General features: G+C 69.7%; 53 protein-coding genes, 1 tRNA gene and 2 riboswitches (1 of these 56 cut by a window edge). Of the genes, 27 read left to right on the plus strand and 27 right to left on the minus strand.

Annotated elements, in window-relative coordinates; translation table 11 throughout:
* Nucleotides 1-467 (minus strand): LysR family transcriptional regulator (locus VF330_RS13210; RefSeq protein ID WP_330851854.1); only part of this gene is annotated, 467 nt, incomplete at its 3' end.
* An 83-nt stretch (nt 468-550) separates the two neighbouring features.
* Between VF330_RS13210 and VF330_RS13215 the strand changes: the two genes are divergently transcribed.
* The 6 genes from VF330_RS13215 (at nt 551) to VF330_RS13240 (ending at nt 7,271) form a co-directional block, all read left to right on the plus strand.
* Nucleotides 551-2,035 carry an aldehyde dehydrogenase family protein gene (locus VF330_RS13215; protein WP_330851855.1) on the plus strand — a complete coding sequence of 495 codons (1,485 nt, stop codon included), beginning with the start codon at nt 551-553 and terminating at the stop codon, nt 2,033-2,035.
* Nucleotides 2,016-3,176 carry an FAD-binding oxidoreductase gene (locus VF330_RS13220; protein WP_330851856.1) on the plus strand — a complete coding sequence of 387 codons (1,161 nt, stop codon included), beginning with the start codon at nt 2,016-2,018 and terminating at the stop codon, nt 3,174-3,176. Before VF330_RS13215 ends, VF330_RS13220 begins: the two co-directional genes overlap by 20 nt.
* Nucleotides 3,177-3,184: 8 nt before the next feature.
* Nucleotides 3,185-4,303 (plus strand): Glu/Leu/Phe/Val family dehydrogenase, encoded by a 1,119-nt coding sequence (locus tag VF330_RS13225; protein WP_330851857.1) that lies wholly within the window; start codon nt 3,185-3,187, stop codon nt 4,301-4,303.
* 73 nt (nt 4,304-4,376) lie between these two features.
* Entirely contained in the window at nt 4,377-5,462 is a 1,086-nt protein-coding gene (locus tag VF330_RS13230) for a CoA transferase (RefSeq protein WP_330851858.1), read from the plus strand.
* A 1-nt stretch (nt 5,463) separates the two neighbouring features.
* Entirely contained in the window at nt 5,464-6,624 is a 1,161-nt protein-coding gene (locus tag VF330_RS13235) for an acyl-CoA dehydrogenase family protein (RefSeq protein ID WP_330851859.1), read from the plus strand.
* A 104-nt stretch (nt 6,625-6,728) separates the two neighbouring features.
* The gene (locus VF330_RS13240) at nt 6,729-7,271 is read left to right on the plus strand and encodes a TetR/AcrR family transcriptional regulator (protein ID WP_330851860.1); all 543 of its coding nucleotides are present in this window, start codon (nt 6,729-6,731) and stop codon (nt 7,269-7,271) included.
* On the opposite strand, the gene VF330_RS13245 is transcribed toward VF330_RS13240, so the two are convergent.
* Nucleotides 7,268-7,972: a peptidylprolyl isomerase gene (locus tag VF330_RS13245; RefSeq protein WP_330851861.1), complete on the minus strand. Its 705-nt coding sequence runs from the start codon at nt 7,970-7,972 to the stop codon at nt 7,268-7,270. The genes VF330_RS13240 and VF330_RS13245 overlap by 4 nt on opposite strands.
* A 144-nt stretch (nt 7,973-8,116) precedes the next feature.
* On the opposite strand from VF330_RS13245, the gene VF330_RS13250 reads away from it, so the two are divergent.
* From VF330_RS13250 to VF330_RS13260, 3 genes are all read left to right on the plus strand, one after another.
* Entirely contained in the window at nt 8,117-8,305 is a 189-nt protein-coding gene (locus VF330_RS13250; RefSeq protein ID WP_330851862.1) for an antitoxin, read from the plus strand.
* A gap of 163 nt (nt 8,306-8,468) precedes the next feature.
* Nucleotides 8,469-10,505 (plus strand): hypothetical protein, encoded by a 2,037-nt coding sequence (locus VF330_RS13255; RefSeq protein ID WP_330851863.1) that lies wholly within the window; start codon nt 8,469-8,471, stop codon nt 10,503-10,505.
* Between the two features lie 52 nt (nt 10,506-10,557).
* Nucleotides 10,558-11,238, plus strand: coding sequence for a hypothetical protein (locus VF330_RS13260; protein ID WP_330851864.1), 681 nt, complete (start codon nt 10,558-10,560; stop codon nt 11,236-11,238).
* Nucleotides 11,239-11,248: 10 nt separating this feature from the next.
* On the opposite strand, the gene recQ is transcribed toward VF330_RS13260, so the two are convergent.
* On the minus strand, nt 11,249-13,240 hold the full coding sequence (gene recQ, locus VF330_RS13265; RefSeq protein ID WP_330851865.1) for a DNA helicase RecQ: 1,992 nt from the start codon (nt 13,238-13,240) through the stop codon (nt 11,249-11,251).
* A gap of 39 nt (nt 13,241-13,279) precedes the next feature.
* Nucleotides 13,280-15,130, minus strand: a complete 1,851-nt coding sequence (locus VF330_RS13270; protein ID WP_330851866.1) for a Xaa-Pro dipeptidyl-peptidase — start codon at nt 15,128-15,130, stop codon at nt 13,280-13,282.
* Between the two features lie 303 nt (nt 15,131-15,433).
* Between VF330_RS13270 and VF330_RS13275 the strand changes: the two genes are divergently transcribed.
* The 3 genes from VF330_RS13275 (at nt 15,434) to VF330_RS13285 (ending at nt 21,273) form a co-directional block, all read left to right on the plus strand.
* Nucleotides 15,434-16,732, plus strand: a complete 1,299-nt coding sequence (locus VF330_RS13275) for an alpha/beta hydrolase (protein ID WP_330851867.1) — start codon at nt 15,434-15,436, stop codon at nt 16,730-16,732.
* Nucleotides 16,729-19,179 carry a phosphatidylglycerol lysyltransferase domain-containing protein gene (locus VF330_RS13280; protein ID WP_330851868.1) on the plus strand — a complete coding sequence of 817 codons (2,451 nt, stop codon included), beginning with the start codon at nt 16,729-16,731 and terminating at the stop codon, nt 19,177-19,179. The genes VF330_RS13275 and VF330_RS13280 overlap by 4 nt, the downstream gene beginning before the upstream one ends.
* 117 nt (nt 19,180-19,296) lie before the next feature.
* Nucleotides 19,297-21,273 carry an ATP-binding protein gene (locus VF330_RS13285; protein ID WP_330851869.1) on the plus strand — a complete coding sequence of 659 codons (1,977 nt, stop codon included), beginning with the start codon at nt 19,297-19,299 and terminating at the stop codon, nt 21,271-21,273.
* A 10-nt stretch (nt 21,274-21,283) separates the two neighbouring features.
* On the opposite strand, the gene VF330_RS13290 is transcribed toward VF330_RS13285, so the two are convergent.
* A complete protein-coding gene (locus tag VF330_RS13290) occupies nt 21,284-21,892 on the minus strand; it encodes a LysE family translocator (RefSeq protein WP_330851870.1) in 609 nt (202 codons plus the stop codon).
* Between the two features lie 19 nt (nt 21,893-21,911).
* The gene (locus VF330_RS13295; protein ID WP_330851871.1) at nt 21,912-22,520 is read right to left on the minus strand and encodes a LysE family translocator; all 609 of its coding nucleotides are present in this window, start codon (nt 22,518-22,520) and stop codon (nt 21,912-21,914) included.
* A 120-nt stretch (nt 22,521-22,640) separates the two neighbouring features.
* On the opposite strand from VF330_RS13295, the gene VF330_RS13300 reads away from it, so the two are divergent.
* Together VF330_RS13300 and VF330_RS13305 are read left to right on the plus strand one after the other, a co-directional pair.
* Nucleotides 22,641-23,231 (plus strand): PadR family transcriptional regulator, encoded by a 591-nt coding sequence (locus VF330_RS13300; RefSeq protein ID WP_330851872.1) that lies wholly within the window; start codon nt 22,641-22,643, stop codon nt 23,229-23,231.
* Nucleotides 23,228-24,370, plus strand: coding sequence for an NAD(P)/FAD-dependent oxidoreductase (locus VF330_RS13305; RefSeq protein WP_330851873.1), 1,143 nt, complete (start codon nt 23,228-23,230; stop codon nt 24,368-24,370). Before VF330_RS13300 ends, VF330_RS13305 begins: the two co-directional genes overlap by 4 nt.
* Here the strand turns inward: VF330_RS13305 and VF330_RS13310 are convergent.
* Both VF330_RS13310 and VF330_RS13315 read right to left on the minus strand, forming a co-directional pair.
* Nucleotides 24,355-25,026, minus strand: coding sequence for a response regulator (locus tag VF330_RS13310; protein WP_330851874.1), 672 nt, complete (start codon nt 25,024-25,026; stop codon nt 24,355-24,357). The two genes, VF330_RS13305 and VF330_RS13310, sit on opposite strands and share 16 nt — an antisense overlap.
* Nucleotides 25,023-26,531, minus strand: coding sequence for a sensor histidine kinase (locus VF330_RS13315; protein ID WP_330851903.1), 1,509 nt, complete (start codon nt 26,529-26,531; stop codon nt 25,023-25,025). Before VF330_RS13315 ends, VF330_RS13310 begins: the two co-directional genes overlap by 4 nt.
* A 205-nt stretch (nt 26,532-26,736) precedes the next feature.
* Between VF330_RS13315 and VF330_RS13320 the strand changes: the two genes are divergently transcribed.
* The 4 genes from VF330_RS13320 to VF330_RS13335 all read left to right on the plus strand — a co-directional run bounded on the left by VF330_RS13320 (nt 26,737) and on the right by VF330_RS13335 (nt 30,126).
* Nucleotides 26,737-27,711 (plus strand): Bug family tripartite tricarboxylate transporter substrate binding protein, encoded by a 975-nt coding sequence (locus VF330_RS13320; protein ID WP_330851875.1) that lies wholly within the window; start codon nt 26,737-26,739, stop codon nt 27,709-27,711.
* Entirely contained in the window at nt 27,708-28,199 is a 492-nt protein-coding gene (locus VF330_RS13325; RefSeq protein WP_330851876.1) for a tripartite tricarboxylate transporter TctB family protein, read from the plus strand. The genes VF330_RS13320 and VF330_RS13325 overlap by 4 nt, the downstream gene beginning before the upstream one ends.
* Nucleotides 28,192-29,697 (plus strand): tripartite tricarboxylate transporter permease, encoded by a 1,506-nt coding sequence (locus tag VF330_RS13330; RefSeq protein ID WP_330851877.1) that lies wholly within the window; start codon nt 28,192-28,194, stop codon nt 29,695-29,697. The genes VF330_RS13325 and VF330_RS13330 overlap by 8 nt, the downstream gene beginning before the upstream one ends.
* Before the next feature lie 78 nt (nt 29,698-29,775).
* Nucleotides 29,776-30,126, plus strand: a complete 351-nt coding sequence (locus VF330_RS13335; protein WP_330851878.1) for a helix-turn-helix transcriptional regulator — start codon at nt 29,776-29,778, stop codon at nt 30,124-30,126.
* Here VF330_RS13335 and VF330_RS13340 read toward each other — a convergent pair.
* The 5 genes from VF330_RS13340 to VF330_RS13360 form a co-directional block, all read right to left on the minus strand.
* A complete protein-coding gene (locus tag VF330_RS13340) occupies nt 30,123-30,713 on the minus strand; it encodes a ClpP family protease (protein ID WP_330851879.1) in 591 nt (196 codons plus the stop codon). The two genes, VF330_RS13335 and VF330_RS13340, sit on opposite strands and share 4 nt — an antisense overlap.
* On the minus strand, nt 30,710-31,324 hold the full coding sequence (locus VF330_RS13345) for an ATP-dependent Clp protease proteolytic subunit (protein WP_330851880.1): 615 nt from the start codon (nt 31,322-31,324) through the stop codon (nt 30,710-30,712). Before VF330_RS13345 ends, VF330_RS13340 begins: the two co-directional genes overlap by 4 nt.
* 102 nt (nt 31,325-31,426) lie before the next feature.
* Nucleotides 31,427-32,794 carry a LamG domain-containing protein gene (locus VF330_RS13350; RefSeq protein ID WP_330851881.1) on the minus strand — a complete coding sequence of 456 codons (1,368 nt, stop codon included), beginning with the start codon at nt 32,792-32,794 and terminating at the stop codon, nt 31,427-31,429.
* Nucleotides 32,795-33,311: 517 nt separating this feature from the next.
* Nucleotides 33,312-33,385 (minus strand) — tRNA-Leu (locus VF330_RS13355).
* A 51-nt stretch (nt 33,386-33,436) separates the two neighbouring features.
* Nucleotides 33,437-33,718, minus strand: coding sequence for a metal-sensitive transcriptional regulator (locus VF330_RS13360; RefSeq protein ID WP_030466675.1), 282 nt, complete (start codon nt 33,716-33,718; stop codon nt 33,437-33,439).
* A 324-nt stretch (nt 33,719-34,042) separates the two neighbouring features.
* On the opposite strand from VF330_RS13360, the gene VF330_RS13365 reads away from it, so the two are divergent.
* Nucleotides 34,043-34,384 (plus strand): histone-like nucleoid-structuring protein Lsr2, encoded by a 342-nt coding sequence (locus VF330_RS13365; protein WP_053737894.1) that lies wholly within the window; start codon nt 34,043-34,045, stop codon nt 34,382-34,384.
* Nucleotides 34,385-34,494: 110 nt separating this feature from the next.
* Here VF330_RS13365 and pabB read toward each other — a convergent pair whose 3' ends face one another.
* The 3 genes from pabB to VF330_RS13380 form a co-directional block, all read right to left on the minus strand.
* Entirely contained in the window at nt 34,495-36,480 is a 1,986-nt protein-coding gene (gene pabB, locus VF330_RS13370) for an aminodeoxychorismate synthase component I (protein WP_330851882.1), read from the minus strand.
* A 91-nt stretch (nt 36,481-36,571) separates the two neighbouring features.
* On the minus strand, nt 36,572-37,399 hold the full coding sequence (locus VF330_RS13375; protein WP_330851883.1) for a hypothetical protein: 828 nt from the start codon (nt 37,397-37,399) through the stop codon (nt 36,572-36,574).
* Nucleotides 37,396-37,893 carry a SigE family RNA polymerase sigma factor gene (locus VF330_RS13380; protein WP_330851884.1) on the minus strand — a complete coding sequence of 166 codons (498 nt, stop codon included), beginning with the start codon at nt 37,891-37,893 and terminating at the stop codon, nt 37,396-37,398. The genes VF330_RS13375 and VF330_RS13380 overlap by 4 nt, the downstream gene beginning before the upstream one ends.
* 87 nt (nt 37,894-37,980) lie before the next feature.
* Here VF330_RS13380 and VF330_RS13385 point away from each other — a divergent pair, with 87 nt between their 5' ends.
* The 4 genes from VF330_RS13385 (at nt 37,981) to VF330_RS13400 (ending at nt 41,715) form a co-directional block, all read left to right on the plus strand.
* Nucleotides 37,981-39,165, plus strand: a complete 1,185-nt coding sequence (locus VF330_RS13385) for a metallophosphoesterase (protein ID WP_330851885.1) — start codon at nt 37,981-37,983, stop codon at nt 39,163-39,165.
* A 108-nt stretch (nt 39,166-39,273) separates the two neighbouring features.
* Nucleotides 39,274-40,440 carry a type III PLP-dependent enzyme gene (locus tag VF330_RS13390; RefSeq protein ID WP_330851886.1) on the plus strand — a complete coding sequence of 389 codons (1,167 nt, stop codon included), beginning with the start codon at nt 39,274-39,276 and terminating at the stop codon, nt 40,438-40,440.
* Nucleotides 40,441-40,474: 34 nt separating this feature from the next.
* Nucleotides 40,475-40,870, plus strand: coding sequence for an adenosylmethionine decarboxylase (speD, locus tag VF330_RS13395; protein WP_030476957.1), 396 nt, complete (start codon nt 40,475-40,477; stop codon nt 40,868-40,870).
* Nucleotides 40,871-40,899: 29 nt separating this feature from the next.
* Nucleotides 40,900-41,715, plus strand: coding sequence for a spermidine synthase (locus VF330_RS13400; RefSeq protein ID WP_330851904.1), 816 nt, complete (start codon nt 40,900-40,902; stop codon nt 41,713-41,715).
* 73 nt (nt 41,716-41,788) lie between these two features.
* On the opposite strand, the gene VF330_RS13405 is transcribed toward VF330_RS13400, so the two are convergent.
* The 3 genes from VF330_RS13405 to VF330_RS13415 form a co-directional block, all read right to left on the minus strand.
* Complete coding sequence (locus tag VF330_RS13405) at nt 41,789-43,837, minus strand: S9 family peptidase (protein ID WP_330851887.1); 2,049 nt, start codon at nt 43,835-43,837, stop codon at nt 41,789-41,791.
* 96 nt (nt 43,838-43,933) lie between these two features.
* Entirely contained in the window at nt 43,934-44,704 is a 771-nt protein-coding gene (locus tag VF330_RS13410; protein ID WP_330851888.1) for a DUF1295 domain-containing protein, read from the minus strand.
* On the minus strand, nt 44,701-45,954 hold the full coding sequence (locus tag VF330_RS13415) for a cyclopropane-fatty-acyl-phospholipid synthase family protein (RefSeq protein WP_330851889.1): 1,254 nt from the start codon (nt 45,952-45,954) through the stop codon (nt 44,701-44,703). The genes VF330_RS13410 and VF330_RS13415 overlap by 4 nt, the downstream gene beginning before the upstream one ends.
* Nucleotides 45,955-46,081: 127 nt before the next feature.
* On the opposite strand from VF330_RS13415, the gene VF330_RS13420 reads away from it, so the two are divergent.
* Nucleotides 46,082-46,756, plus strand: coding sequence for a hypothetical protein (locus VF330_RS13420; RefSeq protein WP_330851890.1), 675 nt, complete (start codon nt 46,082-46,084; stop codon nt 46,754-46,756).
* Between the two features lie 370 nt (nt 46,757-47,126).
* On the opposite strand, the gene glyA is transcribed toward VF330_RS13420, so the two are convergent.
* The 8 genes from glyA to VF330_RS13460 all read right to left on the minus strand — a co-directional run bounded on the left by glyA (nt 47,127) and on the right by VF330_RS13460 (nt 54,155).
* Nucleotides 47,127-48,392, minus strand: coding sequence for a serine hydroxymethyltransferase (gene glyA, locus VF330_RS13425; RefSeq protein ID WP_330851891.1), 1,266 nt, complete (start codon nt 48,390-48,392; stop codon nt 47,127-47,129).
* A 13-nt stretch (nt 48,393-48,405) separates the two neighbouring features.
* Complete coding sequence (gene gcvT, locus VF330_RS13430; protein ID WP_330851892.1) at nt 48,406-49,500, minus strand: glycine cleavage system aminomethyltransferase GcvT; 1,095 nt, start codon at nt 49,498-49,500, stop codon at nt 48,406-48,408.
* A 99-nt stretch (nt 49,501-49,599) separates the two neighbouring features.
* A riboswitch (glycine riboswitch) is annotated at nt 49,600-49,687 on the minus strand.
* Between the two features lies 1 nt (nt 49,688).
* Nucleotides 49,689-49,794, minus strand: a riboswitch (glycine riboswitch).
* A 45-nt stretch (nt 49,795-49,839) separates the two neighbouring features.
* The gene (locus tag VF330_RS13435; RefSeq protein WP_191302747.1) at nt 49,840-50,142 is read right to left on the minus strand and encodes a DUF3817 domain-containing protein; all 303 of its coding nucleotides are present in this window, start codon (nt 50,140-50,142) and stop codon (nt 49,840-49,842) included.
* 14 nt (nt 50,143-50,156) lie between these two features.
* Complete coding sequence (locus VF330_RS13440) at nt 50,157-50,540, minus strand: hypothetical protein (protein WP_330851893.1); 384 nt, start codon at nt 50,538-50,540, stop codon at nt 50,157-50,159.
* A 171-nt stretch (nt 50,541-50,711) separates the two neighbouring features.
* Complete coding sequence (locus VF330_RS13445) at nt 50,712-51,206, minus strand: helix-turn-helix transcriptional regulator (protein WP_330851894.1); 495 nt, start codon at nt 51,204-51,206, stop codon at nt 50,712-50,714.
* 164 nt (nt 51,207-51,370) lie between these two features.
* Complete coding sequence (locus VF330_RS13450) at nt 51,371-51,550, minus strand: hypothetical protein (protein ID WP_414675373.1); 180 nt, start codon at nt 51,548-51,550, stop codon at nt 51,371-51,373.
* A gap of 335 nt (nt 51,551-51,885) precedes the next feature.
* Nucleotides 51,886-53,022, minus strand: coding sequence for a CaiB/BaiF CoA-transferase family protein (locus tag VF330_RS13455; RefSeq protein WP_330851896.1), 1,137 nt, complete (start codon nt 53,020-53,022; stop codon nt 51,886-51,888).
* Nucleotides 53,019-54,155, minus strand: coding sequence for an acyl-CoA dehydrogenase family protein (locus tag VF330_RS13460; protein WP_330851897.1), 1,137 nt, complete (start codon nt 54,153-54,155; stop codon nt 53,019-53,021). The genes VF330_RS13455 and VF330_RS13460 overlap by 4 nt, the downstream gene beginning before the upstream one ends.
* Before the next feature lie 106 nt (nt 54,156-54,261).
* On the opposite strand from VF330_RS13460, the gene VF330_RS13465 reads away from it, so the two are divergent.
* The 3 genes in view from VF330_RS13465 to VF330_RS13475 are tightly spaced (at most 56 nt apart) and all read left to right on the plus strand, a layout consistent with a single transcriptional unit that may run on beyond the window.
* Entirely contained in the window at nt 54,262-54,696 is a 435-nt protein-coding gene (locus VF330_RS13465) for a GNAT family N-acetyltransferase (RefSeq protein WP_330851898.1), read from the plus strand.
* Nucleotides 54,697-54,752: 56 nt separating this feature from the next.
* Nucleotides 54,753-55,955: an acetyl-CoA C-acetyltransferase gene (locus VF330_RS13470; RefSeq protein ID WP_330851899.1), complete on the plus strand. Its 1,203-nt coding sequence runs from the start codon at nt 54,753-54,755 to the stop codon at nt 55,953-55,955.
* 3 nt (nt 55,956-55,958) lie between these two features.
* Nucleotides 55,959-56,371: the beginning of a 3-hydroxyacyl-CoA dehydrogenase NAD-binding domain-containing protein gene (locus VF330_RS13475; protein WP_330851900.1), read on the plus strand. The gene runs 1,615 nt beyond the window's last position; the window shows 413 of its 2,028 coding nt (coding positions 1-413); it begins with the start codon at nt 55,959-55,961; its stop codon lies beyond the right edge, outside the window.

Below are 56,371 nucleotides of genomic sequence, written 5' to 3' on the forward strand. Positions count from 1 at the left end.
GTCCGCGGCACGAGGTCGTAGGCATAGACCAGCGCCAGGTCGAGCGCACCGGTCAGCACGAGCGGCAGCACGTCGTCCGGCTCGGCCTCGTCCAGCCGGATCTCGGCGTCCGGCAGGTCCGCCTGGAGCCGCGCCAGCGCCCTGGGCACCACCCGCGCGCTCGCGGTGGGGAACGTGCCGATCCGCAGGCGCCCGCGCAGTCCCTGCACCATCGCCTTCACCTCGTGCTCGAACCCGTCGAACGCCGCGAGCAGCTCACCGCCGCGGTCGGCGATCATCAATGCCGCGCTGGCCGGCCGGATCGAGTGCGCCTCCCGTTCGAACAGCGTCACGCCGACGGCGCGCTCGAACGCCGAGATCTGCTGCGACACGGCCGACGACGTGTACCCGAGCCGGCGTGCCGCCTCGGCGAACGACCCCGTCTTCACCACCTCGACGAGCGTGCGGAGATGCACCGGGTTGAGCACCAGGACAGCTTATGCTCGACTTCGCGAGCTTTCAGCCTGTGAGCTCTGGCGCAACCACCCGGACACGCACCAGTGTGGGGTGCATGCCCTACGTCTCCACGAACCCGGCGAACACCTCCGACGTGGTCACCGAGATCGAGCTCGGGACCAGCAGCACCTTCGTCGAAGCAGCACGACGGGCGAAGGCGGCACAACGCGCGTGGGCACGCGTGCCCGCCCCCGTGCGCGGCCAGGTCATCGGCAACATCGGCAGGCTCGTCGAGGCGAACGCCGAACAGCTCGCCCAGCTCGTGACCCGCGAGATCGGCAAGCCGATCGGGGAGGCGCGCGGCGAGGTGCAGGAGATCGTCGACACCTGCGACTTCTTCGTCGGCGAGGGCCGGCGCCTCTACGGGCAGACCGTGCCGTCGGAGATGCCCGACAAGCAGCTCTTCACCTTCCGCAACCCGGTCGGCACCGCGGCGATCATCACCGCCGGCAACTTCCCGGTCGCCGTCCCGTCCTGGTACATCGTCCCGGCGCTGCTGTGCGGCAACTCGGTCGTGTGGAAGCCCGCCGAGTACTCCGCCGCGTCGGCCCAGGCCTTCCACGACGTGTTCCAGGCGGCCGGCATCCCGGCCGGCGTCTTCGAGATCGTCTTCGCCGAGGGCTCGGAGACGTTCGCCGGCCTGGAGCAGTCGCTGCGGCAGGGACTCGTCGACAAGGTCGGCTTCACCGGCTCCAGCGAGGTCGGCGTGCGGATCGGCGAACTGTGCGGACGCCACCTCCAGACGCCGTGCCTGGAGCTCGGCGGCAAGAACCCGATGGTCGTCACCGAGGACGCCGACCTGGACCTCGCGGTGCAGGGCGCGCTCTTCGCCGGCTTCGGCTCCGCGGGCCAGCGCTGCACCTCGCTCGGCACCGCCATCGTGCACGAGTCGGTGTACGACGAGTTCCTGACCCGGTTCGTCGACGCCGTGTCGGCGGCCGCCGTGGGCGACCCCACCGGCGACGTCCTCTACGGCCCGCTGCTCGACGAGAAGTTCGCGCTGGCGTACGAGAAGTACCTCGGCTGGATCGGCGAGCACCACACCGTGCACGGCCCGACCGGCCGCATCACGGACTCCAGCCCGCGCGACGGCTTCACCGGCGCCAACGGCCTCTTCTACCACCCCGCAATCGTTTCCGGTGTCCGAGCCGACGACGAACTGTTCCTCCAGGAGACGTTCGGCCCGATCGTCGGCGTCATGAGCTACTCGGACCTGGACGAGGCGATCGAGCTGGGCAACAAGCCGGGCTACGGCCTGTCGTGCTCGATCTACACCACGGACCCGAACAAGGCCTTCCGGTTCCGCGCCGGCATCTCCGCCGGCATGGTCAGCGTGAACAACTCGACGTCCGGGGCCGAGGCGCACCTGCCGTTCGGCGGCAACGGCAAGAGCGGCAACGGCTCCCGGCAGTCGGGCGTGTGGGTGCTCGACCAGTTCACCCGCTGGCAGTCCATGAACTGGGACTACTCCGGGAAGCTGCAGAAAGCGCAGATGGACACGCTCGCGATCGAGGCGAACCTTGACTTCCGCCTCGCCTGAGCTGCCCAGCCAGGCGGAGGTCGTCGTCATCGGCGGCGGGGTGATGGGATCGTCCATCGCCTTTCACCTCGCCGAGGCAGGCATCCGGGATGTGGTGGTCGTCGAGAAGGACGAGCTGGGCTCCGGCTCCACCTGCAAGGCAGCAGGCGGGGTGCGCGCCCAGTTCTCCGACGAGCTGAACATCAGGCTCGGAGCTCGATCCATCGAACTGTTCCAGCGCTTCCTGCAACGGCCCGGGCAGGAGATCGATCTGCACCAGGTCGGCTACCTGTTCCTCCTCTCCTCCGACGATGACGTGACGGCGTTCGAGCGCAACGTCGACCTCCAGAACTCCCTCGGGGTACCCAGCCGCATGATCACGGTCGAGGAAGCCCGGCGGATGTCGCCGTTGGTCGAAGCGGACGGCCTGCTCGCGGCGGCTTTCTCCCCGGACGACGGCCATTGCACTCCGGAGTCGGTCGTCCTCGGTTATGCCACCGCGGCCCGCCGGTTCGGTGCCCGCTTCCGCACCAGAACCACCGTGAGATCGATAGTAGGGACGGGGTCCGACACTTTTCGCGTCGAGACGGACCGGGGCGTGGTTTCGACGCCGACGGTGGTCTGCGCGGCGGGCGCGTGGTCGCGGGAGATCGGCGAGATGGTGGGCGTCGACCTGCCGGTTTCTCCGCTGCGACGGCAGATCATGTTCACCGGGGCCATGCCGGAGCTACACGATCGGGTTACCCCGTTCACCATCGACTTCGGCAGCACCTTCTACTTCCACCGCGAGGGTCCCGGGCTGCTGTTCGGCATGTCCGACCCGGACGAGACGCCGGGCTTCAAGCTGGAGATGTCCGACGCGTGGCTGCCGCGGCTCACCGAGGCGATCGGCCGGCGCGCGCCGCGGTTGCTCGACGTGGGCGTGCGCGACGGCTGGGCCGGGCTGTACGAGGTGACGCCGGACCACAACGCGTTGATCGGTTCCGTCGGCAGGTTCTTCTACGCCACCGGTTTCTCCGGCCACGGCTTCCTCCAGGGGCCCGCGGTGGGTGAGGTGGTGCGCGACCTCGTGCTCGGCCGCGAGCCGTTCGTCGACGTGTCCGGTCTGGACGCCTCCCGCTTCGCCGCCGACCAGGCGCGCCCCGAACTCAACCGCGTGTGAGGACAGCGATGGACGTTCTTCAGCTCATGGACGAGTGGGGCCCCGAGAAGGTCGTCTGCGTGTCCGACCGGCGCACCGGCATGAAGGGCGTGCTCGTCATCGACAACACCGCGCGCGGCATGGGCAAGGGCGGCACGCGGATGAGCCCGCACGTGACGGTGGCGGAGATCGCCCGCCTCGCGCGCGTGATGACGTGGAAGTGGGCGGGGGTCGACCTGTTCTTCGGCGGCGCCAAGGCCGGCATCGTGTTCGATCCCTCTTCTCCCGACAAGGAATCCGCGCTGCGGGCGTTCGCGCGCAAGCTCTCCAACGAGGTGCCGCGCGAGTACGTCCTCGGCCTCGACATGGGCCTCACCGAACGGGACGCCGCGATCGTCCAGGACGAACTGTCGGACCGCGGCGCTATGATGGGCGCACCGGCTCAACTCGGCGGTCTTCCGTACGACGAGCTGGGCGTCACCGGGTACGGCGTGGCCGAGGTGGCGGACGAACTGGTGGAGCTGCACGGAAAACGCGTGGCGGTCCAGGGTTTCGGCGCGGTCGGTGCCGCGGCGGCGAAGCGGTTCGCCGAGCTAGGCGCCGTCGTGGTGGCTGTCTCGTCGGTGCACGGGGCGTTGGTGGATGCCGACGGCCTGGACGTCGCGCGGCTGCTGGCGTTGCGGGGCCGGTTCGGTGACCTCGCGGTGAAGGAGTACGGCGACGTCCGCGAGCTCGGTGCCGAGCTCAGGGTGCCGTGCGACGTGCTGGTGCCGGCGGCGCTGCAGGACGTGGTCGACGCGGACCTGGCGGGCGAGCTCGACACCGCGCTGGTGGTCGAGGGCGCGAACCTGCCGACTTCCGTTGCGGCGCAGGAGGTTCTCGCCCGGCGCGGGATCACCGTCGTGCCGGACTTCGTCGCGAACGCCGGCGGCGTGATCGCGGCTGCTTTCGCGATGGACGCGCGGTACTCGGCGTTCCCGGTGAACCCCGCGGTGGTGCTGGACGCCGTGTCCTCGAAGCTGAGGGCGAACGCGGCGCACGTCGTCGCCGAGGCGAGAACCCGGGGCACCACAACACATGTGGCCGCGCGGGAGCTGGCGCAGGAACGCGTGCTGGCCGCGATGAAGCTGCGGGGACGGGTCGCGTGAGCGGCCTCGCCCGCGTGCGCCGGCCGGCGCACGAGCACGCGTTGACCACTACGAAGCGGTGGAGGCCGGCCCGATGAGCTCCCTCGAAGGCGTCGTGATCGCGGACTTCAGCCGCGTGCTGGCGGCGCCGTACGCGACGATGGTGCTGGGCGACCTCGGCGCCGAGGTCGTCAAGGTGGAACAGCCCGGCCGGGGCGACGAGACCCGCACGTGGGGTCCGCCGCACTACGAGGACGAGGCGACGTACTTCCTGTCCGTCAACAGGAACAAGACGTCCGTGCAGATCGACCTGTCCACCGAGGTGGGCCGGGAGCAGGCGCGCGAGCTCATCGCGCGGGCGGACGTGGTGGTCGAGAACTTCAAGCCGGGCACCATGAAGAAGTTCGGGCTGGACTACGAGTCGCTGGGGCGGGACGACCTCGTCTACTGCTCCATCTCGGGATTCGGGGCGGGCAAGGGCGCGGACCTGCCCGGCTACGACCTGGTCGTGCAGGCCGTGGGCGGGTTGATGAGCGTGACCGGTCCCGGACCGTACGAGCCGGTGAAGACCGGGGTGGCGCTAGTCGACGTCCTCACCGGGTTGCACGCGTGCGTGGGCATCCTGGCTGCGTTGCGGCACCGGGAGGCGACCGGGCTGGGCCAGCTCGTCGAGCTGGACCTGCTGACGGTGTTGCTGTCCAGCATGGTGAACCAGAGCGCGGGCTTCACGCTGGCGGGGTCGGTGCCGAAGCCGATGGGCAACCGGCACCCGTCGATCGCGCCGTACGAGGTGTTCCCGACGGCCGACCAGCCGATCGTGCTCGCCGTGGGCAACGACCGGCAGTTCCGGCGGCTGTGCTCGGTGCTGGACGTGCCGGAGCTGGCGACGGACCCGCGGTTCGTCGCGAACTCCGACCGGGTCGAGCACGTCGACGAGCTGTTCGAGGCCCTGTCGGCGCGGCTGCGGACGCGTCCGGCGGTGCACTGGTTCGAGACGCTGACGCCGCTCGGGGTGCCGTGCGGTCCGGTGAACGACGTCGCGCACGCGTTCGCGCTGGCCGAGTCGCTGGACCTCGGCCCGACCGCGACGATCGGCGACATGACGCTGGTCGCCAACCCCATCCGCCTGTCGCGCACGCCGGTCACCTACCGGCTGCGCCCGCCGAAGCTGGAGCCGTGACGTGCAGGACCCGTTGCAGTTGCTGGACATCCCGTCGTCGCTGAGCGACGAGGACCGCGACATCCAGGCCACCGTCGCGGCGTTCCTCGCCGACCACGTCCGGCCGCACATCGCGTCCTGGTTCGAGGAGGGCGTGCTGCCGCGCGAGCTGGCGCGGGAGCTCGGCAAGCTCGGTGTGCTGGGCATGCACCTCGAGGGCTACGGCTGCGCGGGCACGTCCGCGCTGGCGTACGGGCTCGCGTGCCTGGAGTTGGAGGCGGTGGACAGCGGCATCCGCAGCTTCGTGTCGGTGCAGGGCTCGCTGTCGATGTACTCGATCTGGCAGTACGGGTCGGAGGAGCAGAAGCAGGAGTGGCTGCCGCGCCTGGCCGCCGGCGAGGCCATCGGGTGCTTCGGGCTGACCGAGCCGGACTTCGGTTCCAACCCGTCGGGCATGCGCACGCGTGCCGTGCGCGACGGAGCGGACTGGGTGCTCGACGGCTCCAAGACGTGGATCACCAACGGCGGCCTGGCCGACGTGGCCACGGTGTGGGCGCGGACCGAGGAGGGAATTCGAGGATTCCTCGTTCCCCGCGGCACGCCGGGATTCTCGACGCGGGACATCAAGAACAAGCTGTCAATGCGAGCATCCGTCACATCCGAGTTGGTGCTGGAAGGGGTGCGACTTCCGGAAAGCGCCCGGCTGCCGCTCGCGACATCTCTTCGCGCTCCCCTTTCCTGCCTCAACGAGGCGCGGTTCGGGATCGTGTTCGGCGCTGTCGGCGCGGCGCGGGATTCGTTGCAGGCGGCACTCGACTACTCCGCCACACGCGTGCAGTTCGACAAACCGATCGCCGCGTTCCAGTTGACGCAGCGCAAGCTCGCGAACATGTCCGTGCAGGTCAACACCGCGATGCTGCTGGCGTTGCACCTCGCGGGGCTCAAGGAGGCCGGCACGCTGAAGCCGGAGCAGATCAGCGTCGGCAAGTACAACAACGTCGAGACCGCCATCGCGATCGCGCGGGAAAGCCGCACGATCCTCGGCGCCAACGGCATCTCTTCGGAGTACTCACCGCTGCGTCACGCGAACAACCTCGAATCCGTCCTGACCTACGAGGGCACTTCCGACATCCATTTGCTATCCATCGGCCACGCGTTGACCGGAATCGCCTCGTTCCGCTGATCGTTCGTCTTATCCTGCAACTCGCACTGGGGGTTCGCGGGTGGGAGGACGTTCTGCCGGAGGAGACAAGCAGCCGCAGTGACGCGCGCCGCAACCGCAAGCGATTGCTGGATGCCGCGACGCTCGTCCTGCGGGCTGAACCAGCAACGGCGACGATGCAGTCGATCGCACGCGAGGCGGCGCTGTCGCAGGCGACGGCGTACCGCCACTTCCCGTCCGTGGAAGCGCTCGTGACGGCCTACCACGAGGACGTCATAGCGTCGTTGGCCGAGCACGGCGAACGCTCCCGCAAGAGCGGCAAGGAACTGTTCGAGCACCAGGTCACGCGCTGGGTGAAGCTGCAGAGCGTGCACGGTCCCGTGATAGTGCGGTTCTGGTCGCAGCGCGGGTTCCTGGAGCGCCTGCAGGCCGCGGACGCCATCACGGCGCTGTCGTGCACCGCGTGGGACCGGGCGCTGCGCGGAGTGCTGGTCGAGCTGGCGCTGCCGGACACGCTGCTGAACGTCGCGCGGTTCCTGCACAGCTCGTTGTTCGACCCGCGCGAGATCATGGACCTCACGAAAACCGCCGGACTCCCCGACGAGCAGGTGGTCCGGCGGCTCTCCGACGCGTTCTACGGCGCCCTGACGGGCTGGTCGGGGCACTAGACCCCGAGCGGCAGCACCCACTTCAGCTCGGACTTCACGTTCGGGCGGCCGTCCTGCGGGTCGTCGCCCGCGATGCCGCCGGCCGCGATCTTGTCGAGGGTCTTCAGGCCCTCGGGCAGGATCTGGCCGAACACCGTGTAGTTCGGGCGCAGGGTCGAGTCCGACTGCACGAGGAAGAACTGCGAGCCGTTGGTGTCCGGGCCGGCGTTGGCCATGGCGAGCGTGCCGCGCGGGTAGATGCGGCGCTGGCCGGTCGGGTCGTTCGGCGCGGGCTGGAGGTCGGTCGGGAGCTCGTCCTCGTACTTGTAGCCCGGGCCGCCCTCGCCGGTGCTGGACGGGTCGCCGCACTGGAGGACCTTCAGCGTCGGGTACGCGGTGAGGCGGTGGCAGTCGGTCTGGTTGTAGAAGCCGCGGTGCGCGAGGTGGATGAAGCTGTGCGCGGTGCACGGCGCCTTGGTGCGGTCGAGCACGAGCGGGATGTCGCCCTGGTTCGTCTTCACCTTCACCAGGACCTTGCCCTTGGTGAACCACGGGTCGCGGGGGATGGAGACCGGACGCGCGGCGGGCTCGTCCGGCGTCGCGGTGAACCCGCAGTCGGGACGTGCCGCGAGCTGCGCTTCGGGCTGCGCGGACGCGGCCGGGGTGGTGATGAGTCCGACGGTCACTGCCGCCACTGCCAGACCAGCTGCGATTCGCCTCATGCGCGCTTCCTAGCCGAGGCCGTCGCGGCCCGGCAAGTCTTAACGGATCACTCCGGTTGCCCCACAGCGGTAGTTCACTCGATCCAGCGACGTGTACCGGATCCAAGACCGGGTACCCGAACTGCATAGGGAGGTAATGCAGTCATGGGATTCGACGAGTTGAAGAACAAGGCCAAGGACCTGATCGGCGAGCACGGCGACAAGGTCGACCAGGGTGTCGAGCGCGCAGGCCAGTTCGCCGACGAGAAGACCGGTGGCAAGCACACCGAGCACATCGACCAGGGCGAGAACAAGCTCAAGGAAGGCCTCCGGAACTTCGGCGGCCAGCAGTAGCCGGGCGAACCACCCGGCATGCGTTCGTGAGGTGCGCATGCCGGGTGGTTCGCGTGTGAGTTACGCCTGATCGGACGATCCACGTCCGCGGACGCACCAGCGTTCTCGATTCACTTCCGCGATCCCGGCGACCCAGTTACCGTCGTTCGCCGGGATCGCGGAGGTGACGGTGGATCCGAGCGGGGTGACGAGAGCGGCACGACTGACGGCGTTGGCCGCGTTGTGCCTGGTCACCGTCGTTCTGCTGCTTCCCGCGGCCATCAGCGTGAGCACCGGCGGGACCGTGCCGGAGTTCTTCGGCGAGTTCGGCCGGTGGCTGTGGCCCGCAGTCGGCGTGATGGTACTCGTCGCGGTCGGCCTCGCGTTCTGGGAACGCGTCCGCGGCCACGAGACCAGCAACCGCGCCGCCGTCCTGGGACGCGTCGAGTCGCGGGTGAAGGCCTTGCTCGCCTCCTCGCTGGCCGCGCAGACCCAGATCAAGCTCGGCGTGCTGCGGCCGCCGAAGCTCGCGGTGCGCGTCGACGGCGAGTCGTTCTCCTACACGAACCTCGAAGCCATCTACGACCGGCTCGGCCACAGCATGGTCCTCTCCGGCCCGGTAGGCAGCGGCCGGTCGACCCTGCTGCGCGAGCTGTGCCTGGTGCTGGTCGACCGGGCGCGCAACGACCCCGAGGCACCGATCCCCGTCATCGTGGACCTGGCGACGTGGCGTGCGTACGGCACCCGCAAGCCGACCGAGTTCACGGCGTGGTTGCTGCGCGAGATGAACCGCCGCTACGGCATCAGCCGCTCCGCCGGCACGATCTGGCTGCGCCGCGAGCGGGTGGCCGTGCTGATCGACGGCCTGGACGAGGTGCCGCGCGTCGACCGCGCGCACTGCGAGGCCGAACTCGCGCCGTTCGCGTCGGTCGTGTGCTCGACGGGTCCCATCGAGAACCTGCCGACGGTGCACGTGGAACCGTTGTCGCGCGGGCAGGTGCTCGAGTACATCGCCTCGGTCAGCCCCCGGCTCGACGGCCTGGAGTCCGCGCTGACACCGGAGATCTGGGAGCGGCTGGACTCGCCGCTGGCGTTGAACCTCCTGGCACTGACGCACCTGGACAAGCAGGTCGACACGATCGGCACCGACTTCGTCGGGTCCTTCGTAGTGGAACGGCTCTCCGGCCAACGGGGTGCGGGCCCCGCGATCCGCGCCCTGAAGTTCCTCGCGCGGCTGGACCGACCGGATCTCGGCGCTCCCGTGCACATGCCGCACCGCCGCTCGTGGCTTCCGCTGCTGCCGACGCGCCCGTTGTGGTTGCTGTTCGTGCGCGCGGTGCCGGCCGCCTACGCCGGTGGTGTGTGCGCCGTGGCGTTCCTGACGGGGGTCCGCTTCGGGTTGTGGCCCGCGCTGGTGTTCGTGGTCGCGGCTTCGGCGTTGCTCGTGCTGGTGAACAAGCTGCCGAACGTCTTCCACCCTCCCGGACGCGCACACGGGATCATCACCGCCGCGCTCGCCTTCCTCGCGGGTGTGGTCGCCGGGTTCGTGGTCGGGCTCGCCGGCCTGTGGCTCGGCGAGATCGGCACGCCGTGGCCGTACGCCGTGGCGTACGTGTTCGTGGTGGTGGCGTCGTTCTTCCTGGCGTTGGGCTTCGTTCCGGGCGACGCGCCCATCCCGTGGTCGGTGCTGGCCGCGGCCGCGCCGGGCATCGCGATGATCTGGACCGGTCCCTACGTCGTGCTGGCGGGCATGGGGATGGGCTTCTCCGCGGGCGTCGCCGGCGGCATCTTCGCCGCGGCAGTAGGACGTGTGTGGCGCACGGTGCGGCCGGCCCAGCAGAAGCGCATGCGACTCGGGCGGCCGTGGTGGGTGCAGCCTGCCGTCCCGGTTCTCGGCTTGGTCGGTCTTCTAGGTGGGCTCGGTTCTCTGGGGTCGTGGGGCACCGCACTCGGTGTGGCGCTGGGGTTGCTGGTGACGCCGACGGCCGCCCGTGACTACGTCTGGCCGTTCGACGCGCTCGCCGAAGTCGCCGCCGAGGCCGTCACCCGCCCGTTGTCGCTGGGTGAGCTGTCGTTCCGCCGCAAGGCGCTGCTGCACCTGGCCCAGGACCGCCTGCTGCTCACCCGAGTGGACGGCGACTACCGCTTCGCGCACGTGGCACTGCGCGACCATCTGGCCGCATGCGACCCGACCGCGCTGGTCAGGGCCACGCGTCGTTGAACCTTCACGCTTCGCGGTCCGTACGGCCTGGTGGGAAGGTCGGGTGTTGCACATGCGCTGGTCGAAGGGCTGGCTCGCGGGTGCCGGGGTGTTCTCGGTCGTCGCGGCCATCGGGGGCGCGGCCTATGCCGTGGCCGGCTCCGGTCCGTCCACGTCGCAGACGGGGCCGGCGGGCAAAGAGGTCTGCACGGGGCGGCAGCTGAGCGCGGTCGCCTCGACCGGGCCGGCGAGCGTGACCTCCGACCAGTTCCCGGCCGGAACCTCGTTGCGCATCACGAACCTCTCGAACGGCCGGGCCATCACCGTGTCCGTCACTGGGACCGGCAGCGGGTGCGCCGTGCTGAACTCCGCGGCGTTCGACGCGCTGCGTTCGACCGAGTCGGACACCGCTCTGCGGCGGGTCCGGGTGGAGATCGTGGGGAACGCGCCGGCGCCCACGTCCGTCCGGTCCGCCACCTCCCGCGTGCGCGCCTCCGGAGTCGTCGGCCAGGTCGTCTGCGACGGCGCGACCGTCGGGCTGTCCCCGGTGGGCGGCGCGCCTGGCGCCTTCTCGTCGCAACTGCCCGTCGGCACGTCGGTCCGGGTGACCAACCTGGACAACGGCCGGCAGACGACCGTCCGGATCGTCGGCGTCGGTCCGGCGTGCGTGGTGCTGAACAGCGCGGCGTTCGAGCTCGTCGGGGAGTCCGGCGCGACCGTGGTGAAGCGGGCCCAGATCGAGAAGGTGACCTGAGCCCGGCACGTCACCAGTCCATCGGCTCGTCGGGCTCCTCCGGCTCCGGCCACTCGTCCGCCTCGCCGCCCGAACCCCACGCCGCGCCACCCGTGCCAGTGGTCTTCTGCGGCTTGGGCTTCGGGGCCGCGGCCGGAGCGGAACCAGCCGGCGCTGGTCCGCCGCCGGCCACCACCTCCAGGATCTGCTCGCCGTACTTCGTGAGCTTGGCCTGCCCCACGCCGCTCACCGCGCCCAGGGCGGACAACGAACCGGGCCGTGACGCGGCGATGGACTTCAGCGTGGCGTCGTGGAAGATCACGTACGCCGGGACGCCCTGCTCGCGGGCCTGCTGGGCCCGCCACTCGCGCAGCGACTCGAAGAGCGGGGTCGCCTCGGACGGCAGGTCGACCTTCACCTTGGCCGCAGCCGCCGTGGCAGTGGCCGTGCGGGTGGTCGAACGGGCCGGTGTCGGGTCCTTGCGCATCTTCACTTCGCGCTTGCGGCCCAGCACCTCGGAGCTCGCCTCGGTGAGCACCAGGGTCGAGTACTCGCCCTCCACCGCCAGGAGGCCCTGGGCCAGGAGCTGGCGGACGACACCGCGCCACTCGCCCTCGTTCAGGTCCTCACCCAGGCCGAACGTGCTGAGCTGGTCGTGGTCGAACTGGATGACCTTCGCGGTCTTGCGGCCCAGCAGGATGTCGATGGCCTGGCCGGCACCGAACTTCTGGTTGCGCTCCTTGCGCAGGCGCCAGACCGTGGAGAGCAGCTTCTGGGCCGCGACCGTGCCATCCCACGACTCGGGTGGCGTCAGGCATGTGTCGCAGTTGCCGCACGGCACGCCGCTCTGGCCGAAGTAGTCGAGGAGCCGGGTGCGGCGGCACGTGATGGTCTCGCACAGGGCGAGCATCGCGTCGAGGTGCATCTGCGAGCGGCGGCGGAAGGCCAGGTCGCCCTCCGACGACTCGATCATCTTGCGCTGCTGCACCACGTCCTGCAGGCCGTAGGCGAGCCAGGCGGTGGACGGCTGACCGTCGCGGCCCGCGCGGCCCGTCTCCTGGTAGTAGCCCTCGACGGACTTCGGGAGGTCGAGGTGCGCGACGAAGCGGACGTCCGGCTTGTCGATGCCCATGCCGAACGCGATCGTGGCGACCATGACCAGGCCGTCCTCGCGCAGGAACCGGGCCTGGTTGCGCTGGCGCACCGACGCGTCCAGCCCCGCGTGGTACGGCAGCGCCGGGATGCCGTTGGCCACCAGGAACTCCGCGGTCTTCTCCACGGAGGCGCGGGACAGGCAGTAGACGATGCCCGCGTCGCCGCTGTGCTCGCCGCGCAGCAGGTCGAGGAGCTGCTTCTTCGGTTCCTTCTTGGGGACGATCCGGTACTGGATGTTCGGGCGGTCGAAGCTGGAGACGAACTGGCGGCCGTCGGACAGGTCGAGCCGCGTCAGGATCTCCTGGCGCGTCGCCTCCGTGGCGGTGGCGGTGAGCGCGATGCGCGGCACCTTCGGCCAGCGCTCGTGCAGCTGCGTCAGGGAGAGGTAGTCGGGCCGGAAGTCGTGGCCCCACTGCGAGACGCAGTGCGCCTCGTCGATCGCGAACAGCGCGATCTCGCCCTGGTCCAGCAGCCTCAGCGTCGCCTCGGACGTGAGGCGTTCGGGCGCCAGGTAGAGCAGGTCGAGCTGGCCGTTGACGAACTCGGCCTCGACCATCCGGCGCTCGTCCCAGGACAGCGAGGAGTTGAGGAAGCCCGCGCGGACACCGAGGGCGCGCAGCGCGTCCACCTGGTCCTGCATCAGCGCGATGAGCGGGGAGACGACCACGCCCGTGCCGGGGCGGACCAGGGCGGGGACCTGGTAGCACAGGGACTTGCCGCCGCCCGTCGGCATGAGCACGAGCGCGTCGCCGCCCGAGATCACGTGGTCGACGATGTCGGCCTGGTCGCCGCGGAACTCGGGGTACCCGAAGACGCGCTGCAGGACCTGCAGCGCGTCTCCGTGGTCGACACCGTCGGTTGAACCCATGGAGCCGATGCTAGCGAGCAGCACCGACACTCCCGGTGGCTAGCCCAACTCGCCCTTCGTACCAGCGGAAACACTGGTGGCGACCAGCGGCGCGGGCGACGCGGCGGGCACCGCGCCCTTCAGCGGGATCCGCACCGACGTGCTCGCCAGGTCGACGGTCAGCCGGGGCAGCTGGCTCGGCCGCACGATGACGCTCGAGTCGGTGCCGCCGATGAGCAGGCCGAGCCGGTGGCCGGCCGGGACCACGTGGTCCGTTGTGGACAGTCGGAACGTGATGCCGTACCTGGTGCCCGGCGTGATCGTGCGCGTGACGGAGCGGGACTCGTAGTTCGCGAGGTCCGCCCAGCCGCGGGCGATGATCTGCGCGTCGACGCTGCCCGACGTCGCCTCCGTGTTGCGGTAGCAGGCGTCGTCACCGGTGCGGCTCTCACCCCAGCACGACTCCGTGGTCAGGGTCCGGATGCCCTCACCCGTCCGCACCTGCGCCGGGCCGTAGTCGACCAGGTAAGCCGTGAGGTGCGCGGTCGGCGTCGACGAGGACACCCCCACGGTGATGGACGACGTGCCCGCGACACGCAGGTCCGACGCGAGAGCTGCCGTCGAGTAGACCACCCGGCCGGTGTTGGAACCGGAGAGCCACGTGGACGGCGTCGCGCTGCCGTTGTCGGTGAACGCCGCCGTACCCGTGCCGGCCGCAGTGCCGAGTCCCGAAGAAGATGGACGCAACACGGTGCTCACGGTCCCGGTGGGCGGCCACGTCTGGTCGTCCTCCCACTGGTTCGGCGCGCGCTCCGCGGAGACCTGCGCTTCGTTCTCGATGCCGTTCTGCACGTTCAGCAGCCAGCGGTCGAACCACTTGTGCAGCGTCGCCACCCACTCCGCGCGCCGGAAGTCGAACGGGTCGACGTGCGCGGTCTGCGAGAACCACAGCTTCTTCGGCACCGACGCGGGCAGCGCGTCCCAGAACTGGCCGAACTGCAACGTCTTCACGTTGAGGTCGTTCTGCCCGTGGATGGCGAAGACGGATGCCTTCACACGAGACGCGTTGAGCACGAAGTCGCGCGTCTGCCACATGGACGTGTAGTCGCCGTTGGCCGGAGAGCCGTTCGTCATCTGCGTGCGCACGGCACCGCACCGTGAGCGCGCGTTGGAGTTCTCGAACTGCGAACCCAGCCCGGTCGGCGAGCTGTAACTGGTGTACGCGACGCCGTCGGAGCGGAACCAGTCGTACCAGGAGCTGATGCCCGCGATCGGCACGATGGTCTTCAGCCCGTCGACGCCGGTGGACGCCACGCCGTTCGCGACCGAGCCGTCCCACGACTTACCGATCATGCCGACGGCGCCGGTCGACCACGAGGCCGACTTGGTCGCGGTGCCGGTCGGGGTGGTGTAGCCGGTGCGGCGGCCGTTGAGCCAGTCGATCACCGCGGTGCCGGAGGCGATCTCGGACTGGCCGCCGACGTCGACGCAGCCGCGGGACCGGTTCGTGCCGAGGAAGTCGACCAGCACGACCGCGTAGCCGCGCGGGACGAAGTAGTTGTCGTAGAACAACGGGAACTTCACCGGCACACCGGCGGAGTCGTAGGTCTTGACCTCGCTCTCGTTGCCGCGTCCCGTGCTCTGGTAGTAGGGACTGGCCTCCATGATCACGGGCACGCGCCCGGTCGTGGACGGCCGGATGACGTCGGCGGCGACCCGGTCGCGGGTGCCGTCGCCGTCGAGGTCGAGCCCGGAGTCGACGTAGACGGTCTCGCGGACCGCGTCGGCCATCGAGTGGATCGGCGCGGACACGCCGCCGGACAGGGTGAACGCCGGTGTCGCCGCTGTGGCAGGGAGTGGCGTCAGGGTCAGGGCCCCTGCCAACGCCACTACAACACGAACACGCTTCATGGAGTTTCACGCTAAGGAGTGACGAAGTCACTCGTCAGAGCCGAAAGGCTTGATCCACGGCCTGTGCGTTTCACTCACACGTGCAGGATGCGCACTGAGCCGTCTCGTTTGGCGCACACAGTGCGGCTGGAAACGAGGGCGTTTTGCGTGTTTTGCGCAGGAACGCGTCCATTGTGGAGTCACCTGGCCACCTGGGACGCATCCCCCGGCTGGTGGGTTGTCATTCTTAAGGCTGATGTTCTCGGTGGTGAACCGAGACGAATCTCCGATGTGCAACCTGAAGACTTCCTGAAGCATTGAGACATGCTCAGCCCGTTGGACCTGTCGCTCACAAACGGACCGATCCCCCAGGTCGCGACGGTGGCGGCCGCTCTCGCGCTCACGTACCTGGCAGTGCGCAAGGACCGGAACTGGTGGGTCCGCGTGCTGCCGTCGGTCGTGCTGGCGTGCGCACTCTTCGTGACCGGTCTGACGCTCGTCATCAACCACCTGTGGAAGCCGTGGCCGGAACCGCTGCCGGTGGTTCTGATGGTGTGGCTGGGCGCGGCCCTGGCCGCCGCGGCGCTGGCGGTCGCGCGGCTGCGTTCGGGACGGTGGTACGGCCGGACGTTCGGCGTGCTCCTGGCGCTCGGCGTGCTGGCGAGCGCCGCGGTCGCGACGAACGCGCACTTCGGGCAGTACCCGAACACGCGGTCGGTGCTGGACATCTTCCGGAACGACCGGATCGACCTGAACGTGGCCGCTCCCCCTGCCTCCGGCGTCGTCGAGGTGCCGGTGGGCAAGGCCCTGTCCGAGGTGTGGAAGCGCCCGGAGAACCTGCCGGACAAGGGCACCGTGTCCGAGGCCGAGATCCCCGGCGGGTTCAAGTCGCGGCCGGCGTGGGTGTACCTGCCGCCCGCCTACCACACGGCGCCGCGCCCGCGGCTGCCCGTCATCGTGCTGATGGCGGGGCAGCCGGGCAGCCCGCGCGACTGGTTCGACGGCGGCCGGATCCTCGACAACCTGGACGCGTACGCGCGGGCGCACGACGGGCTCGCGCCGATCGTCGTCGTGGCCGACCAGCTGGGCGCCGCGACGGCGAACCCGCTGTGCGTCGACTCGAAGCTGGGCCGGGCGGAGACGTTCCTGGCCCGCGACGTGCCCGCGTGGATCAAGCAGCGGCTGACCGTCGACGAGCGCCGTGAGGCGTGGACCGTCGCGGGCTTCTCGCAGGGTGCCACGTGCTCCGTACAGCTGGCCGTGCGCGCGCCGGACGTGTACGGCAACTTCATCGCCCTTGCCCCGCAAGGGGAACCCACGCTCAGCACCCGCCAGGAAACGGTCAAGACGGTCTTCGGCGGCGACGAGGCCGCGTTCGCGCGGATCAACCCGCGGGACGTCCTCGCGCGCGAGCGGTTCCCGAAGACGGCCGGTGTGATCGTGGCGGGCAGGGACGACTCGATGTACCGCAAGCCCGACGCCGAGGTGTTCGAGGCCTGCCGCAAAGCCGGAATGGACGTGCTGTGGAAAGAGCTGCCGAGCGGGCACGACTGGAACATGGCGCGGGAGGGTCTCTTCGGGTCCCTGCCGTGGCTCGCGGCGCGGACAGGGCTGGTCAGATGATCGCCCGGCTGTTCCGCGGCGCACCGCTGACGTGCGTGTTCCTCGTCGTCTTCTGGACGGCCGGTGCGTTGACCGGCGCGATCGGCGACCAGAACGACGAGCTGCTGGCGCGGACCGGGTTCGGCACCGGAAGTCCGCCGTGGACGGTGCTCAGCTCGGTGCTGTGGTCGATGGACCTGCTGGGCTACGTGGCGACGACGGTCCTGCTGCTCGTCTTCGGGCCGCTGGCGGAACGCGCGTTCGGCGCGCTGCGGACCGCCGCGATCTTCCTGTCCTCGCACGTCGTCGGGTCGTTCCTGGGGCTCGGCCTGGTGCTGATCGGGCGGGACGTGCACTGGTCGTGGCTCGAGTCGCTGGTGGGCGAGGTCGCCGCGGGACCGTCGATCGGCGGCGTGGGCATGGCGCTGGCGCTGACGTTCCGGATGCCGCCGCTGTGGAGGCGTCGCGTCCGGCTGTTGACGATCTTGTCGGTGCTGGTGCTTACCCTGTACTCGGGTTGGCTGGAAGACCTGCTCCGACTGTCCGGTGGCGTGGCCGGGCTGGTGATCGGGGCGTTGTTCCTGAAGAGCGGTCCGGCGGGCAAGCCGCGGTCGTTCCAGGAGACCCGCGTGCTGGTGGCGTTGCTGCTGGCCGCGTCGGCGCTCGGGCCGGTCGTGGCGATGATGTCGCCGTACCCGAACGGCCCGCTGGCGTGGTTCGCGGATCTGGTGGCGGTCGCCCAGCCGTCGCAGGAGTACGTCGACGAGGTGTGCGGCGCGGACGTGGTGGACGTGTGCCGGACGATGCTGATCCAGCTGTCGTACGGCCGGTTCCCCGCGCTCGTGATGTCGCTGCTGCCGGCGTTGCTGCTGCTCGTGCTGGCGGAGGGATTGCGGCGCGGCCGTCAGTTCGCGTGGTGGTCGGCGCTGGTGTGCAACGTGGCGTGCACCGCGTTCATCGGGTGGTACGTCGTGGAGGCCGCGCGGATTCCGGACGTGGGCGCGTGGGAGACGGCGTTCTCCTTCGGCATCCCGATGCTGGCGCCGCTGGCGATCACGGTCGTGCTGCTGGTGACGCGCCGGCACTTCACCGTGCGGCTGCCCCGGCAGGCCGTCAGGAAGTTCTGGCGGTTCACGGCGGGCAGCGTCGCGTTGCTGTCGGCGTTGTACGTCTTCGGCGGGTACCTGGTCCGCGACCAGTTCACGCCGGAGCCGGGCTTCGCCGCGCTGCTCGCGGACCTGCCGACGCGGTTCCTGCCGCCGGGCTACCTCGGTCTGGTGCCGTTGCAGTTCTCGGCGGAGGGGTTCGCCGGCGCGCTGCTGTTCGAGTACACGGGCGTGGTGTTCTGGCTGATCGTACTGGCGGGTCTGCTGATGGCGTCGTGGCGGACGTGGCCGGCGACGTGCGAGGAGGAGGCGGAGCGCGCCCGTGACCTGATGCGGCGCCACGGCGGTTCGTCGCTGTCGTACATGACGACGTGGCGCGGCAACCAGTACTGGTTCACGCCCGACGGCGAGACGGCGATCGCCTACCGGGTGGTGGCGACGATCGCGCTGACGGTCGGCGACCCGATCGGCCCGGCGCGCGTCGAGGCCGTGCGCGGGTTCGCGGAGTTCTGCGCGCACAACGGGTGGACGCCGTGCCTGTACAGCGTGGGTGACGAGACGAGGGAGGTGGTCGAGGGCCTGGGGTGGTCGGCGGTGCAGGTCGCCGAGGACACCGTGATCGAACTGCCCGAGCTGAGCTTCACGGGCAAGAAGTGGCAGGACGTGCGCACGGCGCTGAACAAGGCCGCCAAGGCCGGCATCACCGCCGAGTGGTGCGCCTACGCCGACGCGCCGTTCGCGATCACCGACCAGATCCGGTCGATCTCGGCGGAGTGGGTGGCGGACAAGGGCCTGCCCGAGATGGGCTTCACGCTGGGCGGTCTGGAGGAGCTGACCGGCGACGGTGTCCGCTGCCTGCTGGCCGTCGACGGCGACCGCACGGTGCACGGCATCACGAGCTGGCTGCCGGTGTACGCCGACGGCGAGGTGGTCGGGTGGACGCTCGACTTCATGCGCCGCCGCGCGCACGGGTTCCGCGGTTCCATGGAGTTCCTGATCGCCTCGGCGGCCCAGCAGCTCCAGGCGGAGGGCGCGAGGTTCCTGAGCCTGTCGGGAGCGCCGCTGGCCCGGCTCGACCGCGGCGAACGCCCACGCGCGCTCCAGCGCGTCCTGGACCTCACCGGCCAGGTGCTGGAGCCGGTGTACGGGTTCCGCTCGCTGTTCGCGTTCAAGGCGAAGTTCCAGCCGAAGTACCGGCCGATGTTCATGGCGTACCCGGACTCGGCCGCCCTGCCGCGCATCGCGAACGCCGTGAGCCGCGCGTACCTCCCGCACCTCAACGCGCGCCAGGGCCTCCGGCTCGCCACCAAGATGATCATCCGGACCCGCGGGCGCGTCGCCGCTCGGGAGCACACGGGCTGAGTCCCGTCCCGCAGTGTGGTCCGTCCGGGAGCGCGTTCGCAGGACAGTGCTGGTCCGAAAGGGTGGAGCGCCGTTCTGCTCACTCCTGCCCGTGCTGCGCTGGGCGAAGATGCGCCGATGACCGCGCGGGGCGACCTGTCTGCCCACACCACGACGTTCACCGGCCGCCGGACGGAGCTCGCTGCTGCCGCGGCGCACCTCGGCCGTGCCCGGCTGGTCACCCTGACCGGGGTGGCCGGCGTCGGCAAGACGCGGGTCGCCGGGGAGCTCGGGCGGCTGGCCGTGCGGGCGGGGTCGTTCCAGCACGGCGTGCAGGAGGTGCGGCTGTCCGACCTCGGCGACCCGGCGCTGCTCGCCAGGACGGTCGCGGCCGAGCTGGGGATCGTCGACAACGCGCGGGACAACGGGTTCGGGCGGCTCGTGGAGTCGTTGTACGACAAGCACCTGCTGCTCGTGCTGGACCACTGCGACCACCTGCTGGAGGCGGTCCGGCACTTCGTGCACCACCTGTCGCGGGAGTGCAAGGGGATCACGGTTCTCGTGACGTCACGGGAGCCGCTGGGCATCTACGGCGAGCACGTCGTGCCCGTACCGCCGTTGGGCGACGAGGCCGTGGAACTGTTCCTGCGCAAGGCGGACGTCGCGCCGGACGAAGAACGACTGCCCGAGGTCAAGGCGCTGTGCGAGGCGGTCGGCGGACTGCCGCTCGCGGTCGAGCTGGTGGCCGCGCGGATCGGCGAAGCGGCACCCGGCGCGGTGCTCGACGAGCTCGGGACGGCGTCGCTGGACCAGGTCCTCGACTGGGTGGCGCGGCACTGCACGGACGAGGAACGACGGGTGTGGGCGGCGCTGTCGGTGTTCCCGGCCGACTTCGACCTGGCCGCGGCGGAGGCGGTCGCGGGCGTGGCGGCGCTGGAGACGGTGTCCGCTCTCGCGCTCAAGGCGATCGTGTCGATCAGCGGCGATGACCGCTTCCGGTTGCCGGGAGCCGTGTCGGAGTTCGGCGTTCGGATGCTGCCGGACGTCGACGAGCCGTTGCGGCGGCATGTGCTGCACTACAGCGCGTTCGTCGACGAGGCGACGCGCTCGTGGTTCTCGCCGGACGAGGCGCGGTGGATGGGCAGGCTGCGGGAGGAGTGGCCGAACGTCCGCGCGGCCATCGGGTACGCGCTGAAGACGCCGGACCTGGCCGAGGTGGGCACGCTCATGGCGATGAACATGCAGCGCACGCGGTTCACGGCGTCCGCGGGCAGGCTCGGCCAGGCGCGCGACCTGCTCGCCACGGCTCGTCAGGTGATCACCGAGGCACCGCTGCGGACGTCGTTGCTGGCGCACTGCGCGTACATGGCACAGGCGTCGGGCGACATGGCGACCGCGATCCCGTTGATGAACGAGGCCCGCGCGTTGCCCCGGACGTCCACCCCCGACGTGAACCTGCTGATCGTCGAGGCCACACACCTCTTCTTCGTCGAGGGCTCACCGGACTGCGTGCCGTTGTACGCGCAGGTCGTCGAGCTCTGCCGGCAGTTCGCGTCCCCCGGCGACACCTACTTCACCGAGCTCATGCACGCGATGGCGTCGTGCTTCCTGCTGGACGCCGAAGCCGCGGACAAGGCCACGACCGGGTTGCGGAGAACCGCGGAGGACAACGGCGTCGAGTGGTCACGCGCCTGGGGACTGTGGCACCGAGGCCTGTACGAGCTGCTGCACGGCGACCCGGCCCAGGTGCACCCGCTGGCGGTCGAGGCGTTGCGCACGCAGCTCGCGATCGGCGACGCCTGGGGTCCGGCGTACAGCCTCTGGCTGCTCGCCTGCACGTGCGCGGAGCTGGGCGCCTTCGACCGCGCCGCACGGCTGCAGGGCGCGCTGCGGGCGCAGGAACGGGTCTCGCGGATCTCGTTCGGCGCCATGAGCCCGTTCCACGGTCTGCTGGAGCGGGCGGACCGGATCGTGCGCCGCGCGCTCGCCGACGACTACCCGGTGATCACGACGCTGGGCCTCGACCTGCGGCCGGAGCAGGCGATGCAGCTCGCCCTCGAACCGGTGCCGGAGTCGGAACGCGTCCGCCTGGGCCGTGGCCGCCGGGCGGGCTGAGGCGAGAGCGTCAGCGCGCCTCGAAAGCCAGCTTCACGCCCAGCGCGACGAACACCGACGCGGTCACGCGGTCGAGCAGGACCTGCTGGCGCAGCAGGAAAGCACGGGCCCGGCCCGCCACCACGACCAGGAACGGCAGCCACACCAGGCCGAGCCCGAGGTGGACCGCCACGAGCACCGCACCCCACGCCGGCTGCCCGGCGGGCATGAACTGCGGCAGCAACGACAGGTAGAAGACGCCGACCTTCGGGTTGAGCAGGTTCGTCAGCAGTCCCGCGCGCAACGACGCCCGCGGGCCCGGCACCGGCCGCGCGTCCTCCAGCGACGCGGCCTTGCGGGAGTTCCACAACGCCTTGGCGCCCAGGTAGATCAGGTAGGCCGCACCGAGCCACCGCACGACGTCGTAGGCCACCTCGGACGCCGTCAGCAACGCCGTGAGTCCCGCGAGGCTCGCCACCGCCCACACCAGACATCCCAGCGAGATGCCGAGAACGACGCCCAATGCCGCGCGCCTGCCGCTCAGCAGGGCCGTACGCAGCACCATCACCGTGTCGAGCCCCGGCGTGAGGACGGTCAGCAGCGCGACGAGCGAGAAGCTCAGCAGTGCGACGGTGGACATGCGGCCATCAGATCACACGTCACCGCGCGTCGGCGGCGGTTTTCAGGCCGAACGCGATCAGCGCGGACGCGGACAGGCGGTCGAGCAGAGTCCGTTGCCGCAGCAGGAAAGCGCGGGCCCGACCGGCCGCGGTGATCAGGACCGGGAACCACAGCAGGCCGATCCCGAGGTGGATCGCCACGAGCACCGCACCCCACTGCGGCTGTCCGACGGGGAGGAACTGCGGCAGCAGCGAGAGGTAGAAGACGCCCGGCTTCGGGTTGAGCAGGTTCGTGAGCAGCCCGACCCGGACGGCCGCGCGCACCGACGGCACCGGCGCCGGCTCGTCGGCCTCGACCGGCTTGCGCGAGTTCCACAACGCCTTGGCGCCCAGGTGGACCAGGTAGGCCGCGCCGAGCCAGCGCACGACGTCGTAGGCCAGTTCGGACGCCTGCAGCAACGCCGTCAGCCCGACGAGCCCCGCGACCGCCCATACCAGGCACCCCAGCGTGCTGCCGACCACCACGCCCAGCGCGGTCCGGCGGCCGACCAGCAGCGCGGTCCGCAGCACCAGCAACGTCTCCAGGCCCGGCGTGATGACGGTCAGGAGCGCGACGAGGGTGAAGCTCAGCAGTGCGGCGGTCGACATGCCGCCATCAGAGCACGGAAACGCTCGAAGCCCAGAAGAGTTAACCCCGCAGACATCGGCAGATTAGTTGACATCAACTAGTTAGAGTCGGATAGTTGACTTCAACCAATGGAGGACCACATGCGGCGCAAGGTGTCGAACCCACTGGCGCTGGCGGTGCTGGCGTATCTCGTGATGCGGCCGATGCACCCGTACGAGCTGGGCAAACAGCTCAAGGACAACGGCAAGGACCGCAACATCAAGTTCAACCGCGGCTCGCTCTACATGGTCGTCGAGCAGCTGCGGAAGGCCGGGTTCGTCGCCGAGCAGGAGACCGTCAAGGACACCGAACGGCCCGAGCGCACGATCTACGCGCTCACCGACGCCGGGCGGAGCGAGCTCTACGACTGGCTGCGCGAGCTCGTCCGCGACCCGGCGCACGAGTACCCGCAGTTCGGCGTGGCGCTGTCACTCATCGCGGTGCTGGACCCGGCCGAGACCGTGGACCTGCTCCACGCGCGTGCCGGCGTGCTGACGAAGGACCTCGACGACACCCGCGCGATCGTCGCCAAGGCCGGCGACGAGGGCGTCGAGTGGATCTTCCTCGTCGAGGAGGAGTACCGGATCTCCTTGCTGGAGGCGGAACTGCGCCTCGTCCAGAGGCTCACGGGGGAACTGGCGAAGGACGAGTACCAGCGGTTGTGGCGGCACCACTTCGGGAGGGAACAGTGAAGGCGTTGGTCATCGGGGGCGGCATAGCGGGGCCGGTCACGGCGCTCGCGTTGCGGAAGGCCGGCATCGAGTCGGTCGTGTTCGAGGCGTACGACGCCACGGCGGACGGCGTCGGCGGCATCCTCAGCGTGGCGCCGAACGGGTTGGCGGCGTTGCGGATCGTCGGCCTGGCCGAGGACTTCGGCGAACCCGTCCGGCGCATGGTGATGGCGGACGGGCAGGGCCACGTGCTGGGCGCCGTCGAGGGCGAGCCGAGCCGCGTGGTGTGGCGGGCCGACCTCTACCGCCGCCTGAGGGATCTCGCGACGACGAACCGGGTCAAGGTCGAGCACGGCAAACGGCTCGTGGACGTGCAGACGCGCGAGGACGGCGTCACCGCGTTGTTCTCCGACGGCAGCACCGAGTCCGGCGACGTGCTGGTCGGCGCGGACGGCATCCGCTCGACGGTCCGCTCGATCATCGACTCCGCCGCTCCCGGCCCCGAGTACGTGGGCCTGCTGGGGTTCGGCTCGTTCGCCGAGGGCAGCGGCGTGCGGGCCGAGCCGGAGACGATGTACTTCGTCTTCGGCAGCTCGTTCCTCGGCTACTGGGCCCAGCCGGACGGCACCGTCGCGTGGTTCAACAACCTCGCGGTCCCCGAACCGATGACGGCGGCCGAGATCGACGCCGTCCCGGCCGCCACCTGGCTCGAACGACTGCGCGCCGCCTATGGCGACGACATGCCGGCGAAGCAGCTGCTGGCGCACAGCCGGGACGTGATCGGCGCCGGCCCGCTGGAGATCATGCCGAGCGTCCCGCGCTGGCACCGCGACCGGATGGTGCTCGTCGGCGACTCCGCCCACGCGCCGAGCGCGAGCTCCGGCCAGGGTGCCTCACTGGCGGCGGAGTCGGCCGTGCAACTGGCCCGGTGCCTGCGCGACATCCGTGACGTCCCCACGGCTTTCGCCACCTACGAACGTCTGCGCCGTCCCCGCGTCGAGGGCATCGCCAAGCGCGCGGCACGGACCAACAGCAACAAGCGCGGCATCGGTCCCGTCACGCGGCTGCTCATGCCGCTCGTGATGAAGACGGTCGGGCGCCGTGCGTTCACGAGGGACCAGAACTACCGCATTGACTGGGACGCTCAGGTCAGCCGGTAACCGTGCGCCGGGCGGTTCGCCATGCCGTACCGCGGCTGCACTTCGGCTTTCCCGATCGTCACCAGGTGTTCCAGGTAGCGGCGCGCGCTCACGCGGGACAGCCCGGCCCTGGCGCCGACCTCCTGGGCCGAGAGGTCGCTCTCGCAGTCCTTCAACGCGTCGATCACCAGCCGCAGCGTCACGGCGGACAGGCCCTTGGGCATGGCCGCCGTGCGCGGCCGGTGGTGCATCAGCTGGTCGACCTCGTCCTGGTCCAGGACCTGTCCCAACCTCTGCACCTCGATGCGCTGGGCCAGGTACTCCCGCATGCGGTCGAGGAACGCCGTGCGCGTGAACGGCTTCACGAGGTAGTTGTCCACGCCGCGGGACATGGCCTGCCGCACGGTCTCGCGCTCCCGTGCCGCGGTGACCGCGATGACGTCGACGGGCGTCCCGGAGCGGGCGCGCAGCCGCGACAGCACCTCGAGCCCCGACATGTCGGGCAGGTGGATGTCGAGCAGCACCAGGTCGGGCCGCAGGGCGTCGACCGCCCGCAACGCCTCCCCGCCGCGGTGCGCCTCGCCCACCACCTCGAACTCGGGCATCGCCTCCAGGAAGCCGCGGTGGATCGCGGCCACGGCGAAGTCGTCATCGACCACGAGCGTTCGCACGCTCATCGGTTCCCCGTTTCCGGCAGCCACACGTCGAACGACGCGCCGCCGAGCTCCGAGTCGCTGATCGCCACCCGGCCGCTGCGCCGGGTCACCACCCTCGACACCAATGCGAGTCCAATTCCCCTGCCGTGCGCGCCCTCGGCGTCCTTCGAGCTGACGCCCAGGTCGAAGATGCGGCCGCGTTGCGACTCCGCCACCCCGGGGCCATCGTCGTCCACGACCACGCGCACCCCGCTGGACGACGAGCGGACCAGCACGCGCACCGTGCCTCCCGTCTCGACCGCGTCCACCGCGTTGTCCACCAGGTTCCCCAGCACCGTCAGCGCGTCGTCGCCCGCGCGGGTGTCGACGGTGCTGTCCGGGTCGAGCCTCAGCCGCACTCCCCGTTCGTGCGCGGTCGACGACTTGGCGAGCAGCAACGCCGCGAGCGCCGGATCCGCGTTCGCACCGTCGATGATCTCGGCCGTGACCGAACCCGCGCCACCGACCCGTTCTATGTAGGCGACGGCGTCCGCGCTGCGGTCGAGGTCCAGCAGACCGCCGATGACGTGCAGGTGGTTGGAGAACTCGTGGGCCTGCGCCCGCAGCACCTCCGTAACGGTGCGCTGGCCGTCGAGCTCCCGCAACGCGTCGTGCAGCTCGGTGCGGTCGCGCAACGTCAGCACGACACCGACGGCGCGGTCGTGCGTCTTCGCGGTGGTGCGGTTCGCGACCAGGACCCGTTCTCCCGCGAGGACGAGCCGGTCGGCCACGTCGTCGTCGCCGCGGGCCAGCTCCAGCAGGCCGTCGTCGAGGACCTCCGCCGCCGGCCGCCCGCTCGGGTCCTCGTCCAGGCCCAGCAGGCGCTTCGCCTCGTCGTTGACGAGGGCGAGCTTCTCCTTGTCGTCCAGGGCGACGACCCCTTCGCGGATGCCGTGCAGCATCGCGTGGCGGGTCTCCAGCAGCTGGGCGATCTCGGCCGGTTCGAGCCGGAAGGTGCGGCGCCGGAAGTGCCGGGTGACCAGCGCGGCGCCGAGGACGCCGACGAGCGCGGCCGCGGCCAGCCACCCGATCAGCTCCGGCAGGTCCTCCGCGAGGTCGTCGGACAGCTCGCTCTCCAGGATGCCGACCGACGCGATGCCCAGGATCTGCCCGTCGCGCGACCGCACCGGCACCTTGGCCCGCAGCGACGTGCCGAGCGTGCCGGTCTCCGTCCCGACGAAGATCTCGCCGGACAGCGCGACGCTCGGGTCGGTCGAGACGCGCTCGCCGATCCGGCTCGGGTCGGGGTGGGCGTAGCGCACGCCGTTACGGTCGGTGACGACCACGTACGTCACGTTGGACGCCTTCCGGATCACCTCGGCCAGCGGCTGGATCGTCACGGTCGGGTCATTCGAACCGAAGGCGTCGATCACAGTGGGTAACTGCGCCACGCTTTCCGCGACCGACAGCATCCTGTCCTTGTAGGACTCCCGGATCCGGTCGCTCTGGAGTTTGGCCGCGAGCAGCCCGGCGGCACAAGTCGTCATCAGCACGATGACCACCTGCAACGCCAGTAGCAAGGCCCCAAACGACACCGACCGCCGAAACATGAGTGGAATTCTGTCGCATCGGCTGTGAATCATGTCACGAACTAAACGACCAATACGGAACTTACGACCGAACACTTACGTGTGGCGCAGCGGTTACCTAGCGTCCCCGCCCAACGTTCGCGACGAAACTAGGAGTTTCTCGATGGGTAGGGGCTGGAGACGAGCAGTGGCGCTCGCCGCTGTCGGACTGGTGCTCGCGGGGTGTGGCCAGTCGGCCAAGAGCGCCGGCGGTGACTCCACCATCGCCAAGCTGGAGATCATGGCGCCCGCCGACCCCGGTGGCGGCTGGGACCAGACCGCGCGGGCGATGCAGGCGGCGGTCAGCGGTGCCAAACTCGCCAACTCGGTCCAGGTCAGCAACGTCGGTGGCGCCGGCGGCACGGTCGGGCTCCAGAAGCTGACCTCGGAGCGCTCCGAGTCGTTCCTGATGATCACCGGCCTGGTCATGGTCGGCGCGGTGGAGACCAACGCGTCGAAGGCTCGGCTCGAGGAGACCACCCCGATCGCCCGGCTCACCGCCGAGGACGAGGTCGTCGTGGTCCCGGCCGACTCGCCGCACAAGACGATCGACGACCTGCTCAACGCCGTCAACGAGAAGGGCAAGGGGGTGTCGATCACCGGCGGCTCGGCCGGCGGCACCGACCACATCCTCGCCGGCCTGCTGCTCAAGGCGAAGAACATCGACACGGCCAAGCTCAACTACGTGCCGTACTCCGGCGGCGGCGAGTCGCTGGCTGCACTTCTGGGCAAGAAGGTCGACGCGGGCATCTCGGGCGTCGGCGAGTACAAGGAGCAGATCAAGGCCGGCAAGCTGCGGGCGCTCGGCACCTCGGGCCCCAACCCGAACCCGGACGTGAACGCGCCGACGTTCAAGGACCTCGGCGTCGAGCTCATCAACTGGCGCGGCGTCGTCGCACCGGCCTCCATCTCGGCCGACGCCAAGCTGCGGCTGACCAAGCTGGTCACCGACATGCACGCGAGCGACCAGTGGAAGGAAGAGCTCAAGAAGAAGGGCTGGACGGACACGTTCCTGACCGGCACCGAGTTCTCGACCTTCATGTTCAAGGAGATCGGCCGCGTCAAGCCCGCACTGCAGGACATCGGGCTCGTCAAGTGATTGCTGCAAAGGTCGAGGAGTACGCGTTCGGCGGTCTGGTCGCGGCGATCGGGGTCTTCACCCTGGTCGACGCGACCACGATCGCCGCGCGCGACGACAACGCCGTAGGACCACGCGCTTTTCCTTACGCCGTGGGAGTTCTGCTCGTGGTCACCGGCATCCTGGCGATCGTCGCCACGGCCAGGGGCAAGCTGGGCCAGGCCGAGGACGCCGAGGACGTCGACGAGTCGGTGCAGACCGACTGGATGACGATCGGCAAGCTCGTGGCCGTGCTCGTGGCGCACCTCGTGCTGATCGACCTGGTCGGCTGGCCGGTCGCCGCGGCGCTGTTGTTCTTCGGCGCGGCGTGGACGCTGGGAGCGACCTGGTGGCGCGCGCTGCCGATCGCGATCGTGCTCGCGCTCGTCGTGCAGGTGGTTTTCGCGTCCGGACTGGGCCTGTCGCTGCCCGCCGGGATTCTCGAAGGGGTGCCGTTCCTCGATGGATAGCGTCACCGCGCTCCTGGAGGGTTTCGCGACCGCCGCGCAACCCGAGTACCTGCTCTACGCACTGCTGGGCGTGACGCTCGGCACCGCGGTGGGCGTGCTGCCGGGCATCGGGCCGGCGATGACGGTGGCGTTGCTGCTGCCGCTGACCTACACGCTGGACCCGACGGCCGCGTTGATCATCTTCGCGGGCATCTACTACGGCGGGATGTACGGCGGTTCGACGACCTCGATCCTCCTCAACACCCCCGGCGAGTCAGCGTCGATCGTGACCGCTCTCGAAGGCAACAAGATGGCCAAGGCCGGACGTGGGGCAGCCGCCCTCGCGACGGCCGCCATCGGGTCCTTCGTGGCGGGCACGATCGCGACGATCCTGCTCACGTTGCTCGCGCCGACCATCGCGGACGTCGCTGTGCAGCTCGGCCCCGCCGACTACGTGGCGCTGATGGTCGTGGCGTTCACGACGGTGGCGGCGCTGCTCGGGTCGTCCCCGCTGCGCGGCCTGGCCGCGCTGGGGCTGGGTCTGTTCATCGGGCTCATCGGCACCGACACGCTGTCGGGTCAGCAGCGCTTCACCCTCGGGGTGCCGACGCTGGCCGACGGCGTCGACGTGGTCGTGGTGGCGGTCGGCGTGTTCGCCGTCGGCGAGGCGCTGTACGTGGCGTCGCGGCTGCGGCACGGGCCGATCGAGGTCATCCCCGTGGGCGGCAAGTGGATGACGGGCGAGTTCTGGAAGCGCTCGTGGAAGCCGTGGCTGCGCGGCACGTTCATCGGCTTCCCGATCGGCACCGTGCCGGCCGGTGGCGCGGACGTGTCGACGTTCCTGTCGTACGCGGCGGAGAAGAAGCTCTCCAAGCGGCCGGAGGAGTTCGGCAAGGGCGCGATCGAGGGCGTGGCGGGACCCGAGGCGGCCAACAACGCGGCGGCGGCGGGTGTGCTGGTGCCGCTGCTGACGCTCGGCCTGCCGACGACGGCGACGGCCGCGGTGATCGTGGCGGCGTTCCAGAGCTACGGCATCCAGCCGGGTCCGTTGCTGTTCACCAACAACTCGGCGATGGTGTGGGCGCTGATCGCGTCGCTGTACATCGGCAACCTGATGCTGCTCGTGCTGAACCTGCCGCTGGTCAAGATCTGGGTGAAGGTGCTGCAGATCCCCCGGCCGTACCTCTACGCGGGCATCCTGCTGTTCGCGGCGCTGGGCACCTACGCGGTGAACTTCGTCGTGGACGACCTGATCGTGCTGCTGGTGATCGGTGTGATCGGCTTCTTCATGCGGCGGCACGGCTACCCGGTCGCGCCGCTGGTGGTCGGCCTGATCCTCGGGCCGATGGCCGAGGAGCAGGTCCGGCGCACGCTGCAGATCAGCGAGGGCTCGCCGAGCGCGCTGGTGACCAGCCCGTTCGCGGCGGTGGCGTACACCGTGCTCGTCGTGATCCTGGTGACGGCTTTCGTGCTGCGGTTGCGCCGCAAGAGGGCCGAGAAGGCCGAACAGCTGGTGTGACCGTCGTGGCCGGAGGGGCGTTCTGCTGACAGCAGAACGCCCCTTTTGCTCTGTCGCGGTGCTGTCACGATGGTCGGCATGGCGGAGATCCTGGACTTCAAGCGCACTCCCGAACCGTTGTGGCGTGAGGCCCTGGGCCGCAAGCTGCGCGAGACGAGGGAGGAACTGGGCGAGCGCCTCGTCGACGTGGCCGACCGCGCGGGCATCTCGGTGCAGTACCTGTCCGAGATCGAGCGCGGCCGCAAGGAGCCGTCGAGCGAGATGATCGCCGCGGTCGCCGGGGCGCTGGGCGTCGACCTGGCCGACCTGCTGATCGGCATCGCCGGCCTGGTGCGCCACGGTTATGCGGTGCCTTTACGCGGCAACGGCCACTTCCACACCTCGCGCCCCACCGGTCGTCCCTCGGGCCCCGTGCTCATGGCGGCCTAACGTCGTCGTTCGAGCACCCGGTCGACGAGCCCGTACTCGACGGCGCCGGGCGCGTCGAACACGCGGTCCCGGTCGGTGTCGTGGCGCAGCTGCTCCACGCCCCGGCCGGTGTGCCTCGACAGGATGTCCTCGAGCTGCGTGCGCACCCGGACCACCTCGTCCGCCGCGAGGATGAGGTCCGGGATCGTGCCGCGGCCCTGCGCCGCGGGCTGGTGGAGCACGACCCTGGCGTGGGGTAGCACGGCCCGGCGTCCTTCGGCCCCCGCGGCCAGCAGCACGGCCCCGGCCGCGACGGCCTGCCCGACGCACGTGGTCGCCACCGGCGCCTCGATGTAGCGCATGGTGTCGTAGAGCGCGAGCATCGCCGCGGGGTCGCCGCCCTCGCAGTTGATGTAGAGGTTGATCTCCAGCTCCGGGTTGTCCGCCTCCAGGTGCAGCAGCTGGGCGATCAACGCGTTGGCGACGCCGGAGTCGATGCCGGTGCCGAGGTAGACGATCCGTTCGGAGAGGAGGTGGGAGTAGACGTCCATGACCCGCTCACCGCGCGCGTCCCGCGTGATGACGTTGGGAATCGTGTAGGTGCTCATGCGACAGCTCCCGAGTGCAGTCCCAGCTGGTGCGTGCGCACGGGCACGACCTGCCCGAGATCGCTGACGACGTGGTCGATGAACCCGTACTCGAGCGCCTGCGCGGTGGTGAACCACCTGTCGTGCAACGAGTCCGTGAAGACGCGGTCGAAGGGCTGACCGGTGTCCTCGGAGATCAGGCCGAGCACGGTGTCCCGCGTGTAGCGCAGGTCGTCCGCCTGCACCTCGACCTCGACCGCCGAGCCACCGATGCCCGCACTCCCCTGGTGCATCAGGATCCGCGCGTGCGGCAACGCGAACCGCTTGCCCTTCGTGCCGGCCGACAACAGGAACTGCCCGGCGCTGCAGGCGAGTCCGAGCGCCAGCGTCGCCACGTCGCACGGCACGAGCCGCATCACGTCGCGGATGGCGAGCATCGCGGGCACCGATCCACCGGGCGAGTGGATCCACAGCGCGATGTCCTGCCGCGGGTCCTCGCTCGCCAGCGACAGCATCTGGGTCGCGAGCACCGTGCCGTTGTCGTCGTCGAGGCCGCCGTCGAGAATCAGCACCCGCTGACCGAAGAACCGTTCTCGCAGCCCTGGGCTGAAGAGCTTCTCGTTGTTCGTCATGGCACCGACGATGCCGGTGCGCCCGTGCCGCGCGCTGCTTTCTCTGCTGTGGGCAGATCAGCTCACAGCAGGCACGCCATCGCGCGGTGCCACAACGAAACCCTAGAAAGCCATCGCGGTCTGCAACACCTTCAGCTCGTCGACGCCGCCGTGGAACGACCGCCCCACCGACAGCACCCCGTCGGAGTTCCAGCCGACCACGCTGGAAACAACGCTCGTCACCACGTCAGGGCTGTCCTGGTAGCCGACCGTCAACGTGAGCGTGCGCGCACTCGCGTTGTAGGTCGCCACGAGGTGCGTCCACTGCCCAGCGACCGCATCGGCCTTGGCCTGCCACACAGTCGCCGGGCTCACCGCGGCGTCCGGCATCTCGGCGCTCCACCGCACCCCGTCGTACCGCAACGTGAACGGGTCCACCCCCGCCGCCCCGCGCTGGCCGACCACCGCCCCCGGCACCCCGACCGCACCAACCTCGGCCCACACGTCCACCGTGAACGACTGGTCGGTGTACAGCACGGGCTCACCGGTGAGAGCAACACCGTTGGTGCCGTTGAACTCCAGGGAGTGGCCACCCAGGGGGCTCCCGGCCCACCTGGCGCCACCGCCGGTCAGGTCGACGCGGAGATCGCGCCCGTACGGCGAGCTGTCCAGGGCGATCCTTCCGAGGCCTTCGTTGAACATCCACTGCCCGACCTCGGACACCGTTCCGGGGTCGACCATCCCCCGAACTTCCTGCGGCGTGATCGCGCGGTTCCACGCGTTCATCTCGACCAGGGCACCGTGCCACGGCTCGGCGGACGCGGAACCACGCAGCGCCTTGCCGATCCACAGCTCACCACCGGCGTCGAACCCGCCGTCCACCGACGCGGTCGCGCTCTGCAGTACGCCGTCGACGTACAGCCGCACCTCACGACCGTCGTAGACACCGGTGAGATGGGTCCACACCCCCACAGCGGCAGGGGTATCGGACTGCGCCACCTCCTGCACGGCACCGACAGCATCGCTCTCGGCCAGCGCGAACTCCCACCTGTGGGTGGCCGCGTCGAACCCGAGCCGGAACGCCGACTCCGCAGAACCCTGCTGGCTCACGGCGGTCCGGTCCACCGTGTCGTCGGTCAGCTGAACCCACGACGAGACCGAGAACGCCCGACCGGTGTCGAGGACCTGCGCCGTCGTGGCACCGCTGGACACCACACCGTCGAACCCGACGGCGTGCTGTCCCGCCACCGTGCGACCGGCGCGAGCGGTGTCGAGCCCGGTCATCAGGAGGTCGTGCCCGTTGCCGGTGCCGTCGAAGGCGGGGTCGTCGCCGGCGAGCCAGTACCCCACGGCAGGCGCAGGAGAGGCGACGTGGAAGTCGAACTTGCTGCGCGTGCGCACCCCTTGCGCGTCCACGGCTTCGACGAAGAGCGACCTGGGACCGCCCGACTCCGGCGCCCACCGCACCGGCACACCGGCCGCGACCGTCATCGAGGGCGGATCGGTGAACCCCCACCGGTAGGAGACGACATCGGGGGAACTGGAGAACAGGAACGTGTCCTCGACCCCGACCCCGCCGCACCCCTCAGGCGCACACCCGGACGTCCGGTAAACGGAAGAACTGAAGGAAGGCGCCTCCGGAGCAGCAGCCGCCTCCGGAACCAAAACCACCGCCAAGACCGGGACAACGACCAACACCCGCGCACAGAACCGGCGCACTCCGAACAGACCAGCCAACTGAAGCCCCCAAGCTCCGCGCGAAGCCCCCCGACAACCCGCGAACATCAATACGCCGGAAGCGTCGCACCCACCCCACCCGAGCAGCAACAGACATTTCCCATTCCAATGTGGAATGGGGCGCGCGAGGGATGGGTCGAGCGAAGCGAAGACCCAGGCGGGGGTCCGGGGGCGCAGCGCCCCGGCTGGGGTCTGGGGGCTCGGCCCCCAGAAAACACCACGGGCGAGGTACGGTCTGCGCTTTCCGCAGACATACCTCGCCCGAAGGTCGTGCCCCCGGTGCGACTCGAACGCACACTGGACGGATTTTGAGTCCGCTGCCTCTGCCGATTGGGCTACGGGGGCGTAGCGGGGTGAACTCTAGCGGATCTGGCGAGGGAGTTTCTCGCGGGACCCCTAGGACTTGACGAGCCTGCCGATGGCCGCGGAGGCTTCCGCGAGCTTCTCCTCGGCGACGGGGCCTCCTTCGGCGGCGGCCTGTGCCACACAATGCTTGAGGTGCTCGTCGAGCAACCCGAGCGACACGGCCTGGAGTGCCTTCGTGGCGGCGCTGATCTGGGTGAGGACGTCGATGCAGTATTCGTCGTTCTCGACCATGCGCTGGAGGCCGCGGATCTGTCCCTCGATGCGGCGCAGTCGCTTGAGGTATGCGTCCTTGTCCGCGGTGTACCCGTGCATCGGCTCCTGACCTTCCCTACCCGTGGCGGGTATGCCGAGGATACCTGCACGGATGGGGGTGCGTTATGCGTGACGCTGCTCCGTCAGCGGGAATGCCGAGGCGTCCAGCAAGCCCAGCATCCTGTCCGAAGTGAGACGAGTAGCACCTCATTTTGGACCCATAACACCTGTGAGGTTTACCGGGTAAATGACCCGACCGGGCGGTTGGGGTCACATTTTAGCGGCGAAAGGTTCGCCGTTTTTCCTGATGTGGACTATGGTGTTGCCGGAGCACGTGGTTACGTCGAGGATCCGCGTGCTATGTGAGTACCCAACGGAGGAACAGTGGCACAGCAGACCGTCGTCCAACTCATCGACGACCTCGACGGCGGAGAAGCCGACGAGACCGTGACCTTCGCGCTTGACGGTGTCGAGTACGCCATCGACCTGTCGAAGGGAAATGCGGAGCGGCTTCGCGAGTCGCTGGCGGACTTCGTCGCCAAGGCCCGTCGTGCGGGTGGCCGCAAGCAGCGCAAGGGCACCGGCAAGTCCACGGTGAAGGCCACCGACAAGGCTGAGGCGCAGCGCATTCGCGACTGGGCTCGCGCGCAGGGGCACCAGATCTCGGACCGCGGCCGCATTCCGCAGAACCTGGTTGTGCAGTTCCAGGAAGCGCACGCCTCCTGACCTGCGCGAACACGCGAGGTTTCCACACGTCGGCCGGGTCGCCGGCCGGCGTGTAATCCGCCGGGGATCTTCACTTCCCGGTTCGTTCACACCATCCCCGGAACGTGGGATCAACGTCCGGGAAAGTCCGCTCCGAACAGGCGTGTCACCGCTGTGGCCTTGACCGCTGTCTCCTCGAATTCCTCGTCGGCGTCGGACAGCGAGATGACGGCTCCGCCGACTCCGAAACTGACCTGGTCGCCGTTCGCGACGAGGGTTCGGATGACGATGCTGAAGTCGGCTGCTCCGTTGAGCGAGAAGTAACCGAGCGCTCCCGAGTACACCCCGCGTGGACCGGCTTCCAACCCGTCGAGGATCTGCATGGTCCGGATCTTCGGCGCGCCGGTCATCGATCCGCCGGGAAACGCGGCTCGAACACATCGCACTGCAGAACTGTCCGGGCGAAGTCGTGCTCGGACGGTGCTCACCAATTGGTGCACGGTCGCATAGGTCTCGACGTCGAACAACCGCGTCACCTCGACGGAACCGACTTGTGCGCTGGTGCCGAGATCGTTGCGGACGAGGTCCACGATCATCAGGTTCTCGGCGCGGTCCTTGACCGAACGCGCCAACGTTGTGCGCAACATCTCGTCGTGCGCCGCATCCGTGCCGCGGGGGCGTGTTCCCTTGATCGGCGACGACTCCACGAGTCCCTCTCGGTCCACGCGGATAAATCGTTCGGGTGACGTGCTGAGCACGGTCAGGTCACCGAAACGCAGCAACGCCCCGAACGGAACGGGATTTGCGGCGCGAAGCAGCCGATAAGTGTCCCACGGGTCGATCTGGGCACGCCACGACATCATGTTCGTCAAGCACGCCTCGTAGGTCTCCCCCGCGGTGATCGCTTCCTGGCAGGCGCTGATCAGCTTCAGGTAGTGCGCGCGGGGGTGCCGCAGCGTCACCCCGGTGGCGACCGGACGTGAGGGTTCGGCCAATGGGCTCAGGTCGGCGAGAACGGCCGAAACGTGGTCGAACCAGGAGTCGTCGCTCAACGACATCAAATAGACGCATTCGTCGTCGTGGTCGACGACCACCGCGCGGTCCGCGAACACGAACGACGCGTCGGGTTGTTCGGCGCGGTGGGCGAAGTCGCCGCCGCACTCGGCTTTGAGCTCGTAGCCGAGGTAGCCGACCCATCCCAGGGCGAAGTCGAACGGCACGTCGGGCTGGTCCACCGCCCACGACCGGAGGTCGTCGTCCAGCCAGGAGAAGAAGGACGGGCACGGTGAGCGCACGCCGTCGAGCGTGAGCTCCTCGTCCGGCACCGAGTACTGCGCGACGCGCGCCAGGGGACCGGAGGCGTCGCCCAGGAACGAGAACCGCCCGCGGGTGCCGCTGTCCAACCAGAACGCGGTCCCAGAAGCCCCGTGCAGCGCGGCGAACGCCTGTTCGGCATCGACCGCGAGGTTCAGCTTCCGCACGTGCACAGGGCGCTTCTGGGACTCGGGGCGAACCAGCACCGGCTCCGGCACGGCGGCCGTCCGGGTGGGGGTCAGCGCGCCGAAGTTCGCGAGCATCTCGCGGCCGAACGCGGTGCAGATCGACTCGGGGTGGAACTGCACACCCCAGGCGGGCCTGTCGAGGGCGCGCACACCCATCAGGACGGAGTCGTCGCTCCACGCGATCGGTTCCAGGGACGGGGGCAGGCCGGTGACGGCCAGCGAGTGGTACCGCACGACGTCGAACGGCGACGGCAGCCCGGCGAACACGTCGACGCCCGTGTGGGTGACCGGCGAGACGATGCCGTGGCGCGGCACGGGCGCGGGTCCGACGACGGCGCCGTAGGACAGGCACAGCCCCTGGTGACCGAGGCACACGCCCAGCAACGGGATCTCGGCGTGGTCGACCACCGCGCGGCAGAGGCCGAAGTCGGCGGGGTTGCCCGGCCGGCCGGGGCCCGGCGAGATCACCACGTTGTCGAACGACCGCAGCGAGGCAAGCCGGAAGCGCGGGTCGTCGTTGTGGACGACCACGGGCTCGGCGCCGTTCACCTCGGCCAGGTGCTGGAAGAGGTTGAACGTGAACGAGTCGTAGTTGTCGATGAGCAGAGTCCGCATTGCGGACGGCACTCTACCTGGCAAAACACCCGACAGGACGAACGGGAGAGGGCGGTCACGGAAGTGACCGCCCTCGGTGTGCTGACCGGGCTCAGCCGCCCAGCAGGAACTTCGGATCAGCCGCCAGCGCCGCGAGGTCCGGCGTGAAGAACGGCTGCGCGCCCAGCGACGGGTACCCGCTGTGGGCGTACTCCTCCTCCTGCTGGACCGTCACGGCCCAGCCGTTGGCCGCCCGGTAGGACGCCCAGGTGCTCGCGGGCCCGACGCCCGAGGCGGCCGCCGTCCCGACCTGCTTCCCCCCGATGTCGTAGGTCTTGCAGCCGGAGCCGAGGGAGCCGTCCTTGGCCAGTGCGACCAGCGCACACGCGTCGGCCGGGCCCTGCGCGTCCGGCGTGGAGACGCGCACCGTCAACCGGCCGACCCCGTCACCCCTGCGCACCGGCACGTACGCCGTGTACTCCCAGACCTCCGGCGTCTCGCCCTGGTCGGAGACGACCTGGGCCTGGGCGCGGAGCATGCCGCCGTGCATGGCCGGGTCCTTGTAGTCCAGGACCGGCGTGTCGAACCCCGCCGGCACGGACGCCTTCACCAGCTCCAGCAGCTGCGTGGCGCGGTCCGCCTGCGACCCGTTGGTCGCCGTGCGGTCGGTCTGCCCGTCCGGCCACCCGCCGGTGCCGGCGCTGCTGCTCGGGCCCGCGCCCATGCCCAGCTCCCGCGTCCCACCGGGATCGGTCGTGAACGCCGACCCGAGGCCGACGCCGACCACGAGCACCGCCACCGCCGCGCCGGTGATGGACGCCCGCCGCTGCGACCGGGCCCTGTGCGCCCTGCCGAGCGCGGCGCCCGGATCCATCGGGGGCGGCGGGCTGCTCGCCACCACCACGTCCTGAAAAGCGTTCTTGAGGTCCTGTTCGTTCATCGAACCCTCTCCTGCTGTGAGAGCAGGCCGCGCAGCGTCTGCAGCCCCCGCGCGGCCTGGCTCTTGACTGTTCCTTCCGAACACCTGAGGACGGCGGCCGTCTGCTCGACGGACATGTCCTCCCAGTACCGCAGGACGAGGCACGCACGCTGCTTCGGAGGCACCTTCGCCAGCGCCTCCAGCAACACCATCCGTTCCTCCGGGTGGACCCCTGGCGGAGCGGCCGAGTCGGTGACGTCGTCCGTGGCCGACTCGAACCTGAACCAGCCGCGCCGCCGCTCGGACAGGAACGTCCTCACCAGGACCTGCCTGGTGTAGGCGTCCAGCGCCTCGTGCCGCTCGATCCTGCGCCAAGCCAGGTACAGCTTGGTGAAGGCCTGCTGCACGAGGTCCTCCGCGCGATGCCAGTCGCCGCACAGCAGGTATGCCGTGCCGCGCATGACGTCGGAACGTGCCGCGAAGTACTCCTGGAACGCGGCGTCCCGATCACTCATCAGGTATCCCCCTTCTGCGGTGCCGCGTTAGTCACGCCACCAGGGGCCTGGCGGGTTGCACGCACTTCCGAATCGCATACTGGTGTCGTGATTTTCTTCTTGCTCCTCGGTGTCCCGGTCGCGCTGGGCCATCTGTACCTGTGGCGGCGGCTGGTCGTGGACACGACGCGGCCGCGCACGGCAGGACGGCGCATCGGCACCGTGGCGATCATCGCGGCGTTCCTGGTGCTGACGAGCGCTCTGGTCGTGTCGCGCAGCGTGTCGCCGGAGCAGGCCAAGTTCGTCGCCTGGCCGGGGTTCGTGTGGCTGGCCGTGCTGTTCTACCTGGCCATCGCGCTGGGCATCGCGGAGATTCCGCGCCGGGTCCTGCTCAGGCGCGCCACGGCCGCGCCCGTGCCCGTCGGCGCCGGTCCCGACCCGGTCGAACCGGTCGAGGTCGTGCCGGACCCGTCCCGCCGGCTGTTCATCGCGCGGTCGGTCGCGATCGGCTCGGGCGTCGCGGCGGGCGGCGTGGTCGGCTACGGCATGACGCAGGCGCTGGGCGACCCGAAGCTGCTCAACGTCCCGGTGACGCTGGACAAGCTGCGGACGTCGCTGTCCGGTTTCCGGATCGCGGTCGTGAGCGACATCCACCTCGGGCCGCTGCTGGGGCGCTCGCACACCGAGCGGATCGTGCGGATGATCAACGAGCAGGAGGCCGACCTCGTCGCGATCGTCGGCGACCTGGTCGACGGCACCGTCGCCGAGCTGGGTGAGGCCGCGTCCCCGTTGCGGGACCTGGTGTCCGAGCACGGCAGCTTCTTCGTGACCGGCAACCACGAGTACTTCTCCGGGCACGAGCAGTGGATCGCGGAGCTCGACCGGCTCGGCGTGAACCCGTTGCGCAACGAGGGGTTGACGGTCGCGGGCGGCATCGAGCTCGTCGGCGTGAACGACGTCACGGGCAAGTCGTACGGCGACGGGCCGGACTTCGACCGCGCGTTCGCCGGGCGGAACCGGGACAACCCGGTCGTTCTGCTGGCGCACCAGCCCGTGCAGGTGGCCGACGCGTCTTCACGCGGTGTCGGCCTCCAGTTGTCCGGTCATACGCACGGCGGCCAGATGGTGCCGTTCAACTTCGTCGTGCCGGTGCAGCAACCCAGCGTCGCGGGGCTGTCGAAGGTGGACGACACGTGGCTGTACGTCAGTCGTGGCGCGGGTTTCTGGGGTCCGCCGGTGCGCGTGGGCGCGCCTCCGGACATCACGGTGATCGAGCTGCGATCTGCCGGTTAAATCACACTCGGCCCCACGGGATTGCGCGTTTGCGGTGTCGAGGCCGTAGAGTGGACGGCCGTGCCCGCGTGCGGAACGCGAGGCGGATGAAGGGGGACCCCTGGGGAAATGACCGAGAGCTTCGCCGTCGACCGGCGCACCGAGGCAGAGGCTCGTATTCGGCGTTTCCTGGACCAGGAGAACCCGTCGACACCGTGTCTGGTGATCGACCTCGAGACGATTCGCGCGCGCTACCAGGCAATTCGCGCCGCGATGCCGTCCGTCGACATCTTCTACGCCGTCAAGTCCAACCCCGAGTCCGACGTGGTCGGCACGCTGGCCGAACAGGGTTCGCACTTCGACGTGGCATCGCCCGCGGAGATCGACCTGTGCCTGGCCCGCGGTGCCGCGCCGTCGTCGATCTCCTACAGCAACCCCATCAAGAAGGCCGCCGACATCGCCTACGCGCACTCGCGCGGCGTGCGGATGTTCGTGTCCGACAGCGAGCAGGACGTCCGGTTCGTCGCCGAGCACGCGCCCGGTTCGTCCGTGCTCGTGCGGATTCTTGTCCACAGCAAGGGTTCCACGTACCCGTTCGGCAACAAGTTCGGTTGCGATCCGGAGATGGCGACGGATCTCTTGCGGCTGGCCCACTCGCTGGGCCTCGTTCCTCTCGGTGTCGCGTTCCACGCGGGCTCGCAACAACTGTCCGTGGAGGGCTGGGACTCCGGCATCGCGGACGCGGCCCTGATCGCGGCGAAGCTGCGCGCGGAGGGCATCGAGACCACGACGGTGAACCTCGGCGGCGGCCTTCCCGCCGTGTACCAGGCTTCCACTCCCCCGCTCGACGCTTTCGCCTCCGCCATCGACGCCTCGATCGCGCGGCACTTCGGTGCCGTGCGCCCGCGGGTGATGATCGAACCGGGCCGCGCGATCTCCGCGGAGGCCGGGATGATCCGCTCGTCCGTCGTGCTCGTGTCGCGGAAGTCCTATTCGGACGAACGTCGGTGGGTGTACATCGACATCGGCCGCTACCAAGGCCTCGCCGAGACCGAGGGCGAGGCGATCGCGTACCGGCTGCGCACGTCGCGCGACGGCGGCGAGACGGGCCCGATCGTGCTGGCCGGTCCGACGTGCGACGCGGACGACGTGATCTACCAGCACACGCGCTACGACCTGCCGCTCGACCTGAGGGCGGGCGACCACGTGGACATCCTCCACGCCGGCGCCTACACCTCCTCCTATTCGTCCGTGTGCTTCAACGGCTTCCCGCCGCTGGCCACGTACTGCGTCTGAGTTCGTCCGCAATTCACATAGTTTGGAGTGATTGATGTCCGAAGCGCCCTGTCAGACCGAGGAGACCGTCGGTTTGTTCGCGGGACAGCACGTACTTGCAGAGCTCTCGGGTGTGAGTGCCGATCTGCTCGACGACGAGCAGTTCCTGAAGCACGCCCTTGGTGAGGTTCTCACGCAGGCCGACGCAACCGTGCTGGAGGTGATCTCCAAGAAGTTCGATCCCCAAGGAGTCACCGTGCTGGCCCTGCTGTCGGAATCCCATGCGTCGATCCACACCTATCCCGAAGTGGGATCGGTGTTCGTCGACGTGTTCACCTGCGGTACTCGTGCGAAACCCGCGCTGGCCGTCCAGCTACTCGCTGACGCACTGGGCGCCGCTCACGTGAGCACGGACCTCGTCACTCGTGGCGTCAAGGAGCATGTCGCGTGAACACGATCAACGAGCCGCTCGCCGAGGGCATGACCCGCCACTGGCGCGTGGACGAGGTGCTGGTCGACACCAAGACCGACTTCCAGCACCTGGTGATCGCCCGCACGGCCCAGGGACTGTCGTTGTTCTGCGACAACGACCGGCAGTCGACGGAGTTCAGCCAGCTGACCTACCACGAGGCCCTGATGGTGCCGGCGCTGCTGCTGGCCGACACCGTCGAGCGCGTGCTGGTCATCGGTTCTTCCGAGGGTGTCGTGTGCCAGATGGCCGTGCAGCACGGCGCGTCGGTGGTCGACCACATCGACATCGACGAGCAGGCCGTGAAGCTGTGCGCCGAGCACCTGCCGTACGGCTACACGCTGGAGGAGCTGGCCGCCGCCGAGAAGGGTGACGGCCCGATCCGAGTCCAGTACATCGACGGGTTCGAGTACATCCGCACGACGTCGGAGAAGTACGACATCGTGCTGGTGGACCTGCCCGACGAGCGCGAGGAGGAAGCGCAGCACAACCGCCTGTACGGCGCGGACTTCCTGCGCATGTGCAAGGCGCTGCTGCGTCCCGGCGGTGTCGTCGTGAACCAGTCCGGCTGCCAGACCATGTGGCGCAACACCACGCTGATCCGCTCGTGGCAGCGGTTCAACGAGGTGTTCGACACCGTCGCGTACTACGGCTCGGACGAGCACGAGTGGGCGTACCTGTTCGGCCGCGCGGACGTGGTCGAGGACCCGACCGCGCTGATGGTCGAGCGGTTGAAGACGGCCGGGTACCAGCCGGAGTCGATCGACGACCTGGCGTTGCTGGGCAACAGCATCCCGCCCTACCGGGTGCGCCAGTCGCTGGCCTGAGCCGGGTTCTGACCGAGCAAGGGGCGCCTTCCTCCGGGAAGGCGCCCCTTGTCGCGTTCAGCCGGTTCCCGGCTCAGCCCAGCGACTGCTTGAGGAAGTCGACCTGGAGCAGCAACAGGTTCTCGGCGACCTGTTCCTGCGGGGTCATGTGCGTGACGCCCGAGAGCGGCAGCACGGTGTGGGGGCGGCCGGCGGCGAGCAGCGCGCTGGACAGGCGCAGGGAGTGCGCGGCCACCACGTTGTCGTCGGCCAGGCCGTGGATGATCATCAACGGGCGGGCGAGCTTGTCCGCGTCGGCGATCAGCGAGTTCGAGTCGTACACCTCGGGCTTCTCGGCGGGGTCGCCCAGGTAGCGCTCGGTGTAGTGGGTGTCGTAGAGGCGCCAGTCGGTGACCGGGGCGCCCGCGATGCCCGCGTGGAAGACGTCGGGGCGGCGCAGGACGGCCAACGCCGCCAGGTAGCCGCCGTAGGACCAGCCGCGGATCGCGACCCTCGTGAGGTCGAGGTCCGGCTCGACGGCCGCGGCGGCCTGGAGGGCGTCGACCTGGTCCTCGAGGGTGGCGCCGGCGAAGTCGAACGCGATCGCGCGCTCCCAGGCCAGACCCCGGCCCGGGGTGCCCCTGCCGTCGACGACCAGCACCGCGAACCCCTGGTCCGCCAGCCACTGCGAGGTCAGGTAGATGTTCTGCGCCGACACGACCCGCTGCGCGTGCGGGCCGCCGTACGGGTCCATCAGCACCGGCAGCTTGGTGCCCGGCACGTGACCGGACGGCAGCAGCAGGGCGGCGCGGATCGACCGCTCGCCCAGCGTCAGCAGGCGCGGGGCCGCCTTGATCATCGGGGTGTCGGCGTACGACTCGACCACGTGGTCGCCGACGACGACCCTCGTGCCGTACCTGTCCACAGTGGCCGAAAGCAGCACAACCGTGTCACCGCCCCGAACGGCGGAGTGCACACCGTCCTCAGTGGACAGCTTCTCGACCTGGGTGCCGACCGAGTAGACGTGCGTCTGCGTCGGGTCGTCCTCCGACGCGCCGACGAGGATCGAGTCGTCGGCGATGTGGAGCACGCGGCGCACCTGCAGGCCGCGGGTGAGCACGTCGTCGCCCACCTTCAGCGCGTACTCGTCGCCCTCGCCCACGATCCGCACGAGGCGGCCGTCCGGGGTCCACGCCGGCGCGCCGTCGGTGACCTCCAGCCACGTCGGGTCGGTCTCGACGGCGACCTCGGTGACGACGCCGGTCTCGGGCGCGAGCGAGTAGATCGTGCGGGTGCGCTGGTCACGCGTCTGCGTGGTGATGAGCGGGGCGCCACCGGACGACCAGTGCACGTCGTTGAGGTAGTCGAACTCCAGCAGCACCGGCACGAAGGTGCCGTCCAGCGACACGACGTGCAGCGACACGGTGGCGTTGGGCGTGCCCGCGGACGGGTAGGCGATCTCGGTGGCGACCGTGCCGGGGTTGGCAGGGTCGGCGATGTACCAGCGCTGCACCTCGGCGTTGTCGACGCGCGCGGCGAGCAGGCGCTGACCGCCCGGCTCCCACCAGTAGCCGCGGTAGCGCGACATCTCCTCGGCCGCGATGAACTCGGCGAGGCCGAACGTCACGTCCTCGCCGTCCGGTTCGGCGACGGCGCGGTCGTCACCGGAGTCCAGCTCCACGACTCGCAACGTGCCGCGCGTGACGTAGGCCACGCGCTGACCGGTCGGGTCGACGCGCGGGTCGATGACGCCGCCGTCGGTCGGCAGCTCGCGCACGGCACCGCCGACGAGGTCGGCCACGAACAGCCGCCCGGACAACGCGAACGAGGCGACGTTCGCGTCCGCCGACAGCGCGTACCCGACCAGGCCGGCGCCGGACTCGCGGGTGCGCTCGCGGCGCGCCTTCTCCTCCGCCGGCAGGTCCTCCGACTCGGTCAGCAGCGCCGCCGGATCGGCGAGCAGCCTCTCGACACCGGTGGCCGTGTTCAGCTCCCACAGCCCGTTCGCACGGCTCGTGGCCGTCGCCGGGCGCAGGAAGAAGACACGTGCCCCGTCCGCGGACACCGAGAAGGTCCTCGGTGCGCCGACGGTGAACCGCTGGGTGCGCGCGTGTTGGCGCGGGAAGGAGATGTCGTTGCCCACACACCAACACTAACCCGCCCGCGCCCGCCGAACGGACGCTGTGACGTGCGCGTCCTTGCCCGGTTCAGCTCACCGGCGGCACACCCGAACGCGCGGTCAGCCGACGAGCTTCTTCGGCGGCAGCGGGACGAACCCGCTCGTGCGCCGCACGTAGTCGGCGTAGCCGGGCCTGCGCGACACGATGTCCTTCTCCAGCAACGGCTTGCCGGTGCCCTTCGCCAGCAGCAACGTCATGACGACCGGGCCGACGACGGTGAGCGCGGCGAGCCACGAGTGCACCGCGAACAGGTACAGGCCCCACCACACGACGGCGTCGCCGAAGTAGTTCGGGTGCCTCGTGTAGCGCCACAGCCCGCGGTCTATGACGGCGCCCTTGTTCGCGGGGTCCGCCCGGAACCGCGACAGCTGCCAGTCGCCGACGGCCTCGAAGGTGAAGCCGACCACCCACAGGACGGCGCCGATCCAGTCCAGCACCCCGAACGGGGCCGAGAGGTGACCGGCGGCCTGCACCGGCAGCGACACGACCCACATGATCACGGCCTGGGTCAGGTAGACCCGGTACATCCGCAGGCGCGGGTTTCCCTTGGCGCGCTTCAGGATGTCCTGGTAGCGCGGGTCCTCGTCCTTGGTCCGGTTGCGCAGGTGGATGTGCACGCCCAGGCGCACGCCCCAGATCACCGTCAGCGCCGCGACGAGCCACTTCCTGGTCGGGTCGCCGTCCGCCAAAAGCAGCGTGACCACGGCGATGACCGCGAACCCGGGACCCCACACGGAGTCGATCAGGTCGTACCGCTTGCGCGCGTCCGCGTACAGGAACAGGCCGCTGAGCAGCGCGACCACGACGACGAAGCTGACCAGAAAGCTCATCGGGCCACCAGCTCACGACGCACGCGGGGCATGCCGCTGCGCCCGTTCTCGCTCCGGCGCACGGCCAGGATCTGGTCCACGCCCATCCGTCCCTCCTCGAACGTCAACGCGCCACCCGCGAGGTAGAGCCGCCACACCCGCGCCTGTCCCTCGCCGACCAGGGCGACGACCTCGTCCCAGCGTTCCTCCAGGGTGTCGGCCCACGCCCGCACAGTCCAGACGTAGTGCTCGCGCAACGCGTGCACGTCCCGGATCTCCAGGCCGGCCGACTCCAGGAAGCCCGTCGTCTGCGAGACCGGCCGCATGTGCATGTCCGGCGCGACGTACGACTCGATGAACGCACCACCGCCGGGCGCGTTCCGGCCGCGCGACATCTGCTGGAGCAGCAACCGGCCCTCCGGCTTGAGCAGCCGGTGCAGCGTCGAGGCGTACTCGGGGTAGTTGCTCTCGCCGACGTGCTCGCCCATCTCGATCGTGGAGATCGCGTCGAACGGCTCGTCCCGCACCTCGCGGTAGTCCTGCAACCGCACCTCGACGCGCCCCTGCAGCCCTTCGGCCTCGATGCGCCCGAGGATGTGCGCGCGCTGCTGGGCGGAGATCGTCACGCCGGTCGCGTGCACGCCGTAGTGCTTCGCGGCGTGGATGATCATCGACCCCCACCCGCACCCGACGTCGAGCAGCCGCATCCCCGGCCGCAGGTCGAGCTTGCGGCACACGAGGTCGAGCTTGTTGTGCTGCGCCTGCTCCAGCGACTCGTCGTCCGACGTGAAGTAGGCGCACGAGTACGCCATGCTCGGGTCGAGAACGAGCTGGTAGAAGTCGTTGCTCAGGTCGTAGTGGTGCGAGATGGCATCACGGTCACGACTCTTGGTGTGCAGCGCCCCGCTCAGCCGCGCCTCTTCCTTGGGCGCGTCCGGGTTCGGCCCCAGCACCTTCAACCGCAACGCGAGCCGCGCGACCTCCGAGATCTTCGGCCGCCGGGTCACCCCGCGGCGCACGAGCCCCCAGATCTGCGACAACCCCTCGGCGAGGTCTCCTTCCACGTCGAGCTCACCGCTCACGTACGCGCGCGCGAGCCCCAGCTCGTTCGGACTCCACACGAGCCGCCGGAGCGCGTCCCTCGACCGGATGACGAGCACGGTCCCGTCCTGCGGCCCGGCCACACTTCCGTCCCACGCCCGAATCCCGATCGGCAGGGGCGAACCCAGCACCCGTTCGGCCACTCCTGCCAGCTGACCAGCGACGACCACCCTGCACCTCCCGCATGACCTGACTCCCCCGGACGTTCGGGACAGCAAGAGGTTCGGTTCGTTTCTGAACCGAGACGCAACCCCGCCCGTATGGCCTGGATAGAGCGAACGGATGGACAAGGAGGACATGAGTGTGATCCGACGTAACCGCATTGCCATCGGGCTCGCCGCGGGACTGGCAGTTGTGCTGGGTCTGGGTGTCTGGAGCGCCACGGGAAGTGGCACGAACTCCAAGCCGGTGGCACAGACCGAAACCGACCTGGGCGTCCTCGGTGACTACGGCGACGTGGGTCAGCCCCCGGTACTCCAGGAGCCCGCTCAGGCGCCCGAGACCCCTGTTCAGCAGCAGGCACCGGAAACCCCCGCAGCGCAACCCGCAGCACAGCCCCCGGCCGCGGCCCCGGTCAGCTCGTTGAGGCTGGTCGGCAAGACGGTCGACAAGATGGGCCAGGTCATCCAGGACGGCGACGGCCGCACGATGTACCGCTTCGACAAGGACACCCCGAAGCCGGAAGGCAAGTCGAACTGCAACGACAAGTGCGCGGTCACGTGGCCGCCGCTGCTGTCGGACACCGTCCCGCAGCTCGAGGGCGTCGACTCGAAGCTGGTCTCGCTGATCACCCGCGCGGACGGCAAGAAGCAGGTGGCGGTCGACGGCTGGCCCCTGTACGCCTACTCCCTCGACCCGGGCCCGGGCACCTGGAAGGGCCAGGGCGTCGGCGGCACCTGGTACGTGATCCAGCCCAACGGCAAGCGCAACGTCGAGTGCCTCCCGCCCGGCGTGACGGCACCGGCGGCGTAGCCCCCAGATCCCGTTAGGACGGTCCATCTGAGACACGCAACACCCTGACACGTGCAACCCCGGCCCTGGGGAAGGGGCCGGGGTTCCCGTCGTTTCGCTCCAGGGACCAGAAAGGGCGCCACCAGACGGTGGCGCCCTTTCTGCACAAGTAGCAATGCCAAGGCGAGCCACGCGAAGCCGAAGGCGAGCCGTCCGCGATGCCGAAGGCGAGCCCAAGCGATGGCGCAGCCGAGCAGTCCCGAGCAAAGCGAGGCGCAACAAACAACGCAACAGCAAGCCGCCCAACGCAATAGGCGTGCCATCAACCCACAAGCGGCGCTGGACGGGCTCCTTTGGGAGTGCCGGGGGTGTGGGGGCGGAGCCCCCACGATCAGAGCGTCGAGTACAACGGGTGCTTGGCCGCCAGCACCTCAACCCGAGCCCGCAACTCCTCCACAGCAGCCCCGGGCTTCAACGCCTCAGCGATCACATCAGCAACCTCGACGAAGTCCACCTCACCGAACCCGCGAGTGGCCAACGCCGGCGTACCGATCCGCAACCCGGACGTCACCATGGGCGGCCGAGGGTCATTGGGAACCGCATTCCGGTTCACCGTGATCCCGATCTGGTGCAGCACGTCCTCAGCCTGCTTCCCGTCCAACTCGGACGAGACCAGGTCGACCAGCACCAGGTGCACATCCGTGCCGCCAGTCAGAACCTTGACCCCGGCAGCAGCAACGTCACCCTGAGACAACCGGTCGGCCAGGATCCGGGCCCCCTCCAACGTCCGCCGCTGCCGATCAGCGAACTCGGGCGAGGCCGCGTGCTTGAACGCCACGGCCTTGGCCGCGATCACGTGCTCCAGCGGCCCGCCCTGCTGCCCGGGGAACACCGCCGAGTTGATCTTCTTGGCGATGTCCGCGTCGTTGGACAGGATCACGCCGCCACGAGGCCCGCCGAGGGTCTTGTGCGTCGTGGTCGTGGTGACGTGCGCGTGCGGCACGGGCGACGGGTGCAGTCCGGCGGCGACGAGGCCGGCGAAGTGCGCCATGTCCACCATCAGGTAGGCGTCGACCGAGTCCGCGATGCGGCGGAACTCGGCGAAGTCCAGCTGGCGCGGGTAGGCCGACCAGCCGGCGACGATCAGCTTCGGGCGGTGCTCGGTGGCCAGGCGCTCGACCTCGGCCATGTCGACCAGGCCGTCGGAGTCGGCGACGTGGTACGGCACGACGTTGTACAGCTTGCCGGAGAAGTTGATCCGCATGCCGTGGGTCAGGTGGCCGCCGTGCGCCAGGTCGAGCCCGAGGATCGTGTCGCCGGGCTGCAGCAGGGCGAACATCGCGGCCGCGTTGGCCTGCGCGCCCGAGTGCGGCTGGACGTTGGCGAAGCCGGCGCCGAAGAGCGCCTTGATGCGCTCGATGGCCAGGCGTTCGACGACGTCCACGTGCTCGCAGCCGCCGTAGTAGCGGCGGCCGGGGTAGCCCTCGGCGTACTTGTTGGTCAGCACCGAACCCTGGGCCTGCAGGACCGAGACGGGCGTGAAGTTCTCGGAGGCGATCATCTCGAGGGTGCCCTGCTGGCGCGCCAGCTCGGCGGCAACGGCCTCGGCGACCTCGGGGTCGTACTCCGCGAGGGAGGCGTTGAACTGCTCGGACATCTGGAAGATCTCCCTACTTGGCGCGCTTGTAGAACGGAAGTGCGACGACCTCGACCGGCTGCTTCTTGCCGCGGACGTCCACCAGCAGAGGGGTGCCCGGCTCGGAGCTCGCGCGGGACACGTAGGCCATGGCGACGGAGTAGCCGAGGGTCGGGGACAACGCGCCCGACGTCACCTCGCCCACGACCTCGTCACCGTTGAGCACCGCGTAGCCGTGGCGCGGCGCGCGGCGCTCGGGGGTCTTCAGGCCGACCAGGACCGAGTCCACACCGGACTCCGAGACCTTCGCCAACGCGTCGCGGCCCACGAAGTCGCCCGGCTTGTCGAGCTTCACGACCCGGCCCAGGCCGGCGTGGTAGGGCGTCAGCGACGTCGTCAGCTCGTTGCCGTACAACGGCATCCCGGCCTCGAGGCGCAACGTGTCGCGGCAGCCGAGCCCGCACGGCTTGAGCTCGTGCGCCTCGCCCGCGGACAGCAGCGCCGCCCACACGGCGGACGCGTCGGCGGGCGCCACGAAGAGCTCGAAGCCCTCTTCACCGGTGTAGCCGGTGCGGGCCAGCAGGGCGGGGACGCCCGCGACGGTCGACGGGTACGAGGCGTAGTACTTGACCGTCGACAGGTCGGTGTCGGTCAGGCCCGACAGGATCTCGACGGACTTCGGGCCCTGGATCGCGATCAGCGCGTAGTCCGTCGAGGAGTCCGTCACGACGGTGTCGAACCCGGCCGCGCGCTCGACCAGGGCGTCCGCGACCACCGCGGCGTTGGAGGCGTTCGCGACGACCATGAACTCCTCGTCGCCCAGGCGGTAGACGATGAGGTCGTCGACCACGCCGCCGTCGGCCTGCGTGATCATCGTGTAGCGCGCCTTGCCGACGGCGAGCGCGGAGATGTGGCCGACCAGCGCGAAGTCGAGCGCCTCGCCGGCCTGCGGTCCGGTCAGGACGATCTCACCCATGTGCGTGAGGTCGAACAGGCCCGCGGACGTGCGCACCGCGTGGTGCTCCGCGAGCTCGCTCGAGTAGCGCAGCGGCATCCGCCAGCCCGCGAAGTCGGTGAACATCGCGCCGAGCTGCTCGTGCTCGGCGTTCAGAGGCGTGAGGCGGGACATCAGAACGCTCCTCCAGGGTGCGCCGAAGAGCCGGACGTGGCCGGCTGAGGCAGCAGAAGAATGACACGGTCCATCGGAGACTCCTCGTCTGAGAGAGCCTCCCCCTCTGTCATGAGCCTGAGAGCTTCGCCGCGCGGAACGCGACTTGCACCGTGGGCGAGGCCGATGGGCCTGCTTTCCAGAGTTGCCTTCGTCGTGCGGTAGGGGTACCTGAGAGATTCCGGGGAGGAGTTGCTCCTTCGGTGCCCGCTGTCCGGCAGATCGGGGACAGGGGGACTCTCCCGCGCGACATCGACGGCCGTGTTCAGTTGTCAGCCCCAGACGCTAGCAGGCCAAACGTCACAACGGCACGCCCTGCGCGGTCTTCTCGACCACTTTGCGCTCCGCCCAGAACGACAGGAACGGGATCGTCCCGGCGAGCAGCACGAGTGCGGTGCCCTTGATGGACCAGCGCAGCTTCAGCGCGAGGTCGACGGAAAGCACCAGGTAGATGGCGTAGAGGAAGCCGTGGATCGGGCCCACGACCTTCATCGCCCCGCCCATGTCCGCGGCGTACTTGAGCACCATCGCCACGACCAGGAGCAGCAGGAAGACACCGACCACGTAAGCCATGACCCGGAACCGGGTCAACGCACCCTTCATCTGCCCGCCTTCGCTCAACGACCGTCCCGCGCGTTGAGGTCCGCGAGCATGCGGTTGTAGGCCGCGAGCTCCGCGTCTTCGTCGTCGTCGAAGTGCTCGACAGGCGCGGGTTTGACGGCGTCAACGGTAGTCACCGGCCGGGGAGCGGGTGCAACCGGCTCCGGTGCGGAGAGAGCCCCGTCACGGTTCTGGCGCGCCAGGCGGCGGAACCGCCACACCATGAAGAGGGGGAAGAGGCCGAAGAGCGGCCACTGGAGCACGTACCCGAGGTTCTGGAACGTGCCGCTGGCGGACTCGAAGCGCTGCCACTGCCAGTACGCGAGCCCGCAACACAGGACCAGCGCCGCCAGACAGGCGAACGCGATCAACAAGCGTTGGGGAGTAAGGAGGCCGCGCACGACCTCCACACTACTTGGGTGAGGCCTCCTGATGGAGGCCACCCTGTGGGGGTCCGGGGGCTCGCCCCCGGCTGGGGCGTGGGGGCTTGGCCCCCTCAAAAACACGCGGAACGATCTCGGTGAGCGCGTTCCGCGAACATGGGGCCCCGATCGTGGAGCCCCCGTTCCTTCCTACGCCACGCCGTCCCGGCGCTGCCTCTGCAGACGTGCGACGCACCAGGCCGCGGCGGAGCCACGACGAAGGTGCTGGAGAACCGTCATCGGTCCCAGGCGCCTCCCGAGGTCGGCAGGAGTCAGGCCGGCAGCGCGGTAGTCGAGCGCGCGCTGGTCCAACGGGCTGATGCCCGCGTCCCACCACTGCTCGGCCTCGCTGACGTCACCGACGAGCTGCCAGTAGCTCGCTGCGGCGGCGAGCAACGCCTCGGGTGCCTCCGGCGCCCGCTTGCGCATCGCGGCCACGTAGGCCGGATCCGCCGAGTCGACCTTGACCAAGCCACGCGACCCGCTCCGTGCGGCACCCCGCTGCACGGGGATGCCTGGCGCCGAGGGGGGAGCCTCAGCGAGCCACGCGTTCTTGATCCGGTTCACCTCCTGCATCTCTGCGTCATCAGACCGTTCAGCCGCCCACTGCTTCAAGAGCTCGTGGACCCCGGAGTCCTCGACCATCCATGCCTCCTCGTCGGTCGGGGATCGGCCATTGCAGCGGAAGGTATTCGGTAGGTCTGACAATCACCAGACCCTGAATCCTCAGAACACCCGTTACCAGTGCGTGATTGGCCGCATTCCACCCGTCCGGCTCAACGCGAACGGTCGTACGTGACCGTGCGTCACTAGCGGATCGGGGTCGCCGCGCCGAACAGGCTCCTGATGAACGTGATGATCGACTCCGCGCCCTGCCGCAGCCAGCCGAGGACCTGCTGGACCGCCGAGGCGGACTGCTCGGGCTGGGTGATCAGGAGGAACAGCACCAGCGCGACGCCCGCCAGCACTAGCACCTTCTTGAGGTTCACAGGTACCTCTCCGTCCATGTCGCTCACAGCTGAGGCGGCGGACCGCCGTGTCACCCGATATGCTCCCTCATTCACCCGTGCGATGAACAACGACCACGCCCAACCGGGGCGAGGTTCCACCAGCGGCACACGCCTGCACTGCGCCCGATGTCACCCGAATGGCGGCTAAAGAGGTCTCTGCGCAGCGCCGATGTCCTGGGCACGAGGTGAACACGGACTCCCTCGCATCCCACAGCTTGGACGAAGACTGGTGCACCGGGCCTCACCCGGATGCCGAACCTCCGGCATCACGCTCAGTCACGCCGTCGTGGCGCAATAAATGCGCCACCGACCATTCATCCAATTACTCCGGACCGACGCAGTTCCATAATTTCGTCCTCCGCCACACCCATGTCCGCGAGCACTTCCCCGGTGTTCGCCCCGGTCTCGACCGGAGGGGTCGGAACCGCGGTGGGCGTGCGGTCGAACCGGGGGGCCGGCGCCGGGTGCACCGCGCCGGAGACGTCCACGAACGTGTCGCGCGCCGCGTTGTGCGGGTGCCGCGCCGCCTCGTCCGGGGCCAGCACCGGCGCCAGGCAGGCGTCCGTGTCCCGCGCGAGGTCCGCCCACTCGTCCCGCGTCTTGGTCTTCACCGCCGCCGCGATGCGTTCCCGCAGCTCGGGCCATTGCGCCGGGTCGTTGCGCGAGGGCGCGTCCTCCAGGCCCAGCACGCGCACGAGGTCGGCGTAGAACTTCTCCTCCAGCGCGCCCACGGCCACGAACCGGCCGTCCGCGGCCTCGTAGACGTCGTAGAACGGCACGCCGCCGTCGAGCATGTTCTCGCCGCGCCCGCCGGACCACATGCCCGCGGACTTCATCCCGTGCAGGAACGTCGTCAGCAGCGCGGCGCCGTCGACCATGGCCGCGTCCACGACCTGACCACGTCCGGAGCGTTCCCGTTCATACAGCGCCGCGAGCACGCCGAGGGCCAGCAGCAGCCCTCCCCCGCCGAAGTCGCCGAGCAGGTTGATCGGGAACGACGGCGGTCCGCCGGCCCGTCCGAGCGGCTCCAGCGCGCCCGCGACGGCGATGTAGTTGATGTCGTGCCCGGCCCGGTCGGCCAGCGGCCCGTCCTGGCCCCACCCGGTCATGCGCCCGTAGACGAGGCGCGGATTGCGGGCCAGGCACTGCGCCGGGCCGATGCCCAGCCGTTCGGTGACACCCGGCCGGAAGCCCTCCACCAGCACGTCCGAGCGTTCGACCAGCCGCAGGACCAGCTCCGAGCCCTCGGGCCTGCGGGTGTCGACCGCGATCGAGCGCCGGTTGCGGCCCAGGAAGTCGCCGGAGACCGTCGAGCGGCTCCCCGGCTTGTGCACCTGGACCACGTCGGCGCCGAGGTCGGCGAGCACCATGCAGGCGAACGGCGCGGGCGCGAGGCCCGCGAGCTCGACGACCTTCAGACCTGCGAGAGGACCGCTCCCGGAAGAAGTCACAGGGACCTCGCGATGATTTCCTTCATGATCTCGTTCGTGCCCCCGTAGATCCGCTGCACGCGGGCGTCGGACCAGGCACGCGCGATCGGGTACTCGGTCATGTAGCCGTAGCCGCCGAACAGCTGCACGCACTCGTCGACGACCCTGGTCAGCCGGTCGGTGGCCCACCACTTCGCCATCGCCGCGGTCGGCACGTCCAGCTCGCCACGCAGGTGCTTCTCGACGCACTCGTCGATGAAGGCCCTGGTCACGGCCGCCTCGGTGGCGCACTCGGCGATCTTGAAGCGGGTGTTCTGGAACTTGATGAGCTCCTTGCCGAACGCCTGGCGCTCCTTGACGTACCTCAGCGTCAGGTCGACGGCGGCCTCGATGCCCGCGATCGAGCAGACACCGATGATCAGGCGTTCCTGCGGCAGCTGCTGCATGAGCTGGACGAACCCCTGGCCCTCCTGCTCGCCGAGGAGGTTCGCCGCCGGCACGCGCACGTCGTCGAAGAACAGCTCGGCGGTGTCCTGGCCCTTCATGCCGACCTTGTCGAGCACGCGGCCGCGCCGGATGTCCTTCTCCACCACGAGCAGCGAGATGCCCATGGCGCCCTGGGACGGGTCGGTCTTGGCGACCACGATGACGAGGTCCGCGTGCACGCCGTTGGTGATGAAGGTCTTCGAGCCGTTGATGACGTACTCGTCTCCCTCGCGGACCGCCTTCGTGCGGATTCCCTGGAGGTCGGAGCCCGCGCCGGGTTCGGTCATCGCGATGGCGCCGACGTACTCGCCGGACGCGAGCTTGGGCAGCCAGCGCCGCTTCTGCTCCTCGGTGCCGTAGGAGTTGACGTAGTGGGCGACGATGCCGCTGTGGACGCTGTTGCCCCACGAGCTGTCGCCGGCGCGCGCCTGTTCCTCCAGCAGCACGGCCTCGTGCGCGAACGTGCCGCCACCGCCGCCGTACTCCTCGGGGATGCTCAGGCACAGCAGCCCGAGCTCGCCCGCCTTGGTCCACAGCTCCCGGTCGACCTGCTTCTGCTCGGCGAAGCGTTCGACGTTCGGCGTGACCTCCTTCTCGAAGAACGTGCGCGCGAGCTGGCGCAACTGGTCCAGGTCGCTGTCCATCCACCGCGATCGACGCTCTGCCATGCGGTCCACGAAACCACCGGCCGGTGATCCACGCCATGACCGGCGCGCGTCGCCGTCGCCCGAAAAACTGAGCGAAATCGCCACCCCGTCGGCCAGACTCACCGGTATGGAGATCCATCAGGTCGAGCCGGACGAGTGGCGGCTGTGGCGCGACATCCGCCTGGAGGCGCTGTCCAGCGACCCCGAGGAGTTCGGGTCGACGCTGGCGGTCGAGCGGGAGTACGGCGAGGCCGAGTGGCGTGACCGGGCCGCCGAGGGCCTGAAGGTCGTCGCGCTCGACCGGGAGCCCGTGGCGCTGGTCGCGGCCACCGCCAAACCCGAGGGCCTCTACCTCTACTCGATGTGGGTGCGCGACTCGCACCGCGGTCGCGGCATCGGGGAAGCGCTGGTCAGGGCCGTGCTGGAGTGGGCGGCCGGGGAGGGCTGGAAGATCGTCACGCTGCGGGTCTGGGTGGACAACCTGCCCGCGCGCCGGCTTTACAAGCGGCTCGGGTTCGTGCAGGCGGAAGACCCCGAGTACATGGAGTGCCGGCTGAGCTAATCGGTCACCCTCCACGGTCATGGCCAGGCCGGGAGGCCGGGCTTAGCGTGGGTGGCATGAGCGAAGCCTTGATCTTCGACGCGGTGCGCACGCCGCGCGGCAAGGGCAAGCGCGGGTCGCTGCACAGCGTGCGGCCCGTCGAGCTGGCCGCCGGGGTGCTGCGCGCGCTGTCCGAACGCAACTCCCTCGACACCTCCGCGGTGGACGACGTCGTGTTCGGCGTCGTGTCACCGCTCGGCGAGCAGGGCGGCGACATCGCCCGCACGGCCGTGCTCGCCGCCGGGTGGGACCAGCGCCCCGCGGGCGTGCAGCTCAACCGGTTCTGCGCGTCCGGCCTGGAGTCGGTGAACCTCGCCGCGGCGAAGGTCGCGTCCGGGTTCGAGGACCTCGTGGTGGCCGGTGGCGTCGAGTCGATGTCGCGCGTGCCGATGGGCTCCGACGGCGGCGCGTGGGCGATCGACCCTTCGACGAACTTCGACCTGTCGTTCGTGCCGCAGGGCGTGTCGGCCGACCTGATCGCGACGCTCGAGGGCCACTCCCGCACCGACGTCGACGCGTGGGCCGCCCGGTCGCACGCCCGCGCGTTCGAGGCGCAGAAGAACGGCTGGTTCGAGCGGTCCGTCGTGCCGGTCGTCGACCAGAACGGCACGGTGGTGCTCAAGGAGGACGAGACGATCCGTCCCGACTCCACCGTCGAGTCGCTCGGCAAGCTGAAGCCCAGCTTCCAGTTCCACGGCGACCTCGGCTACGACACGGTGGCGATCGACCGATACCCCACCGTCGAGCGCATCACCCACGTCCACACGCCGGGCAACTCGTCGCAGATCGTCGACGGCGCCGCGGCCATGCTGATCGGCTCCGCCGCGGCCGGCAAGGCGCTGGGCCTGACCCCGCGCGCCCGGATCGTGTCCGTCGCCGTCGTGGGCACCGAGCCGACGATCATGCTCACCGGTCCGGCGCCGTCCGCCCGCAAGGCGCTGGACAAGGCGGGCCTCTCGGTGGAGGACATCGACCTGTTCGAGGTCAACGAGGCGTTCTCGTCGGTCGTGCTGAAGTTCCTGCGGGACGTGGACGTCCCCGAGGACAAGGTCAACGTCAACGGCGGCGCGATCGCGCTCGGCCACCCGCTGGGCGCCACCGGCTGCATGATCCTCGGCACGCTGCTCGACGAGCTGGAGCGCCGGGACCTGCGTCGCGGCCTCGCCACGTTGTGCGTGGGCGGCGGCATGGGCATCGCGACGATCATCGAGAGGGTCTGAGGCATGCCGTTCCACTACGACAAGGACGCCGACGGCATCGTCACGCTGACGATGGACATGTCCGGCTCCGCCAACGTCATGAACGACGAGTACCGCGACCTGATGGGCGACGCCGTCACCAAGCTCGAGGGTGACGACATCACCGGCGTGGTCATCACGTCCGCCAAGAAGACCTTCTTCGCCGGTGGTGACCTGAACGTGCTCATCTCGATCACGCCGGAGAACGCCGCGAAGGCGCTGGACGGCGTCGAGGAGCTCAAGTCGCAGCTGCGGCGGCTGGAGAAGCTCGGCAAGCCGGTCGTGGCGGCCATCAACGGCACCGCGCTCGGTGGCGGCTTCGAGATCGCGCTGGCCTCGCACCGCCGGATCGTCCTGAACGACAACGGGATCCGCGTCGGCCTGCCCGAGGCGACGCT

The sequence above is a fragment of the Lentzea sp. genome, assembly GCF_036380075.1.
Taxonomy (GTDB): domain Bacteria; phylum Actinomycetota; class Actinomycetes; order Mycobacteriales; family Pseudonocardiaceae; genus Lentzea.

Excerpts from the sequence above, each read along its gene's own strand:
- VF330_RS13315 (WP_330851903.1), bottom strand. The coding sequence starts at position 26,531 with ATGACGACTTGTGCCGCCGGGCTGCTCGCGGCCAAACTCCAGAGCGAC.
- VF330_RS13300 (WP_330851872.1), top strand. The coding sequence starts at position 22,641 with ATGCGGCGCAAGGTGTCGAACCCACTGGCGCTGGCGGTGCTGGCGTAT.
- recQ (WP_330851865.1), bottom strand. The coding sequence starts at position 13,240 with ATGGGTTCAACCGACGGTGTCGACCACGGAGACGCGCTGCAGGTCCTG.
- glyA (WP_330851891.1), bottom strand. The coding sequence starts at position 48,392 with ATGTCCGAGCAGTTCAACGCCTCCCTCGCGGAGTACGACCCCGAGGTC.
- VF330_RS13400 (WP_330851904.1), top strand. The coding sequence starts at position 40,900 with ATGACCCGCCACTGGCGCGTGGACGAGGTGCTGGTCGACACCAAGACC.
- VF330_RS13310 (WP_330851874.1), bottom strand. The coding sequence starts at position 25,026 with ATGAGCGTGCGAACGCTCGTGGTCGATGACGACTTCGCCGTGGCCGCG.
- VF330_RS13245 (WP_330851861.1), bottom strand. The coding sequence starts at position 7,972 with ATGAGGCGAATCGCAGCTGGTCTGGCAGTGGCGGCAGTGACCGTCGGA.
- VF330_RS13380 (WP_330851884.1), bottom strand. The coding sequence starts at position 37,893 with ATGAGTGATCGGGACGCCGCGTTCCAGGAGTACTTCGCGGCACGTTCC.
- VF330_RS13270 (WP_330851866.1), bottom strand. The coding sequence starts at position 15,130 with ATGAAGCGTGTTCGTGTTGTAGTGGCGTTGGCAGGGGCCCTGACCCTG.
- VF330_RS13360 (WP_030466675.1), bottom strand. The coding sequence starts at position 33,718 with ATGCACGGGTACACCGCGGACAAGGACGCATACCTCAAGCGACTGCGC.
- VF330_RS13230 (WP_330851858.1), top strand. The coding sequence starts at position 4,377 with ATGAGCTCCCTCGAAGGCGTCGTGATCGCGGACTTCAGCCGCGTGCTG.
- VF330_RS13320 (WP_330851875.1), top strand. The coding sequence starts at position 26,737 with ATGGGTAGGGGCTGGAGACGAGCAGTGGCGCTCGCCGCTGTCGGACTG.
- gcvT (WP_330851892.1), bottom strand. The coding sequence starts at position 49,500 with ATGTCCCGCCTCACGCCTCTGAACGCCGAGCACGAGCAGCTCGGCGCG.
- VF330_RS13350 (WP_330851881.1), bottom strand. The coding sequence starts at position 32,794 with ATGACGGTCGCGGCCGGTGTGCCGGTGCGGTGGGCGCCGGAGTCGGGC.
- VF330_RS13330 (WP_330851877.1), top strand. The coding sequence starts at position 28,192 with ATGGATAGCGTCACCGCGCTCCTGGAGGGTTTCGCGACCGCCGCGCAA.
- VF330_RS13375 (WP_330851883.1), bottom strand. The coding sequence starts at position 37,399 with ATGAACGAACAGGACCTCAAGAACGCTTTTCAGGACGTGGTGGTGGCG.
- VF330_RS13345 (WP_330851880.1), bottom strand. The coding sequence starts at position 31,324 with ATGACGAACAACGAGAAGCTCTTCAGCCCAGGGCTGCGAGAACGGTTC.
- VF330_RS13435 (WP_191302747.1), bottom strand. The coding sequence starts at position 50,142 with ATGAAGGGTGCGTTGACCCGGTTCCGGGTCATGGCTTACGTGGTCGGT.
- VF330_RS13280 (WP_330851868.1), top strand. The coding sequence starts at position 16,729 with ATGATCGCCCGGCTGTTCCGCGGCGCACCGCTGACGTGCGTGTTCCTC.
- VF330_RS13420 (WP_330851890.1), top strand. The coding sequence starts at position 46,082 with ATGAGTGTGATCCGACGTAACCGCATTGCCATCGGGCTCGCCGCGGGA.
- VF330_RS13470 (WP_330851899.1), top strand. The coding sequence starts at position 54,753 with ATGAGCGAAGCCTTGATCTTCGACGCGGTGCGCACGCCGCGCGGCAAG.
- VF330_RS13410 (WP_330851888.1), bottom strand. The coding sequence starts at position 44,704 with ATGAGCTTTCTGGTCAGCTTCGTCGTCGTGGTCGCGCTGCTCAGCGGC.
- VF330_RS13290 (WP_330851870.1), bottom strand. The coding sequence starts at position 21,892 with ATGTCCACCGTCGCACTGCTGAGCTTCTCGCTCGTCGCGCTGCTGACC.
- VF330_RS13340 (WP_330851879.1), bottom strand. The coding sequence starts at position 30,713 with ATGAGCACCTACACGATTCCCAACGTCATCACGCGGGACGCGCGCGGT.
- VF330_RS13215 (WP_330851855.1), top strand. The coding sequence starts at position 551 with ATGCCCTACGTCTCCACGAACCCGGCGAACACCTCCGACGTGGTCACC.
- VF330_RS13250 (WP_330851862.1), top strand. The coding sequence starts at position 8,117 with ATGGGATTCGACGAGTTGAAGAACAAGGCCAAGGACCTGATCGGCGAG.
- VF330_RS13285 (WP_330851869.1), top strand. The coding sequence starts at position 19,297 with ATGACCGCGCGGGGCGACCTGTCTGCCCACACCACGACGTTCACCGGC.
- VF330_RS13335 (WP_330851878.1), top strand. The coding sequence starts at position 29,776 with ATGGCGGAGATCCTGGACTTCAAGCGCACTCCCGAACCGTTGTGGCGT.
- VF330_RS13445 (WP_330851894.1), bottom strand. The coding sequence starts at position 51,206 with ATGGTCGAGGACTCCGGGGTCCACGAGCTCTTGAAGCAGTGGGCGGCT.
- VF330_RS13460 (WP_330851897.1), bottom strand. The coding sequence starts at position 54,155 with ATGGCAGAGCGTCGATCGCGGTGGATGGACAGCGACCTGGACCAGTTG.
- VF330_RS13260 (WP_330851864.1), top strand. The coding sequence starts at position 10,558 with ATGCGCTGGTCGAAGGGCTGGCTCGCGGGTGCCGGGGTGTTCTCGGTC.
- VF330_RS13275 (WP_330851867.1), top strand. The coding sequence starts at position 15,434 with ATGCTCAGCCCGTTGGACCTGTCGCTCACAAACGGACCGATCCCCCAG.
- VF330_RS13225 (WP_330851857.1), top strand. The coding sequence starts at position 3,185 with ATGGACGTTCTTCAGCTCATGGACGAGTGGGGCCCCGAGAAGGTCGTC.
- pabB (WP_330851882.1), bottom strand. The coding sequence starts at position 36,480 with ATGCGGACTCTGCTCATCGACAACTACGACTCGTTCACGTTCAACCTC.
- speD (WP_030476957.1), top strand. The coding sequence starts at position 40,475 with ATGTCCGAAGCGCCCTGTCAGACCGAGGAGACCGTCGGTTTGTTCGCG.
- VF330_RS13390 (WP_330851886.1), top strand. The coding sequence starts at position 39,274 with ATGACCGAGAGCTTCGCCGTCGACCGGCGCACCGAGGCAGAGGCTCGT.
- VF330_RS13295 (WP_330851871.1), bottom strand. The coding sequence starts at position 22,520 with ATGTCGACCGCCGCACTGCTGAGCTTCACCCTCGTCGCGCTCCTGACC.
- VF330_RS13465 (WP_330851898.1), top strand. The coding sequence starts at position 54,262 with ATGGAGATCCATCAGGTCGAGCCGGACGAGTGGCGGCTGTGGCGCGAC.